We start from the raw sequence: 57,133 nt of genomic DNA, 5'->3' as shown, positions 1-57,133 counted from the left end.
ATCTTCTTTATAACGATGGTAATGGTCAATTCCATCATGATTAGGGTATGTATAGAGTTCTTTGTCAATTTCAAAATTGAAACCTGTTTCTTTAATAATATTCATCCTTACTTTACCACCTGGTAAAACATCGGCTAAATTCAACCCTTTTCCACCTTCATTATAGGCACCTTCTAGCTGATTAGCTGCCGTTGCGCCTCCCCATAAGAACCCTTCTGGAAATTGTGATGTGTTCAAACGACTCATATCAGATCCTCCTTCATTCGATTTCTCCTTCAAGTATATCGCATCCATAATCACTGTATAGCAATCATGAGCATCTAGTTTCATTTAACAAAACAAGTCATTTGTTTCATCAATGTAACATTACGTTACTTTTATGGTAAACTAAAAAAATAACAACTAATAAGGAGGGTCAGAAGTGTTTACAGCCGAAATGATTGCATCCTTTAATGATTTAGAATCCTCTCTTTACAATTACATTTCTCAAAACAGTGAAAAAGTGGCCTATATGCGTATTCGGGAACTAGCCGATGAAACCCATGTATCAACTGCAACAATTTTACGGTTTTGTCGAAAAATAAACTGTGAAGGCTTCTCTGAATTTAAAATCAAACTAAAAATGGAAAATGAACGAAAATCAAGCACAACGATTAAAACGCCACAACAATCCATAACGGAGTTTTTTGAACGAACGTTAAAAGGTGATTTAGAGGATAAAATGGATCAAGCTGCAAAAACGATTAAGGAAGCAGATACGGTCATCTTCATCGGCACGGGTAGTTCAGGAATTCTCGCTGAATACGGCGCCCGTTATTTCTCAAGTGTCGGTAAATTTTCCCTTTACATAAAAGATCCCCATTTTCCCATCCACGCTAAATTTCGTAATAATAGTGTGACAATTGCTTTATCCGTATCAGGTGAAACACCTTTTACACTAGCTCAAATTCACCAACTAAAAAAAGTAAACAGCACAATTATCAGTATTACGAACGATAAGCATTCGACCGTTGCGAAAATCTCTACGATTAATATTCCATACTATGTGACAATAGGAGTCGATTGCGAGGAAATTATATCAATTAAGCAAAACGTGAAACGATTTTTTAAAGAAAAACTCGCTAGCGTCTTTTTTGCGCTGAGACGTACCACCCCACTTTTTTATGAAAGTGAGGGAAGCGATTCGTTCTACACCTTCCTTCCCCCTGTCCAGTGGAGAGAAAGGAAGGTGAGAGCGAAAATAAAGGGAATCCTCCTGCCTTTAAATCAGAAAATCCTGCTTCCTGAGAAGAAAAAGGATTCCTCATTCCGTTATTTGAGCTAAACAAGGGCAAAAGAAGGAATAAAACCCGAAATAGAGGCATGAGGAGAACGTAACTACAGTAACAAGGGACATGCAGAGTGATTAGAGGAACGAGGAGCACATGGTCGCACGAGGTCACCTGCCGACCTGCCGCGTCGTCGTACTCCGCTCCTTCATCTCTCGGTGCGTGAAGCCATACTAGCAAGCTTCCTCGCTTTATATGAGGGACTTTTTCCGTTTGAACCATCTCTCTCCTACCTTTGAGTCATCATATTGAATCTAATTACGTTCTTTTACTCTATCAAGTCCTCCGTTCATACACACAAAAATAATAATCATACGGATTCTCATCATTCTTAAGTCCTTTTTCAACAGAAATTTCCTGCCACTCGGTCATATCAACTTCTGGGAAAAAGGTGTCACCTTCGAACTCATGCTCAATCTTTGTTATGTACATAGTATCAACATAAGGCATGAACAGCTCGTATATTTGCTCTCCTCCGAATATAAAGATCTCCTCTTCCTCCCGGCATAAAGCAAACACTTCTTCAACAGAATGAGCGATCTCACACCCAGGGTACGTAAACTCCTTATTTCTTGTCACAACAATATTCCGTCGCCCAGGGAGTGCTCTCCCATTAGATTCAACATTTTTCCTTCCGAGGATAATGGGTATCCCCTCCGTCTTCTTCATGACATAAGCCCAATCATGAGGAATGCTCCACGGCAAGCGATTGTCCTTACCAATCACTCTATTTTTATCCATTGCCACTATTAATGACACATGCATGTTCGACACAACCCTTCCTATCCTTTTCTCATACGAATGATATTCCCTGTTATACTATTTCTAAACGATCTCATCCTTTCCTTCAAAAATATACGAAAAAGAGCTGTCTACGATTCAAACAGCTCTACTTATCTGATGTTGGACTAAATCTTTTCTTCGATAGACACTTAGAATAAAGCCAACATAAATACTATATAAAATCATGGATGCTCCTCCATAACTTGTGAACGGCAAGGGGATTCCTATTATCGGTAATAGTCCAAAAACCATTCCCATATTCCAAACGCTCGTTACCCCAATCATCGCCACACTTGCTAAAACGATGACTCGACCAAAAGGATCATTTGTTTTCTTTACAATTTGAAGTGTTCTAATTAGAAATGCAAACAGCGTAATAAATATTAAACTTCCAAACCCCCAACCGAACTGATGAATGATTGAAATAATAATGAAGTCTGTATGCGCTTCAGGGAGCTGTTCACCTATAATTGTTTGATCATTCCCCCAAAAAGTAGCCTCTTGCAATAGTTGTTTGATCACGATGTAGATATAGCCATAGCTATCTGCATAATCCTCTGAATACAAAAACCCTACTATTCGTTCCATTTGATGCTCTGCAAGAAACAATGCGAAGATCGTACTCCCTACTAATAAAAGAACGCTATTTACGATATAGAATGTTCTTTTTCTCTCCATCGGTGCTACTGCCGCCATGATCAGACATGTAGCTAAATAGATGATCATCGCACTTCCTAGGAAAAAATAAGTGAGAGCAACTACGAGCCAAATCACAACAGTCGCTAATAAAACTTTCATAAAGCCTTTTAAATGCTTTGAACTTAAAATCCCCGCTAATGCAAGAATATATAACAAGTTTATAGACCAAAAAGTAATATCAAAATACCTCATATCTAAATAGAGAATACCGTTTCTTGAAGAACTTAAATAAAAGAATAGAAAGGATAAAATAACCCCTACAAACAAAAAACACATCCAATATCTTTCCATTTTACGATAATCAAAAAACATGATCCCTGTCATAACAGCTAAAGCAATGATGCTTGAAATGAGTTGAACTCGAACATAATGTAAACTTGAGATTCCAGAAAATGTTGGCAGAGAATATAAAGTCACCATTCCAATGCTAATAACAGCCACTAGTAACCCAATCGTCAACCAATCGACTTTTGGTTTATGAATTTGATGCATTTTCTTTCCAAGTGTTAACGGATTTCCGAATTGTTCAACTGCTTTCTTCTCTGATTCTATTTCAGATAACCCTTCTGTCAATATTTCTTGTTTACGCTCTATAAAGTGATTCGTCAATTCAGCCTCTACAAATTGTTGTGCTTCTTTAGAACGGATTTGTGCTTTTACTTCGTTTATAAATTGTTTGAACACTAGCCTACTCATCCTCTTAAACCACCTTCCCAGTCTAGACGAAAAGATGTCTTTTTTTCCCCTTCATTTTCTATTTCAACTAAGCGTTTTCTTCCTTTGTTTTCGATATGATAGTATTTAATTCTCGATTCTTTGTTACCCTCCCATTTTGATTGAATATATCGTTTGCTTTCTAATTGGTGTAACAAAATATATACGAACCCTTCATTCTTTTGAAAATCCTCTTCCCCTATTCTCTTCTTTAAATCTTTAAGAATCGTAAACCCCGTTTTAGTTGAATCATATAACGTTTGCAAAATCATAGCTTCTAATTTTTGTTGCTTCAACGGGTCGACTTGTATCAATGTTTTCTTTTTTTGCTTTTCTGTAAATTCCACACGTTCAAATACCGTTTTGTTCAACGCGTCTTTTAAGTTCATTAGTGGATCACTCATTCGTTCCCCTCCTGACTTAATTGATCTTTAATCAACTTTCTAGCTCGATTTAATCTCGTTTTGATCGTATTTTCATTTTTATGAGTTAATTGACTGATTTCTTTTATCGTCCATTCCTCGTAATAATACAAATAAACAACTTCTCTATACGTTAACGGTAGCTGTAACACAGCATTCACAAGCCTTTGCTCTTCAGACTGCTGCATGAATCTCTGCTCAATTTGAACTTCATTTGCGATCGTATTATGAACTAAATCGTTATCAAGTATAATTTGGCGATGGTGCCAACTTTTTAAATAATCTTTACAATGATTCATTGCAATTCGAAACAACCACGTCTTAATTGATGATTGCTGGCGAAATGTATGTAGCTTTTTAAAAGCTTTAATAAATATTTCTTGGGTTAAGTCTTCTGCTGTTGCGTAATCTTTTACATATGTATACACAAGCTGCTGAAGAGCTTGTCCGTAGCAATCCATCATTTCATCAAGTTTCTCATACTGTAATGAAACGGATTGATGTTTCGCAAATAGTTCGACACGTTCCATTCTCTCACTCCTTCCTCACCACTTTGACGAGTCTATCTTCCTTTTCGTTTCATCATTTCATCCTTTATTTATGAGTTTGTTCTCACCATTCTTTCAATAAACGATCAAATTCACTGTGAATCAAATTAAAAAGCCGATAACTGTTGCATTCTTTTGAAGAATGTCCCCATCATTTTGTTAATTATCATTTAACTAATTTAGAAAAAAATTAAAAAAATGAGTCTAAATCAGTTATACTCATTTTAAGCACAATAAGGAGGAATTTATATGGCTTTGTTAGAAGGCTTTGAATTAACATGTAATAATAACGTTGTTTTTTTATCTCCAGATACACTCTTTTCCCCTTACAAAGGCTATGGATTTCTATTTAATACACCTATTTCAAATAATGAAGACAAGCATGACTCTTACCCGGGGAACTATACACTCCCGTTTGCTCCTAGCTTAATCATTCAAGTAGAAAACGGAAACTATCAAATGAAAATCACTTTCGGTTCAGATCACTATGATTCGTGCACGACCATTATTGCAGGTGCTGGACAAAGAATTCATCATCTCATTCATGTTGCTAAAGGACAATCGAAAACGATGCTTGCTGCAGTTCCTGTTCATTCAAACGAGCTCCGTCTCGCTTTTACAGGTACGCACCCAGCTATCCGCTCAATTGAATTATCACGCCATCATGATATTCGTACAATTTTCCTCTGTGGAGATTCTACGGTTGTGAACCAACCATCCAGTCAATATCCCTACACAGGCTGGGGACAATTTCTACCAAGCTTCATAACCGAACACGCCGTTATTTCAAACCATGCACGTTCCGGCAGAAGTACGAAAAGCTTTATCAAGGAAAAACGACTTGAAGAAGTCGAGAAACAACTTAAAAAAAATGATATTATGTTGATTCAATTCGGTCATAACGACGAAAAAGATAATAAAGATGGTACACAGCCTTTTACATCATACACAGCTAACTTGAATACATTCATACATACTGCTAAAAAGCATGGTGCTCATCCTATTCTTGTGACCCCAATACATCGCCGTAAATTTGATCAAAACGAAAAGATTATGAATACACACGATAATTATTTGCAAGCTATGAAAAAAGTCGCTACTAAGCAAAACGTAAGTTATATTGATCTCGCTATGAAAAGCCAATCTCTTTTTGAACGTTTAGGACCACGAACATCCAAGAGTCTCTTTATGTGGCTCGAACCTTCAGAATTTGGATTTCATCCTGAACGAGTAATGGACGATACTCACTTTTCAGAGCTAGGTGCTTTTCACATAGCCCGGTTTGTAGCAGAAGGCTTGATAGAAATACATAACGGCAAATACACCGTTCGTCAATAATAAATCTAATCACGCATTGACCCTTTACCCACCTATCAATGTTTTTTATGATTGAGAATGATTCTATTTGACAATTCTATTCATCATTCGTTATACTGACTTTTGTCACTTAGTATGTGTAGCAACTAAATAGTGAGGGATGAACTTGAATCTAACGTTTCAGGATTACATTAGTATTGCCATTCATAGAACAGACTTAGTCCTAACAAGTGTCATTAAATCTAAGCTTGCCCCCTTTAATCTTGCACCAGAGCAGAACCTTATTATGCTGCTGCTATGGGAGAAAGATGGATTATCACAAAATCAACTAGTTGAAAAACTAAATAAAGATAAAACGAATATTGCACGAATGGCGGCAAGTTTAGAAGCAAAAGGCTTTGTCAAACGAGAGCATTGTCCTAACGATAGACGACTAATGAAGCTCTACTTAACAGCTTGTGGACAAAAATTAGGCGATGAAATCATTCCAATCGCCGAACAATTTAACAATCATGTTACAAAAGGTCTGTCCCAAGATGAGATTCATGAGCTCGAGCGGTTACTTTTGAAAATTAGAGAAAATGTTCAGTAGAGAGCGAGCACCTTGCGCTCTTTTTATCATTAAATTGTTGCTATAACAACTTATACAAGAAAAAGGTTGCTACAGCAACCATATACATTCAGTTGGAGGTTTTTTTATTCATGGCAAACGTATTATTTATTAAAGCAAATTCTCGACCAGCAGAACAAGCAATTAGTGTGCAATTATACGAAGCGTTTCTTAAGGAGTACAAGGAGACTCACCCGGAGGATGAAATCATTGAGCTTGACCTATTCAAAGAAAACTTACCTTATTATGACACAGATAAAATTAACGGGATGTTCAAATTAGGTAACGGAATCGAACTTACAGCTAATGAGCAAGAATCAGCAAATTTAGTAAGCCACTACCTTAATCAATTTTTAGATGCAGATAAAGTCGTTTTTGCATTCCCACTTTGGAACTTTACGGTTCCTGCCGTGTTACACACATATCTAGATTATTTAGCTCAAGCAGGCAAAACGTTCCGTTATACACCTGAAGGACCAGTTGGGTTACTACCTGAGAAGAAGGTTGTCCTGTTAAATGCTCGTGGTGGTGTTTATTCAGAGGGGCCAGCACAAGCAAATGAAATGGCCGTCAACTATGTTACAGCACTGCTTCAATTTTGGGGTGTTACTGATCTTACAAAGGTTATTATCGAAGGCCACAATCAATTCCCTGATGAAGCTGAAGCTATTGTCGCTAAAGGAATTGAGCAAGCGAAAAAAGTTGCTCAGCAGTGGTAATCGTATACAATAGATGAAACCGTTGCTTAATATTAAAAGCTACCTACGAGTGGGTTCTAGTAAGTGAAACCATAGCTCATCAAATCTAAGGCACTGAAAAAGTACAAATCCTCTTTTTCAGTGCCTGCCTGTTTTTAATGAAGGCGTGTGGAGTCACTTTTTTCAAAAATGAGTAATGATTAGGAACCAATCACTCTCTTTTAAAACTCTTTGTTCCTTTCACGAATAATCCTGTGAACTTTCTTCTATATAAAATGTTCCTTCATCCTTAAGTGAGCAGTAGGAAATAGCCTTTACGCTTCGATAACCAAGCTGTTTCAGCTGCTTTCTTAGCCAAAATTCTGTTTTTTTCAAGTCTTGAAGAGATTGAAATTGAATTTGACCATCAATAATTAATATAACCGTTCGTCTTCTTACATCCTCGTTCATCGAATGACTGTTTTCGATCATTTGTTGGAGCAACTGCTGTTTCTCACCGTTATCTTGAAAACGCTCAACCATTTCTTCCTCTTTCTTCACAAGCCACATATATAATAAATGAATAAGAAGTAAGGTAAGAGTCGGAAGCAAAAAGAGTAAAAGGGGCTTCTCAACATAAATAAGAAATACGACACCGAGCTGAGCAATCATAAAGACGACAACGATATTTAACCATTCACGCTTCTGACACAATCGTATCGCGAAAAGCACAATGAAATAAATGAACACTGCCCTAACGATGATTGTTAAATAATCCATCAGCACGCTCTCCTTTTAATTTTCCTTATAATTGTAGTATGACCTAATTTACATCTTATTCAGATGGTAGTTACAGGAACTCAACTAAATAACGAAAATATAAATAAATAGTCGAAATGAAAAAGGAAACAAAAGCAATTGGAGCACCGACCTTTAGAAATTCCCAATAACTAAATGGACATTTCGCTCGTAGTGCCATCCCAGCAACAATTACATTAGCTGTCGCCCCAATAATCGTTGCGTTTCCACCTAAGCAGGCACCTAGCGCTAATGCCCACCAAAGTGGATCTAATTCATTCATCCCAAACTCTTGGAATTCCAATATGACCGGAATCATTGCCGCTACAAAAGGAATGTTATCAACAAAGCCTGATAATATACCCGAACCCCATAAAATAAAAATCGCTGTTTTCGGTAAGTCCCCTTCTGTATAATAAATAATTGCTTTTGCCAGTTCATCTATAATTCCAACTTCCTTTAGACCACCAACAAGTAAAAAAAGACCAACAAAGAAAAACAAGGTTACCCACTCAACCGAGCGAAAAACCTCCTCCATATCCTGCTCGTCATGTGTGACAAGCATTAATAATAGTGCACCGACCATAGCAATGCTTGTTAAATCAACATGAATAAAAGGTTGAACGATAAAGCCAATCGTCGTAATCGTTAATATCGAGACAGATTTAACGAGTAATGTCTTATTTTTTATATAGAGAGCAGGATTAATCGCCATTAACTTCTTTCGATCTTCATCCGATACAAGCAATTGTTTGCGATACAACCAAAGCAGTCCAAACATCACTATAAAAAAGATCAATATGACAACAGGACTTAAATGAATTAAAAAATCATTAAAGGTTAAATGTGACACTGCTTGACCAATCATTAAATTCGGAGGATCACCAATAAGCGTTGCCGTTCCTCCAATATTAGATGCCATCACAACCGTTAGCAAAAAGGGAACTGGTGGTAACTTCAATAATGACGTTAATGTAAAAATAATCGGTACTAGCAATAAAACAGTCGTCACATTATTTAAAAATGCTGAACCCACAGCTGTTAGACTTGCTACAGCAAAGAGTAACGGTAGTGGACGCCCTTGTACTCTTTTTGCTAAAGAAACAGCTATATATTCAAAAAAGCCACTCTGACTCGTAATGGAAACTAAAATCATCATTGCTAATAGCAACGTAATCGTATGCCAATCAATATGATGTAAAAAAGCAATATTAATATCATATACACCGAAAACGAGCATAAGAACTCCACCAAAACAAGCAATCACCGCTCGATTAAACTTTTCAATGATGATAAAAAAATAGCTCGCTAAAAAAATAACTAAGGCTAAGGTGACGGCCATGAAATGAACTCCCTTCCACTCATTTCTACCATCGTATGACTTGTCTTTCTTAAACATGTCTACCTTTTCTTTCAGGAAATACGTCTATTTTGAACAAGCCTGAATAAGCTTTAATAAAATATAATCAGAAAGGTGTGTCTTAGTTTATGAGTAACCGAGGATTTTTCCCCGCGATTTTATTCGGTTTCATGACCATTCTCGTCCTTATTTTGACGACGAGCCTTATTATTTCGCTCATTTTGTCATTTAGCTCACTAACAGAACAATCTGTACATTGGTTTATTATTGCGATTGCCTTTTTAGCGATGTTTATTGGAGGATTAATGGCAGGAGGACGTGCGAAAGAAAAAGGCTTATTAGTAGGAGCTATAACGGCGCTTATGTTCTCTTTACTCACATTTCTTATTCAATTTTTAGGCTATGATGTTCATTTTTCAAATGAACAATACCTTTTCCATGGATTATATATATTAACTGGAGCCATTGGTGGAATCGTTGGAGTTAATCTTTCGAGTGAATAATCGAATCATTTAAGAAAAACCGCGATACAAGTCTTTTCTTATTAGCGTTGTGTGGAGCCGTTACAACGGTTTACGTTTTTTTGAAAGTGGGGTTCTTTTAGAAAAACGCGTAACGTGCGAAGCCAGCGCTCGTCATTGAATTGTCCCGCTCTCTTCATCGGTCCTTCCCACATTTCCTTCCTCGAATTTTATACTTTCTTATTCTTTAAAATAAAAAAGATTCCCACCCGAAAAAGGTTGAGAATCTTTTTTTGATCTATGTTCGCACATGGATCCGTTATCCCTTACTATGTATCAATCTGGGTTAACAATTTCACGAATAGCTGTGCGATCAAAAGTAAGCTTACGGTTGTCATTAACAAGGATCACAACGCGATCTTCATCAATGGCATCAATTGTACCGTGTAAGCCACCAATCGTAATAATTTTATCTCCACGTTGTAATGCACTGTGCATTTCATTAATCGCCTTCTGCTTCTTTTGCTGTGGACGAATTAAAAGGAAATAAAAAATCGCAAACATTAAAATCAGTGGTATAACTGTAGCCATTAGTTCCATTTTGTTCCCTCCCTTCATTCAGTAAATCAAGCGTTAGAAATTTTTGGCATTTGGTTTATTAAAACCATATTGCTCAAAAAACTCTTCCCTAAAGTCAAGCAAACGATCATCTCGAATCGCTTGTCTTACTCGCTCCATTAAGTTTAACAGGAAATAGAGATTATGATAAGAGGTAAGTCTAAATCCGAACGTTTCTTCACATTTTATTAAGTGACGAATGTAAGCTCTTGTGTAATTTTTGCACACATGACAATCGCAATTTTCATCGAGCGGCCGGAAGTCACGCGCATATTTCGCATTACGAACGACAAGTCTTCCTTCACTTGTCATTAACGTCCCATTTCGGGCAATTCGTGTTGGTAAGACACAGTCAAACATATCAATACCTCGGATTGCTCCATCAATAAGTGAATCGGCTGAACCGACTCCCATTAAATAACGAGGCTTATCAAATGGTAAATGTGGCGTCGTAAACTCCAATACTCGATTCATAACATCTTTCGGCTCACCAACTGAAAGACCTCCAATTGCATAGCCTGGAAAATCAAGTGAAACGAGATCACGAGCACTTTGCTTACGAAGCTCTTCATATTCACCACCTTGGACAATCCCAAACAACCCTTGTGCTTCTGGACGTTTATGCCCTTCTAAACACCGTTCAGCCCAACGACTCGTCCGTTCAACCGACTCCTTCATATAATCATATTCGGCAGGATAGGGTGGACACTCATCAAAAGCCATCATAATATCAGAGCCTAATGCGTTTTGAATCTCCATTGCTCCCTCAGGACTTAGAAATAATTTGTCACCGTTCAAATGGTTTCGAAAATGAACGCCTTCTTCTTCAATTTTACGCAAATCACTTAAACTAAATACTTGAAATCCACCGGAATCTGTTAAAATGGGACGATCCCAGTTCATAAATTGATGTAAACCCCCGGCTTCTTGCACGATATCATGTCCAGGACGAAGCCAGAGGTGGTACGTATTGCTCAAAATAATTTGAGCATTCATTTCTTTCAAATCTTCTGGACTCATCGTCTTTACTGTTGCCAACGTTCCGACTGGCATAAAGATTGGCGTTTCAAAGGAGCCATGTGGTGTATGGACACGACCTAGGCGCGCTCCTGATTGTTTACATGTTTTTAGATGTTCATATGTTATTGCCGCCATCAGCGTTCCTCCTTATACTATGAGCATCGCATCACCGAAGCTAAAGAAACGATAACGCTCTCGTATCGCATGAGCATATGCTCCCATCATAAAATCTGTTCCACCAAACGCACTAACGAGCATCATTAGTGTTGATTTCGGTAAATGAAAGTTCGTTAGCAAGCCATCGATTCCTTTAAATTCATAGCCAGGATAAATAAAAATTGATGTCCACCCTGAGCATTCCTTAAAAGTACGATGCTCACTCATAATTGTCTCCAGCGTTCTGGCAGACGTTGTTCCAACCGCAATAATTCGTCCTCCCTGTTCACGAGCAGAGTTTAACAATTGAGCAGTCTGTTCACTCATTTGGTAAAACTCAGCATGCATCTTGTGCTCTTCTATTGTATCCACACTAACAGGACGAAATGTACCAAGTCCAACATGAAGTGTGATAAACGCGACATGTACACCCTTAGCTTTTACTTCTTCCAATAGCTCATTTGTAAAATGAAGTCCTGCTGTTGGAGCTGCTGCAGAGCCACTATGCTTCGAGTAAACCGTCTGATAACGCTCTTGGTCCGGTAACTTCTCCTTAATATAAGGTGGTAACGGCATTTCTCCTAACTCTTCTAATACTTCGTGAAAAATACCTTCAAATTTCATTTCTAACATTCGTCCACCATGCTCCGCTTCACCAACACATTTTGCGCGCAGCTGACCATTGCCAAACACAATGACAGTGCCTTCTTTTACTCGTTTGGCAGGCTTCACTAACGTTTCCCACACGTGACCTTCCTCTTGCTTCAAAAGCAAAACTTCAATGTGAGCACCCGTTTCGTGCTTTGTTCCATAAAGACGAGCAGGTAACACACGGCTATCATTTAATACTAAGCAATCACCAGCTTGAAGTTCATCAAGGACATTCGTAAATGTACGATCCTTCATATCTTCTTGCTTGCGATCTAACACAAGCAAACGAGACGCCGTCCGATCAAGCAGCGGCGTCTGTGCAATTAATTCCTCTGGTAAGTCAAAATCAAATTCTTCAACATTCATTAGTCTCTCACCTTTTATAATCTTCGTCATCTTCTCCTACGTTATCATATCGAACCCGAAGCAAAAGAGCAATGTCTTACACTACCTTCGAAAAAGGAAAAAAAGCAGTGACAAAAGAATACTAACGATAATGCTTGTCATAATTGGAAAATAAACAGTTATATTTTCTCTCTTAATGACAATGTCACCAGGCAGCTTCCCCAATGGTAAAAAACGTCCAATCAACATCCACAGTACGCCAATGATAATAAACAATACACCTAAGCCAATTAAGACTTTTGCTACATTCATTTTGGCTCCTCCAAATGAAAATGTTTATAACAAATAGGACTAACAATACGTCCACGAGGTGTTCTTTGCAAAAAGCCTATTTGCAACAAATACGGTTCATACACGTCTTCAATTGTTTCTGCTTCTTCACCAATCGTCGCAGCAATCGTTTCTAAACCAACAGGTCCCCCTCTAAATTTTTCGATCATCCCAAGCAGTAGCTTATGGTCAATATGATCAAGCCCTAACTCATCAACTTGGAGCTGTTCAAGTGAATGGGCAGCTATTGCCAATGAAATCGTACCATCCCTTGAACTTGGGCAAAGTCACGGACTCGACGAAGCAAGCGATTAGCAATACGAGGTGTCCCACGTGAACGGCGCGCAATTTCTACAGCTGCCTCCTCATCAATATTAGCTTGAAAAATCTCAGCCGTTCTTCGGATAATTTGTGTTAACTCAGATTCTGTATAGTACTCTAACCTTGCCATAACTCCAAAGCGGTCGCGTAATGGTGCAGAGAGCATCCCTGCTCTTGTTGTCGCTCCCACTAATGTAAATGGAGGTAAATCAAGACGGACAGACCTCGCTGTCGGTCCTTTACCAATAACAATATCGAGACAGAAATCCTCCATCGCAGGGTATAGCACTTCTTCTACCATCCGGTTTAAACGGTGAATTTCATCTATAAAAAGGACATCACCAGGCTCTAATCCAGAAAGAATAGCGGCTAAATCTCCGGGACGTTCAATTGCCGGACCAGATGTTGTCCGCATATTCACACCCATTTCACTAGCAATAATGGCTGATAATGTTGTTTTCCCTAGCCCTGGTGGTCCATAAAGTAAAACGTGATCCAAGCATTCCTCACGCATTTTCGCCGCTGCCATAAATACGTTTAAATTTTGCTTTACTTTTTCTTGTCCAATATATTGCTCAATCTGCTGTGGGCGGACTTGTTGATCAAGTGAATCCTCATACCTTTGCTCTTCCGCTGAAACGACTCGTTCCTCCACCAACACTTCCTCCCTTCCCTAGCTTTTTAACATATATTGTAGCGCTCTTTTAATATAACCATCTGTTGTAAGCTCTTCATTTTCTAAATGCGGTCGAACCTTTTTAAGCTCTTTCTCAACATAACCTAATGCCCGTAAAGCTTCTAAAGCCTCTTCTAGCTCAGAATATGATGTGCTTACTCGTTCAATTACTTCCCTATTAGATGTTAAATTAGGCGTTAATTCTTCAAGCTTTCCTTTCAAATCAAGAATCATTTGTCGAGCTGTTTTTTTACCGACACCAGGAAAACGAACGAGAAATGCCTCATCCTCCTGCTCAATGGCAGCAATGACATTTTCAGGCTCCCCTGAAGCTAATATCGCTAATGCTCCTTTAGGACCGATACCTGATACATTTAAAAGCTTCTCAAATAGTACTCGCTCTTCCTTAGTAGCAAAGCCGTATAAACGCAAGACATCCTCGCGAACATATTGATATGTATAGATTTGAATCGTTTCACCTTCATTAGCTTGAAACTGAAACGGATTCGGACAATAAATTTGATAACCTAATCCTTGATGATCGATGACAATATAAGACAATTCTATTTCAACCAACGGACCACGAATATAATCAATCACTTTCATATTCCCCTCTCAACACAGTACATTCTATTTTACCATAACTTACTTATAGTCTCTATGAAGATATAAAAAAAACGCGACAGCGTCTTTTCTTTAAAGCGACGTGCGGAGCCGTTACAGCAATTAGAGCCTTTCCGAATCTAAGTCATTAAAAGTGTTAAAAATAAAAAACCAAAGGAGAAAACAACCTTCCCCCTTGGTTCGTCATATTTCCTTCGCCTTATATTGACTAAATACTTGCAACACCTCTTCATAGTTCCGTAAATCCTTTACAGGTATTCCGTTTTCAAGCTCCGTATAATGGTGACTTTTTAATTTTGATGTATCAATATAGAAAAATGTTTGTATCACCTTCTCATGACTAGGCTCTCCCTCAAAAATGGTCAAAACGCCTTCCTCCGTCAATCCAAAATAGCCGTTTATTTTTAACAGAGGTGAAATGTCAAACATCTCTTTTCGAAAAATAATTTCTTCACCATTTTGATCAATTAACTCCCAATCTTCATAAAAAGCCCAAAAGTCCTCCATCGATAATATCGTTTCTTCTACATATTCCTTACTTTTTTCTCCATCTAAATAAACTCTTTCTAAAACAACTTGGACCGTTTGTGGAGCAAGAACTTCATACGCTTCTGCCCCATTTTGAGCAGACTCTTCTTGAGTGGCATCCGTCGAATTCTTCATATAGAAAAAAGTGACGATTAAAGTAGCTACTATAACAAGCTGAAAAGCTTTTATCCTCATACGTTTTCACCACCGTATCTTTCTTAAGTATGTATATAACATCATCGTTCCCAAATGATTGTTATTTTATTCAATTAAGAAAAGCTATGGAAAGGTAATGAAAAAGTTTGTTTTTTGTACACTGTGATTTCATCCAAAATATTTAAGGCTACTGAAACGTATCTTCAGTAGCCTTATAAAACACATACTTAACGTGAACGTTCAAAAGGACGTTGAACTGCATTTCCTAAATCACGTAACATATCTTCAAAGGTTGCTCCGACTTCTTCAAATGCGGCTCCTCCACGAAGCTCATCGTCCATCGTACGAATACGACCAAACGCATCAGAATCAGAGACAACACGAACATTCTTTCCATCTGCGATATCGTTTACACGATCCTCTACACGATTTCGTACGTCATCGATATTGCGATCAGCTTGTACACCAACGACAACATCATCATCGTGAACAATAACACGTGAATCACTTAATCCGTTAATTCCTCTTAATTCTTTATTAATTTTCTCGACGGTTTGACTATCATAGTTACGGTGATAGTTAGCCTTTTGAGTACGATTATTTTCTGTCGTACGAGTCGTTTGCTGACGTTCTTGACGTTCTTGACGACTTACACCTGTTTCAGCACCAAATTCATTATCAAGCGCATCACGATAGCCTCTAGTAGCACTATTTTCCATACCAACTGCTCTTGAACGCTCTTGCTGATGGCGAGGGTTTAAGTTTAAAGCACCCATTCCTTGACGTTGATTCGATTGATGACGGCTTTGTATTCCTACACGATCGCGTCCACGTTCACGAAGAACACCATCCTCATCAACCATCCCAGGACGGTCATTTCCAGTTATTCCTCTTGCACCAAACCCACCATGTGTTGCTTGGGCTCCCATTCGTCCTGCATTTAAACCTGTTCTCCCCATACCTGGAGTACGTCCTTCTTGCGTACCAAAAAATCCTCGTTCATCGCCTAGTGTATTATAATTATTTAAATGGGTACGCCCTTGACCTTCTCCAGCATTTAGCCCATAGCCACCACTACGTTGTTGATTTTCGAGTGTACCATGATAATTCGTATGACCTTGAGCACGGCTTGTGCCATAAGTGCCCCGCTCACCTTGACCACCAAAGTTCTGGTTATAATTTGTTGTACCAAATCCGCCTCGATGTCCTCGATCTGGTGTCATCATATCTGTAATAGGTCCTTCACCGTGGTGACGACCAGTTGTTCCTGTTGCTCCCATATCTTGAGAATGAATACCCGTTCGATTATTTTGTGCATTCATTCCTGTTTCTTGATTATCAGTACCACAACCTGCAAAACCACCTAAAAGAATCGTAGCAGTTGCGACTGTCATCGCTATTTTCTTCAAATGAAATTCCCCCTTTCACCATTTAGAATGGCTTAGAAAACCTCATTTTAGTCTGTTAAGTCTTGGATAAGAAACAAAGTAAACAACATCTTTTTCTTTAATTACGTCGGACGCAATCGAGCTTTTAGAGGAGTTCTTGTATCAACTACTCCTCGCCACACGATAAAAAAAGCCGATACATTTGTACCGGCTTTTAAATAATTAGTCATCATAGTCGTCTGTTTCCTGATAAGGATTTAATTGAGCAAGCTGTTCAGTCATATTATTATTATAAGGCATAAACATTTGTGCTGGATAAGGCGGTGCTTGTGGTGTCGGTTGCTGTGGTTGCATCAGTGAAGCTGGCTCCTGCATCGGTTGTTGCTGATACATCGGCTGTTGTTGATATGGTTCAAGCATCTGATGTGGCTGAGTCATTTGTTGCGGCTGTGGTGATGACATCATTGGTTGCTGTTGCATCATTGGATCTAAATATGGCTGTGGACCGCAATCTTGACATCCCATATTCATTTGATGAGTCTGCTTAGGATAATAAGGCATCGGTTGTGGTTGCATCCCATGCATTGGCTGCACCTGTTGAAATGGCCCATGTTTTGGGGCACACCCAGGCATCAGCGGACTAATTGGTGTTGGGCCACAATCAACCGGCATCATCATAGGGTGTGGTTGCTGCGGCATTGGTTGTTGGAATATTGCTTGTGGTTGCTGCGGCATTTGCGGTTGCATTTTAGGCTTCATTTGCGGCTGTATTTGCGGTTTCATTTGCGGCTGCATTTTAGGCTGTATTTGCGGCTTTTTCACTTCTGGCTTCTTCACTTCTGGTTTTAATTTTTCTTTCTTAATTGGTTTTTCCTTCATTGGTGGTGCCGGCTTTTTAATCGGTTGTGGCTGCGGCTTATAAAAATGAATATTTGTTTCATACACATTCTTCTTAAAATCAAATTTCTTTGAAGGTGGCTGTGGTGGAGGTTGTGGTGCCGGCATTTCCATTGTTGGCATCTCCATAATTGGCATTTCGATTGGCTGTTCTTTTGGTTTCGGTTGCACTTTCTTTGGTTGCTCTTTCGGTTGCATTTGAATAGGCTGCTCTTTTGGTGCCATTTGTACCGGTGATTCTTTCTTAACAGGAATACTTCCAGTTGGAATTTTAATTTTCATTCCAGGCATGATCATATTCGGATTGGATAATTGGGCATTGGCAGCCTTCAGTTGATCAAAGTCCACACCGTACTTTTGCGCAAGCTTCCAAAGAGTGTCGCCTTTTTGGACAATATGAATTTTCACTTTCCTTCCCCTCCTCTTGTTCTCTATATCATCCTATGTGAATGTAGGCGAAATGACACGAGCCCTTTCACAAAAAATAACAAAGATTCGAATAGAAAACGGCTTTTAGCACATTTTATGTTATAAAAAAAGGTTTATGCCTAATAAGAAAACGCTTAGGACCTTTTCTTTAAAGCTTTTTACTTAACCATCATTCACTTCCAACACCCTTAATAGGAGGCCATTGAAAAAGTACAAATCAACTTTTTCAGTGCCTTTCTTATTAGCCAGCGAAGGGTTCCATACCATTCTTAACTAAAAAAGAACGAAACCTCCGTAGAAGATCTCGCCCTCATACTCTATTTACTTGCGATCAAGCATGCGTTCTAACGCTAATCGTGCTTCCTTTGTTGTATCGGCATCCACAGTAATTGGATAATGAAGATTACCGTTTTCTAACTCCTCTAATGACCAAAGTAAATGATCAATATCAATACGATTCATTGTTAAGCACGGACACATAGTCGGATTTAATGATACAATTTTTTTATCTGGGAATTGTTGAGCAAGTCGATTAACTAAATTCATTTCTGTTCCAACTGCCCATGTTGTACCTGGTTTAGCTTTTCTAATCGTTTCGATAATATAATGCGTTGATCCATTTAAGTCAGCCGCCTGTACAACTTCATATGGGCATTCTGGATGAACAATAATGGTTGTGTCAGGTGAATCACGGCGGAATTGCTCAATTTGTGGCACAGTAAATTTCTCATGAACAGAGCAGTGCCCTTTCCAAAGAATAACCTTTACCCGTTCAAAATCGCCTTCAAATTCTAACTTCCGATTAATTGGATCCCAGACAGCCATCTCATCTAACCCAATTCCTAAGTCATAGGCTGTATTCCGTCCTAGGTGTTGATCTGGTAAGAAAAGCAAGCGTTCTTTTTGTGTAAATGCCCATTCGACCATTTTCTTCGCATTTGAAGACGTAACCGTCGCACCCCCGTATCTACCGCAAAACGCTTTGATCGCTGCTGTACTATTCACATATGTTAGTGGAAGAATCGTGTCATTGAACATGTCTTGCAGAACCGTCCACGCATACTCCGTCTGATCGATATCTGCCATATCAGCCATCGAACAGCCGGCCTTCAGATCAGGCAAAATGACATGCTGATCATCGGTTGTTAGCATATCCGCTGTTTCAGCCATGAAATGCACACCACAAAAGACGACATATTCGGCATCCTTATTATCTTGGGATAATTGAGCAAGCTGTAAAGAATCACCTGTTGCATCTGCAAATTCAATGACTTCATCTCGTTGATAATGGTGCCCAGGAATGAACAAGCGCTTACCTAACCGTCTTTTAATAGCCCATATTCGTTCACGCTTTTCATCAAGAGCTAACTCTCGATAATGCTCTGGTACTCGATCCATTTTTCTTATTTGTTCTAATATACTCATCGTTGTTCCTCCTCTATTAGCAAAAAGCTAATATCTGTTGATTGAACGGAATGGGTTAGACAGCCAAGTGAAATATAATGACAGCCACAACCAGCATATTCCGCTAACGTATTTAAATTAATTCCTCCTGAAGCTTCTGTCACTATATGTCCCGGTACAAGCTGCTGATAAGCTTTCACCTCTTTTGGCGTTGCATTATCGAACATGATGACATCAACGTCTGCAGCTATAGCCTCAAGCACTTCGTGTTCATTTGTCGTCTCAACTTCCACCTTCACCATATGACCAATTCGCTCACGTACAGCTTCGACCGCTTTTTTCACTCCACCACTAGCTAGAAGATGATTTTCCTTTAAAAGAACCGCATCACTTAAGCTACGACGATGATTATATGCCCCACCACATCGAACAGCATATTTCTCAAACATACGTAAACCTGGTGTCGTCTTTCTCGTGTCACAAATTCGAATGGACTCATCGTTTAATACCGATTTCGCTCGTTTAGCCATTGTTGCAATGCCGGACATTCGTTGTAATAAATTTAAAATGACACGCTCACCGGCTAATAAATCTTTAACCGTCCCAGAAACAGTTGCCAATACCTCACCTTTTTCAAATGATTCTCCATCTCTTTTAAACAGCTCAACGGTAATGTCACTATTTATTACTTCATAACCGGCAATAATCACATCACTTCCTGCCAACACTCCTCCTTCTTTCGCTACGATATTGGCACATCTATACTCACCACTTACAAGCAATGACTCTGTTGTCACATCTCCTTCCCCAACGTCTTCTAAGATAAACTCTTCTAGCTTTCGTTTTAGCAACAGCTGATTCATGTTTCTCATCCCCTTACCCTATATCTTCTTATATGACATGGGTTTTTCTTTTTTTATTTTCATTTAAATCCTGCTTTATATATCTTTTTAACCAAAAGTCATCCTGTTGTGGAAAATCTGAACGATAATGCCCTCCTCGGCTTTCTGTCCTTTGCATTGCTGCATGAACAATAAGACTAGCTGTCAGAAGCATATTTTTTCGTTCAATACGTTCTTCGTGCTCATCGCCAACTATAAGAAATTCCTCTTTAAATCGATCTAGCCAATTTTTTAATGTCAGTAACCCAATAGCGGTTCGTTCAATCCCAGCATATTTCATCATTTTCTGCTGAGTCTCTTCTTTTGCTGGCAACTGGTCTGAAACGTGACGATGATGCTTGGATATCAATTTAGTTGTAAGTTTGACCGTTTGCACCTCTTCTTTCACAGCTTCACTTAGCTTTTGGGCAAAAACGAATCCTTCTAATAATGAGTTGCTTGCCAAACGATTTGCTCCATGGACACCTGTACAAGCTACTTCACCAACCGCATATAAACCTGCTACAGTCGTTCTACCATGTAGATCTACTTCAACTCCACCGCTACAAAAATGAGCGCCGGGTGCTACTTGGATCGGTGTCGTCGTAAGGTCAACTCCTACTTTACTTGCTCGCTTTGCTAAACCAGGAAAACGCACTTCAATATTTTCAATTGTACGGCAATCAAGATATACGTTTTCCCCTTGCTCGATCTTCCTATAAATGGCCCTACTTACGACATCACGTGGTGCAAGTTCTCGTTCAGGATGGTGAGCCATAATCAACTCTCCAGTTTGATTAATTAACCTTCCTCCTTCACCTCGTACTGCCTCACTCACTAACCCTTGAGATTGATCGTTATGAATGAATAATGTCGGGTGAAATTGAATAAACTCCATATCCTTTAACGTAGCCCCTGCACGATAGGCAATTGCATAGCCATCCCCTGTTGCTTCACGTACATTAGAGGAATATGAATAAAGCTGACCTAAACCTCCTGTTGCAAGCACTGTTGCCTTGGCAAAGATCGCTCCTTTATTTGTCTGAACCCCGATCACTCGCTCCTTCTTTTTCAGCAGCGAATAAACATGAGTTCGCTCTACTATTTGGGCACGCCCTTTTACAGCATGTATTAATGCTTGAGTAAGCGCCTTTCCAGTCTGGTCTCCATTCGCATGAACAATTCTTCGTCGTCGATGAGCTCCTTCCATTCCAAGGACAAGCTCATTCCCCTTTTGATCAAAAGTTACCCCTAGCCTCTGCAATTGTTCAACAACAGCAGGCGCATGTTTGACCAGGTGCTCGACATGCTGTTCATCATGATGATTTAATCCTGCTCGTAATGTATCTGCATAATGCTGCTGCCACGTATCATCTTTTCCAAGTGATGCAGCCATTCCACCTTGTGCCCAGCTTGAATTGCTTTTTTCGACATTCGACTTTGTGATAATCATCACATTTAATTCGTCAGCTAATAAGTGAGCAGTCATTAAGCCAGCTACACCACTACCTATGATGATGACATCTGCTGTCTTCTCAGCCATGCCTTCACCTCCATTTTGAACTTAACACTTGTCTTGTCACCTATCTTTACATAAAATGATTAAAGTGACAAGACGTTATTTTTGGAAGTTGAATTGTTTTTTTAGATTTATTTAGAAAGTGGTGAAAAAAAATGATTTATTTCGATTACAGCGCAACAACTCCTATGTCTGACATTGCGATTGAAACCTATAATCGAGTGGCGAGGACGTTCTTTGGAAATAGTCGAAGCTTGCATACTCATGGTCAAGAAAGTGCTGATATCGTTGAATATAGTCGACAGTCATTAGCCCAAATATTAAATTGTCGACCAGAGGAGCTTTATTTTACAGGTTCAGGGTCAGAATCGACCTTTCTCGCTTTAACCGGACTAGCCTTTGCTCATAAGCATAAAGGGAAAACGATTTTGACCACGAGGGGCGAGCACCATTCTGTTCATCAAGCATTGCACTACTTGGAAGGTTTTAACTTTACGATCAAGTACATTCCAGTTGACGAATTTGGACGTATTCAAATGACACGTTTGGAGCATTTACTCGATGATGATGTCATTCTTGCTTCAATTGGACACGCTAATAGTGAAGTTGGGACTATTCAAGATCTTACAGCAATTGGTCAACTGTTAAGAAAGAATGATGTTCTTTTTCATAGTGATTGCGTTCAAACATTCGGAAAACTACCAATTCCATTAGCTTTGTTATCAAGTATGAGTGCTTCAGCACATAAGTGTTATGGTCCAAAAGGAGTTGGTTTGACATTTATTCAAAGCCGACTTCCATGGAATCCATTCTTTCAAGGGACGACTCACGAAGGTGGCTTTAGAGCTGGTACGGTTGATACTCCAGCCATCGCTGCTTTTGCTGCTGCCGCAGAAGAATATTTCCGAGAGCAGAATAAAGAAATGAACCGCTTATCGAAACTTCGCCTTCATTTCTTACAGGCGTTTGAACAGGAAAAGCGCATCATTCTTGAAGGACACAAAGTAGAGAGACTCCCATTTCATTTAGCTCTTCGGATCAAAGGGATCGAAGGACAGCTACTCATGCTTGAATGTAACCGGAGAGGCTTTTCTATTTCAACTGGATCGGCCTGTCGTGTTGGTGATACAAATCCTTCATCAACATTAATGAGTATTGGCAGGACGAAGGAGGAGGCGTACGAGTTAATTCGAATTACATTTGGACGATGGACAACATTACAAGATATCGATAAACTAATAGTAGCCATACATGAGATTCTCGAACGGTATTAAAGGAGCTATGCATATGAGCAATGGTAAGAAATTATTAGGAGAAGAACGCAGAAAACAAATTATCAATTGGTTAACATCTGCACATACCCCGATCACTGGCAGTGAACTATCCAAGAGATCGAATGTGAGTAGACAGGTCATCGTTCAAGATATATCGATATTAAAAGCACAGAAGCATCCTATTATCGCTACAGCTCAAGGGTATTTATACAACCAAATGAAAAAACCAGAACTAGCTAAACGAATGATTGCCTGCAAGCATTACCGCGAACAAGCAAAAGAAGAACTTTTTATTCTAGTCGATCACGGATTAACGGTATCACAAGTGATGGTCGAGCATGCGATTTATGGTGAAATAACAGCATCCCTTATGGTTTCATCACGTCATGAGGCTGAGCAATTTTGTAAACGTGTTGAAGAGACCAATTCATCGTTGCTCTCAGAATTAACCGATGGTGTGCACCTTCATTTAGTTGAAGCCGCAACTGAAGCCCAAATTGATAAAGCCGTACTAGAACTTAGTAGAAAAGGTTTTTTATTGGATGAATATGAATAATCAAGAACGTCCTATAACCAAACAGGTGAACAAAAATGACTAGAGGTTTCAAGCTACTTTTCTATTCGTTTGTTATTTTCGCCCTCTTTCTTCTTTTAGGATACCGTCAATACACATCCGTAGTTGCTATCATTCTTGTCATTCTGATTATCGGTTACTTGATCCATTCCCTATTTAACATGTACAAAAGTTATAAGAAACATAATCCTAATACAACAAAAAGGCGTTAAACCAGGTTTAACGCCTTTTTGTGATTAGAGAGTATGTCCATGATAAGTCGCTTCGAATCGGCCCCCGGGATAAGGCCACTGAAATAGTTAAAACCAAACTTTTTCAGTGACCTTGCTTTCCAAATAGATCTAAGAAAGATTCAACTATCATATGGGGCTTAACTTTGGCTGTAACTTTTTTGTCCCATTCTAAATCCTTCTTATTTCGTTCTACGCTTCCGTCTTTGCCATCGCTAAATCGTAGCAAGGATAGCTACCTAGTATCTCTACTCCACACCCAAGTGCTTCTAGCTCAGAAATAACACCTGGAATTAGCACATTATCTTGCTTCTCTTCAACATCAATAATAAAGAAATAATTCCCTAACCCTGTTTTCATTGGTCTTGACTCTATTTTCGTCAAATTTAACTTTCGCCATGCAAATGCGGATAATACTTGATGGAGGGCTCCGGAAAAATCTGAAGGTAATGTCACCATTAATGTCGTCTTATCCTCAGAGCGTTCTGCTCCATCATTTGAAATAGCTTTTGCGGTCTTACGAAGAACGACGAAGCTTGTGCGATTTTGTTGATAATCATGGACATTCGCATAAGCAACCGTTAATTCATATTCTTCGGCTGCCAAATCGTTGGCAATAGCCGCAACAGGTAATTCTGGATGATTAGCAACATATTCCGCTGCTGCAGCTGTTGAATTCATATATTCCCACTCAGCATTTGGATACGTTTGTTGTAGAAAGTCATGACATTGAGCTATAGCATGTGGATGAGAGACAATCTTATCAACATGCTTTTCTTTATTCTGTGGATGGGTTAAACAATGCTGCACAATTGGTAATGTCACTCCACCAACAATTGGGAGACGTTGTTTATGAATTAAATAATCTAGCGTCAAATTAACGGTACCCTCAATCGCATTTTCAATTGGTACAATTGCCAGCTCTACTTCTTCTGTTGCAACGGCATCCATACATGCAGGAATCGTTCGATATGCTATGAGCTCTTCCTTAGCAAACAAGCCCCTCGCTGCCATTTCTGTGAATGTCCCTCTAGGTCCTAAATAGCCAACCTTCATATTTTCCTCCACCCCTTTTATGATCCAGTTCCTACCAATTCTATCTTTTCAACGGCCTCTAATTGTTCAATCCAATCAATTAAATCTCCAAGCTCAAGCTGCATTGGAGCTGTATCAATCGTAATGGTCATTTGTGCACGACCTTGTAATGGGATCGTTTGATTAATCGTCAAGACGTTCGCTCCTGTTTCAGCTACTTTTCCCAGTAACTGAGACAAAGAGCCAGATCGATCAACTAAAATGATCGATAAGGTAACAATCTTTTCACGAACCATCGTATGAAAAGGGAATATCCCATCTTTGTATTTATAGAACGCACTACGGCTCATACCGACCTTATGAACCGCTTCGTTAATTTTTGTTACTTTACCAGAATGAAGCAGTTCTTTTGCTTGCAATGTTTTCTCCATTGCTTCTGTTAACATATCAGCGCGAACAAGATAAAAATCTTTCCGTGATGTCAAAATCAGCACCTACTTTCACCACTACATTATCTTTCCTATTATAAGAGTGTAACCCATATTTGACAATACGAAAAAGCTCCTTCATGCAAACAGCCTACACATCATACGAGAAAATCGTATAATCGTGTAGGCTTTTAATAAGAGTTAAAACTAAATAGACATTACTTTGGTTGTTAAATAATCATAGGAAATTATTTCACTGCCATTAAAAAAGCCTGTTTGCAAGGGCACTAAAGTTAAAAACCAAACTTTTTCAACGCCCTCTAATTCGCAGTTTTCTTAATCAATAAACTCAAATTCGAAGCTTAGTAAGCGAACGATGTCTCCATCTTTTGCGCCACGCTCTCGTAATGCTTCATCAACACCCATCCCTCGCATTTGTCTTGAAAAACGACGAATCGATTCCTCACGTGAAAAGTCTGTCATCTTAAACAGCTTCTCGATTTGAGCACCTGATAATACATAGGCTCCATCGTCATCACGAGATATGACAAACGGTATATCCTCCTTCGTATGCTTATACAACACACGAGTTGATTCCTCTGTTTCCTCATAAAGTGGAAATTCAGGAGTATCTTCAATTTTATCAGCAATTGTAAGCAATAATTCACGTAAACCTTGCTTTGTTACTGCTGATATTGGATAAATAGGATAATTTTCCGTAAGTTGCTCTTTAAATTTCTCTAAATTCTCTTCTGATTCTGGCATGTCCATTTTATTCGCAACGATAATTTGCGGACGTTCTAATAAACGCAAATTGTATTGCTTTAACTCATCATTAATGAGTAAGAAGTCCTCATAAGGGTCTCGCCCTTCAAGAGCAGACATATCAATGACATGTACAATGACTCTCGTTCGTTCAATATGCCTTAGAAATTGATGACCAAGCCCCACTCCTTCATGGGCCCCTTCGATTAAACCTGGCAAATCAGCCATTACGAAACTCCGTTGATCATCCGTCTCAACGACACCAAGGTTAGGAGCAATCGTCGTAAAATGATAATCTGCAATTTTCGGCTTTGCCGCTGATACGACAGATAGTAACGTTGATTTCCCTACACTTGGAAAACCAACTAATCCAACGTCCGCTAATACTTTTAACTCAAGAATGACATCACGCTCTTGCCCCGGCTCTCCATTTTCAGCGATTTCTGGTGCAGGGTTCGCTGGAGTAGCAAAACGAGTATTGCCACGACCGCCGCGACCACCTTTTGCAATCACCGCACGTTGACCATGCTCTGTTAAATCAGCTAGTACTTGCTCAGTCTCAGCATCCGTTACCGTTGTGCCAGGTGGAACCTTCACAATCATATCCTCGGCATTCTTACCATGTTGATTCTTCGGCCGACCATGGTCACCTCTTGGAGCTTTAAAGTGACGTTGATAACGAAAATCCATTAACGTTCGTAATCCTTCCTCCACCTCAAAGACAACACTTGCTCCGCGACCGCCATCTCCTCCTGCTGGACCACCGTCAGGAACATACTTTTCACGACGAAACGATACTTGACCGTTCCCGCCATCTCCGCCTTTTACATACACTTTTACCTTATCAACAAACATCGATGTTTCACCTCATTTTTTCCAGAAGGATGCAGATAATAGACATTCATGTTCATGAAATTCTTCAACTTGAAGATTGAATGGTGCTAATGTCTTCCACTCATCTTCATTCATTTTCATAACTCCATGAAAATCAAACGTTATGTGACACGACTTTTCATTAAAGAGAAAAGAAATAAGTACATTATGCTCTGCATCTTCGGTACACGTATCATTTAGTTTTTCCAATACTGCCTGACATAATCGAAAAAGACGATCTTCTTCATGCTTAAGAGAAAACGGCTCCCCAACGACCTCTAGCTCCAATTGAACAGGATGTTGATTCCAATGATAAGTAAGAAGATAATATTCGACTTTCGTCACATACAAGGACGATAGTCGACTTTCACAAAAAGCCTGCTGAGTCGCTTTTTCAATAATGTCTTCAATTCGATCATACCGCTTTAGTGCCACGTTTGCTTTAATTAATTGGATAATATTTAACCAATCATGCCTAGCATGACGTAACGCATTAATGACATCTTTTTCTTCCATTGCTTCCTCGTTCCCCTATTCGTAATTAGTTCGTTCAATCTTTTTCTATCGATAATCTTACCACAAACTGATTGAAATAAGGGAAGGACATAGAGATTCGTTATGGATTTCTTTATATATTAATAACGAAATTCCAATTTCATCCTTTTTCACTAATAAAAAATGAATTTGGAGGCTACAGAAACAGGTCCAATCAATTTTTTCGGTGCTTTTGATTTGACTAGCAATGGCTCCACGCGTTGCGCGCTAGACACGAAAAAACCGCTCGTATTAAGCTATTCAAAACATGGAACAGTTTCGCCCATTGGTGAAAATTAAAAATCCAACATTTTCAGTGACCTCAGGAATTGACAGCATTCGCGAATCTGTTATACTAAAGCAAGTTAAAGCCGACAAAAAACGTATGAATTATCAATTTTATAGCTCAATGAAGAGAGGAGGAGCTTATAAATGGCTAATGTACAAATAGAAAATGTTGGGAAAACATTTGAAAATAAAGAAGAAAAAACATCCTATACCGTTTTTGATGATATTCATTTAGACGTTCAATCTGGTGAATTCGTTTCCTTACTAGGACCTTCTGGGTGCGGAAAGTCAACCTTACTAAATATAGTGGCTGGACTTGATCATGCTAGCAATGGTGTCGTCTACGTTGGAGACACTGCAGTCAAGGGGCCTGGTGCAGACCGCGGAGTCGTCTTTCAAGAGGCTGCGCTCATGCCTTGGATGACTGTACTGGAAAATGTTATGTTTTCAATTAAAAAGCAGTATGGAAAAAAAGAAGCGAAGGATCGCGCCATCGAATATTTAAAGCTTGTTCATTTAAGTAAATTTATTAACTCTTATCCTCATGAATTATCTGGGGGAATGAAACAGCGTGTATCAATTGCCCGAGCTCTTGCTATGGACCCAGAAGTATTATTAATGGATGAGCCATTCGGCGCTCTTGATGAGCAAACACGTTCTATGCTTCATAAGGAAGTACAATACATTTGGCAACAAACAAAGAAAACGATTTTATTTGTAACTCATAACATTCGTGAATCGATTTTACTTTCTGACCGAATTGTCTTAATGGGTACTAGACCTGGAGGCATAATTGAAACGTATGATGTTCCATTACCTCGTCCACGTAAAACAAGTGATGAAGCTTTTACTTCATTAGAGGAACGAATTAGTCAACGCCTAGCTGGCGAGATAGATAAAGTGATGAAGGAGGAGATGGGAGATGATTACCGTAGTCAGAAGGCTACTCTTCTTTACAGTTCTCATCGGGATATGGGAGATCGTATATAGATTAGACGTTTTCGGAACGCAAATGTTCCCGTCTCCCTTTCTTTCGTTCGTAGAACTTTATAAAGGATTTTTCGAAACAGGAATTTTAACCGCCGCACTGACAACTAGCTTAGGACGAATCTTGCTCGGGTTTGCACTTGCTATCATTATCGGTTCTATTTTAGGAATTACCCTTGCAACGTCAAAGTTGGCAGATGAAACATTAGGTTCACTTGTTGTTGCTCTGCAATCCGTACCGAGTATTGTCTGGCTTCCACTAGCACTTGTCATGTTCCAAGGTGGACCAACGGCAATTCTGTTCGTCGTGATTCTCGGGGGAACATGGCCGATGACGATGAACGTAAGGATGGGGATGAAGAATGTTCAACCCATTCTCATTCGTGCCGCGAGGACGATGGGCTATCGAGGCTTTGAGCTTATTTGGAAGGTCATGATTCCTGCTTCTATTCCATCCGCTTTAACAGGTATTCGCCTTTCATGGGCATTCGGCTGGCGAGCTCTAATGGCTGCTGAATTGTTAGGTCGTGGTGGCTTAGGTCGGACATTAATGGATGCTCGTGATTTCTTTAATATGGAACTCGTAATTGCGATAATGATTATTATTGCGGTTATCGGACTTATTGTTGAATATTTCATTTTTAATCCAATCGAGCGAAAAGTGTTAACTCGTTGGGGATATGCAAAATAATAATCTATTTCAAACACAAAAGGAGAGAGAAACATCATGAAAAAATCGATCTTACTGATCATTTCAGCTACACTACTGACATTTATTGCAGCATGTGGAACAGCTGATGAAAGTACAACAGGTACGAATTTAGATGAAGAAGAAGCTCCTGGTGAAGATGTTAGGATTGGCTACTTTCCTAACTTAGATCACGCTGCAGCAATTATTGGTAAGGAAAAAGGGTTCTTCGATGAAGAATTAGGAAATCGGGGATCAGAATATACTCACTTCCCAAATGGAAATGACTTTATTGATGCACTATCCACTGGTTCATTAGACATTGGCTATGTTGGACCTGGACCTGCTATTAACTATTTCTTAACAGGTGGAGATGTCGTTGTGCTTGGCGCAGCTGCAAATGGTGCAACGTTAATTGTATCACGTGAAGACTCCGGGATTGAAACGTTAGAGGATTTCGATGGGAAATCTTTTTGTACACCTGGAAATGGATGTACACACAACGTTCAGCTTGAAATTATGTTAAAAGACCTTGGACTTGAGTCAAACCGTGTTGGTGGTACAGTCGAACACCAATCACGAATTCCACCAGCCAACATGGTGGCAATGTTCGAACAAGGACAAATTGATGCTGCTGCAGCTCCTGAGCCTTGGGGAACCTATTTAGAGCTAGAGTTAAATGCTAATGTTGTCGCTGAATGGGATAATGTATTCGTTGGCGAAACGTTACCAAGTGTTGTCATTGTCACAAGTAATAAGTTTCTAGAAGAAAATCCTGAAGCTGTTGAAGCCGTTCTACGTGGGCATAAACAAGCAGTAGAATATACACAAGAAAACACAGAAGACACGTTAAACGCTGTCAATGACCATTTATACGAGCTCACACAAAACCGTTTACCAGACGCTGTTTTAGAAAAAGCTTGGACACGTATGATCGTGACAACCGAAACGCATCCAGAAGCATTACAAGATTGGGCTGATGCTTCTTATGAGCTGAAATTTATGGATGTTGATCCAAATCTAGATGGATTTGTCGACACATCCAAGCTTGATGCGATTTTAGATGCAGACTAAGTCAAAAAACCAAAAAACACGGCACCCCCATTCATTATGATGGCGCCGTGTTTTTTGGTTTTTGTTCTACATTCATTGTAACGATCATAACGATCCCTTCACAAACATTAAAGCATCTTTGGCAGCTGCTTCTCCTTGATCAATACAATCCGGCAAGCCGATCCCTTTATACGCTCCACCAGCTAAATAAACACCTGGATATGTTTTTTCGATATCTTCTGTTAGCTTCTCCACTTTGAAAGAGTGCCCTACCTCATACTGAGGCATCGCTTCCTTCCATCGAGTCACATAGAAAAATTCAGGTTGACCTTCAATATGTGTGATCGTTTTTAAATCATCTAATGCGGCTTTCACAATTTGTTCATCCGACTGATCGACAATCTCTGAATCATTCGTTCGACCGACATACGCTCTAAGTAATGCATACCCTTCCGGTGCCGTATGCTTCCACTTTTTATGAGTCCATGTACATGCTGTAATAATGTGATCACCTTTCTTTGAGACAACAAAGCCAGTTCCGTCATATGGCAAAGGAACCTGTTCTTCTTTAAAAGCCATCGCAACCGTTGCGACAGAGGTTGCTTTCATCTCGTTCAAATAAGAGAAATGCTGATCATCGTTAAACATCTGTCCTACGACTGGAGCAGGTGTTGTGACAATAACCGAATCATATCGTCTTGAGTCATTCATGAATTGGACGTCATACCTGTTTTCATTCTTAACAATTTCGTTAATACAAGCATTTTTATAAATCGTTCCATTCTGTAAATAAGCTTCAATTCCATCTACAAATGACTCTAATCCCCGTTTAAATGACAGAAACATCCCTTGCTTTTTCTCAATTGACTTAGTTGATCGTTGATTCTTTGTACGTTGCTTAGAAATCCCTTTAATAAGACTACCATGCTCCTCCACCATCTTTTGAAACTGTGGGAAGGTGGATCTCAAGCTTAAGCGATCAAGGTCTCCCGCATAAATACCAGATAATAGAGGTTCGATCAAATAATCGACTACCTCATCCCCTAATCTTCTTCGAAAGAAATGACCTAACGAAATATCTTCATCCGACTCTGTAACAGAAGGAAGCACCAAATCCTTTAAAGCAACAATCTTGCCGATAGGAGATAGTAAGCCTGTCTTCAAAAAAGGCTTTAGTTGTGTAGGAATGCCCATAACGGCTCCTTCAGGCATTGGGTGTAACGTCTCTCCCTTCAAAATAAAAGCTTGACCTGTATCATTGGCTAGGAGCTCGTTCTCCATCCCAATTTCCTTAGCGAGACGTGCCATACTTTGCTTTCGTGCTAAAAAAGAATCGGGTCCTCGTTCAATGATAAAGCCATTTCGATACTCCGTACGAATTTTCCCACCTAATCGATTAGAAGCCTCAAACAGATCATAATCAATGTTCGCTCCACTAGCAATAGCTTGCTCTAAATGACAAGCTGCCGCTAGGCCGGTTATTCCTCCTCCAATTATTCCGATTCGTTTCTTCAACGTCCTCACTCATTTCCAGCAAGTTTTTTTTCAACTACTGTTGCTAAACAATCAAGAAACTCTTGCTTGGCATTCGGCATTTCAGGTCGATAATAATCAACACCAAGCTCATCGGTTACGACCTTACATTCGTAATCATTGTCGTATAAAACTTCGAGGTGATCGGCCACGAATCCAACTGGGCAATAAACAAATGACGTATATCCATTCTGTTCAAACAAGCTTCTCGTTAAGTCTTGTACATCTGGTCCTAACCAAGGATCAGGCGTATTCCCCTCACTTTGCCAGCCTATTTCATAGTGCTTAATCCCTGCCTTTTTCGCAATGAGATCAGCCGTTTCTTGTAATTGATCAGGATACGGATCTCCAACTTGTAAGATCCGTTCAGGCAAACTATGTGCAGAAAAAATGACGCAAGCTTTGTCATTATCCTTTATAGCTTGCATTGTTTCTTTCACTTGCTTGACCCAATAGTCAATAAATAATGGTTCATCGTACCAACTTTCTACACTCATTATACGTGGACCATCTATTTTCTCTGATTCTTCATGAGCACGTCCATTATAAGACTTCACACTAAATGTAGAGAAATGTGGTGCAAGTACAATACTGACAGCTTCTTCAATGCCATCTTCCTTCATTTGTTGCACCGCATCCTCAACAAATGGATCAATATGCTTCAACCCAAGATATGCCTTAAATTCAACATGATCAATTCGTTCATTTAACGTTCTTTCAAGACCATATGCTTGATCCTCTGTAATTTTTGATAACGGACTAATCCCACCAATGGCTTCATAACGGTCTGTTAAATCATCTAGCGCTTCCTGAGATGGCTTTCGTCCATGTCTAATATGCGTGTAATAAGGTTCAATTTCTTCTTTTTTTCTGGGTGTACCATAAGCCATTACAAGTAGCCCCATTTTCTTCTTTGTCATATTGATAACCTCCTATTTCGTCGTTGTATACTCATGAACAAATGCAGTTAATTTTCGTAACGTATCTGGATTAACATCAGGAAATACACCATGTCCTAAATTGAAAATAAAGTTTGGTGTTTGCATTCCTTCATCTAAAATCGCTTTCGTACGCTCTTCAATTACATCCCAAGGCGCTAATAAAATTGCTGGATCTAAGTTTCCTTGAACGGTCTTTGTTACGCCTAATCCCCGTGCTTCTTGAATCGCTAGACGCCAATCAAGACCAACGACATCTATAGGTAGTTCGTTCCACTCTTGAATAAGGTGACTTGCGCCAACTCCAAACATAATGAGTGGAACCCCCTCCTCTTTTAAAGCGGTGAAAATCTTCGTCATCACTGGCTTTACGTATGTACAATAATCTGCCACATTAAGGGTTCCAACCCACGAATCAAAAATTTGAATCGCTTGTGCACCCGCAGCAATTTGAGACTTCACATATGTAATTGTCATTTCTCCGAGCTTGTCCATGAGTAGATGCCACGCATCAGGTTCTGCATACATAAAAGCTTTTGTTTTATTGTAATTTTTTGAAGGTCCCCCTTCGATCATATAACTTGCAAGCGTAAAGGGTGCTCCTCCAAAGCTAATTAATGGTACAGAAAGCTGTTCTCTTAATAGTTTTATCGTATCTAATACGTATGGCACATCTTCTTCAGGACGTATAATACCTAACCGTTCCACATCGGTTATAGAACGAATCGGATTATCAATAACTGGACCAATTCCTGATTTAATATCAACGTCGACTCCAATTGCCGGTAGTGGTGTCATAATATCTTTGTATAAAATTGCAGCATCATTGTTATATTGATCGACTGGAAGCTTCGTCACATATGCACACAACTCAGGATCATGAGTAATTTCAAATAAAGAATATTTTTCTTTCAAGGCTCGATATTCTGGCTGCGACCGCCCTGCTTGCCTCATATACCAAACAGGTACATGATCATGAACCTCGCCTCGGCATGCCTTTAAAAATGCGTCATTAAAATTAGATTGTGTCATTTCGCCACTCCTTCATCTATTCATCCGAACTTTAAATTACTACTTCTACTATAATCACCCAACTGCTAGCTGTATACACATTCCAACACAATGTCAAAAAATCGCCTAAGAAAAACGAAGGCCATTGAAAAAGTTTGGTTTTCAATTTTTTTAGTACCCTTTAGGCAAAGGTACTGAAAAAGTTGATTTATCCTTTTTCAGTGGCTATAGAAAAACGCGATAGTGTCTTTTCTTAACTAATGAAAACCAAACTGAAAGGTGGCTTCCACTAAATTAGAAGCTTCACCTGATTTCTCTGTTTGATGATTGTACGATACAACTTGATAGGTCTTTGTTATAAATGGATTATAAATGGGCAATGTATATTCGTGAATACCCGTTACAGTCGCAATCTCTTCCTTACTCTCTTCACTTATTTCATAGATCGTATATTGAACACGCTCATCTTCTGTTTCGGTCCAATTTAATCGTACACTAAATGGAGCTCGACCACCAAACGCTTTTGAAGCTTGTAAATCAAGTGAAGCAGGCATTTTTATAGGTCGTTCTAATTCAGTAACGTCGATTGGCTTTTCAAATGTAAGTAAGCTATTCTCACTCATTTGTTCACTAATAATATCTTTAAACAAGATCGTTGGATACTGACTTCCACCATGAAAGTATTGATCCATTGTCGTTACGTCATACCCCATCCACACTGCTCCAACCGCTTTCGGAGTGTATCCAACAAACCAAGCATCCCGTGTAGCACCCTGAACATCAGGAAAAGAAGTCGTACCGGTCTTTCCTGCTAATGCCCACTGAGTCTCACCAGCCGTTGCTGTCCCCTCCTGTACAACAGATTCTAGCATCCTTGTCATGTCCCAAGCTAGCTGACGATCTACGACTCTTCGCTTTTCCTGACTTGTTTCACCTAATTTTTCGCCATCACGCGAGTAAATTTCTAAAATAAAGGACGGTTCCACATAATAACCACCATTCGCAAAGATTTGATAAGCAGCTGTCAGTTCTAGCGGAGACACACCTTCACTTAATCCACCTAAAGCCATTGCTAGCCCACGATCTTCAATCTCAATTTGAACATCATTCAATAGCGTTATCGTATCGTCGAGACCCATTTGATCAAGTAACCAAACCGCCGGGGCGTTTGACGATTGTATGATCGCTTCGTACAGGGAGACTTCACCTTGATAGTGATCATTATAATTTCTCGGTGAGTACCCATCATAATCGATTTGCTCATCCTTTAACAGTGAATAAGGCTCATACCCATTCATTAATGCTGGAGCAAAGACCGCAATCGGCTTAAAGGTCGATCCAGGCTGGCGTTTAACATCAACACGATTCAACCCTTTCCGCACATATTCACGACCACCATGAGCAGCCAGTACACCACCTGTTTGATGATCAATTAGTACAAATGCCGCTTCAGCATGACTGTCTTCAGAAGGAAAGTAGTGATCAGCTTGTAATTTTGTATATGAATCGATTAATAATTGCTCATCCATCGGAACGACAATCGTATATCCTCCTGTTAGAAGCTCTTCATTTGTAAGCTGGTAACGCTCTTCCGCTTCATTCATGACCATATCAATATACGTAAAATATGGATCGAGATTAAGATCTTGTCGCTCGGCAACCGCGACAGTTCTTCCTTTCAGACGAACAGCCTCATCAGCTGACAAGAACCCATTTCGTTGCATAACGGATAATACAAGGTCACGCCGCTCTTTACTACGCTCAATATCAACGAGTGGTGAGTACGCATTAGGAGCCTTCGGTAAGCCAGCTAACAACGCTCCTTCCTCTACCGTTAATTCTGAAACATCTTTATTAAAGTAAAGTGAAGCTGCTGCTTGAATACCATACACTCCATGCCCAAAATAAATTTGATTTAAATACATCTCTAGTATCTCATCTTTGCTATACCGTCTCTCTAAATTCATCGCAATCGAAACTTCCTGTGTCTTTCTTAACCATGATTTTTCATTTGACAAAAACACATTTTTGGCAAGCTGCTGTGTAATCGTACTACCACCTTCAACCTTTGCCCCGGCTGCAATATCTCGGTACAAGGCACGACCAATTGCTCTCATATCAAACCCTTGATGCTCATAAAAGCGAACGTCTTCAATGGCTATAAAAGCATCTTGAACATGTTGTGGCACATCTAATATTGAGATTGGTTCTCGATTTTCACGATATAATTGAGTAATTAATTCGCCATTTTGATCGACTAACAATGTCGTTGATTTCATAACGAGCTTCTCTTCATCAATGACATATTGGCCAGTTAGTAGAACAGTAAGATAGATAATAAAAGCTAATAGTATAAGTGCGAAAGAGCTTCCAATAAAGAGCACGATCCGCTTTTTCATTGTCATATATACACCTCCTTTAACGTACATACGTTTCCTCTCATATAATAACGATTATTATTTAATAATGCGAATCATTTGCTTAAGCTTTATGCAAATTTTATCATAAAATGTCGATGAAATCTTTAAATCACTATATCTCTTTTCACACTAAAAATACCCACATAAAAGTGAGTATAATTATACCGATCGACTATTTCATTATCTCTTCATACCCTTTCTACTTTGAAAGATCCCTTCCTGCCATCTATAAGCCACATAAATGACTATAGAAAATGTAACGAACAGACTAAATCGCTCAATCTCAGAAATCTCATCCAATTCATAAATACCGAGTATATGTTCAAACACGAAATGAATTGGGAAAATGGCAAACATAAAATCAATGACTACATTTATCACTAAGTACAACCAAAAACACGTCTGTACGTAAAATAAAAAACCCAAATCGTAATAACAGGAAAAACGCCGAAAACACCTGAAATAAATAATGGATCTAGTGCAGGAATAATCGGATAGTGTATCTCCCAATGAGATCGGTTACTTGCGAAGATATTATAAATAATCATTAAATAAGAAGCCAAAAGCGCAGCAGGCATATACCTTTTTATATCTTCCTTTTTTAATAATAGTAGAGTAAACCAAGATCCAATCACGAGCGCCCATAAAAACAATTCTACAAACATATTCATCCCACCCTACAGAGTATAACACTAGTCTGCTCCATAGAATGATTCATATTCATATATCGATTTCTTATTTAACTAATCCAAACCGGTGTGCATATACGGCAATTTGTGTACGATCTTCAAGCATTAATTTCTGAAGAATGTGACTTACATGTGTTTTCACGGTCTTTATCCCAATAAAAAGCGCATCAGCAATCTCTTGATTACTCTTGCCTTCACCTATGAGAAGCAGCACTTCATGTTCACGTCTCGTTAAACTTTCATGAAGAGGTTTCTCTTTCGCACTTCGCATCCTTTGCATCATTTTATTCGTTACTTGAGCCTCTACGATTGCTTCTCCCTTAGCTGCACTTCTTATCGCCGTTGCAATTTCATTTGCAGAGGAAGTTTTTAACAAATAACTAAAAGCTCCAGCTTCAATAACAGGATATACTTTTTCATCATCAATAAAGCTCGTCAAAACAATCACTTTAACATTTGGAAGCTTTTCTGTAATGGATGAAGTCGCTGTTATCCCATCCATCGTTTCCATCACTAAATCCATTAAAACAACGTCAGGCTTTTCGTTTAATACTAAGTCCACGCCTAATTGACCATTGCTAGCCTCTCCAACAACTTCAATATCAGCTTGTGTTGATAGAAAGGCCGACAGCCCCATACGTACCATTTCATGATCATCAACTAATACGACTCGAATCATTGTTCGTCCCTCCATGTGACTGGAATGTTCGCCTCAATTTGTGTTCCTTTACTCGGTACAGAAACGATATGAAGTGTACCACCAATCTCATTCATTCTCTCTTTCATTGTTTGCAAACCATAAGAACTTTGTTGAACGGCCTTTTCAGAGAAGCCAACACCATTATCTATTAATTTCAATTTGACTTCTTTATCTGTTTGTTTTAAATCAAATTCAAGCAATGATGCTTTTGCATGCCTAAGGACATTTGAAATCGCTTCTTGAACCATTCGAAACAGTTGATCTTCTATTCCTTTTGGCATCGATAAATCATCCGCTATCTTTACTTGAATTCGTATTTGATATTTTTGCTTTAGCTCTGTAAGAAGCTGCTCAACCCCTTCATGAAGACTTTTACCTTCTAAATGCGCAGGTCGCAAATGAAGCAATAACGCCCTCATTTCAGCCTGGGCCGTATTGGCCATCTTCTCCACTACCTTCACTTGCTCAACAGAAGAATCTTCTCTTTCCTCAAGACTTTGCTTAATCGCTGCTGTCATCATTGAAATCGCAAACAATTGCTGACTAACAGCATCATGTAATTCCCTTGCTAACCGTTGCCTTTCCTCAGTAACAGCAGCTTTTTTCACTGAATCCTGCATACGAGCTCGTTCAGCTGATAAACGTTGCAAAGAGGCTACTTGCTCCTCGATATGAGCGGCCATTCGGTTCATACGATCCGCAAGCTCTGACACTTCATCTTCACCACTAATTTCTGTTCGATAAGCAAATGTTCCCCTCTCATATTTCGCAGCAGCATGAACAAGCTGATCCATTCTTCTCCGCATCGGCAATGCTTGAAGATAACCACTTACAATCCCTGTCATAATAATAACGACAATACACAATGCTAACACTGGTATACCTGCAAGTGAATAATCAATTAACAATAGAAAGCCACGACTACTTTCGTACGTAATCATGAAAATCAGAAAAAATGAAATAAGAAACATCGCCACTAAATTATGTCGAATAAACTGCCATTGTATACGCGCAAGCCGTTTTCTCATAGTGAACGCACCTTCACTTCCCCAATCGAGGTTGATAATATGAGCTTGACACGTCGAGAGGATTCTTTATATCCTTTCGTTGTAATACTTAAGTTCGGATTAATACCGCTATGCCGCTCATGAAGAACAGCTACTTCCCCAAGGATCGTGGACGCTTGCACAGACACAGCTAAATCATCAGGTATATAAACCTGAACCTCTCCTATGAAACCTTGAACAATAACAACCGTCTCACCTTCTGGTATAATAGCCCGAGATAAATCTAGACGAACTTCACCTATACCGTTCCACACAGTCATATCTCTTAATTCAAATGATTCTCGATAATCAACCTCACCAATAATACTTCTACGAATAATTGGCGCATCATTATGAAAAGCGCTATGTTCTTGTCGTGGCTCTTCTTCCTTCTGATCATTTTCATCTGTTTCCCATTTTGTTTCGTAAATGTTTTTTTGATTATCCTTGTTGTTTGAGCGTAATAAACGAACGCCAAAATAGATGGCCACACCTGCAATAAAAAGGGAAAAGAAATTGATTGAAAAAATGAAATCAAACACAACGGTTAAAAAAATGATAAAAAACAGCAAACTTAAAAAACGATGACCCTTTTGATAAAAGAAAATCGCCAACAATATAAAAATGAGCGGCCCAATTAAAGAACCCATTGAAAGATGGAAGGAATTAAACAGAAGATTTAATCCGATAATAGCAATAATAATTCCAATTAATGTTTGTTTCTTCATGAGAACCGCTCCTTTCCTACTATTTATTTTATTACAATATCTCCGGAGGTCGTTGTGACCGAGACCGGATATTCTCCCTCACCAATCTTACCAGAAATTTCACGATTGGAAAGCTGTTGATTTGACAAACTCGGTACAACCATTAGATCACCAGAGGTCGTCTTTAATGATAAATCGGCATTCGCATTGGCCAAGCCTACAAGCACATCACCTGAAATCGTTCGTAGTGTCGCTTCTTTATGCTCGTGCTGAAATTCTGCATGAATATCGCCTGAAGTCGTCTTTGCAACTAGAGTTCCTTGAATAGTTGGGATACTAATGTCTCCTGAAACTGTCTCAGCCTTCACTTCTTCTGCCAAGACACTTTCAATTAAAATATCACCAGAGGTCGTATTAAATACAGCTGCCGAATCAATTGTAAGAGAATCAGCCTTTAAGTCACCTGATACCGTTTTTAACGCAATAGAATTTAATCGTGATAATTCACGTATGAGTATGTCACCTGAAACAGAATGAACTTCTAAAGAGTCGATATATTCTGCTGGAATTCTAGCAATTGCTTGCTCTTGCTGAAAAGAAAAATCAAATGATAGAAAGGCAAAACGTTGTTCTCGTTTAATCTCTACTGTTAATGTACCATTTTGCACCGAAGAATACATATTCGTACGATTATGCTTATTTACTAACTCAACTTCAATAGATGAGCTATCTGATGCTTCAATTTGCCAATCAACTGCCACACCAGACAGCTTCACCTCATTCAATTGATCAATGGGTTCCTGTAAGTAGTCCCCTACCTCATCCTTGTTCATTGTTGACCATGCTGGCCAAACAGCAGATACAACGACGATTACACCAATAATAATTAAAGCGACCCCCAATAAAGATTTCATTATAAGTCCTCCTCATTCATTTAAGAACAGTTATCTTAAATGCTATGAAGTCGTGAGGGATGGATAAATAAACTCTCCAGTTCCCGCACGACTGTACTCACATTTTTTTTTCGTTTAATTCAGCCTTTAATTGCTCTAACTCATCCATTACTAATTGATTTACCTGTAATGTCTCATGCTTATGCGTCTTCCCTTGGTGTCGTTCCATTTCCGTTATTCTCTCTTCCCAACGTTCAAATGGATCTTCCTGAATTTGCGAACGACGGATGCCTTGCTTCTCTAACTGTTCAACATGCCGTTTTGATTCAACTGCTTCCGTTCGTAATAACAGATCAAGCTTACGTTCCTTAAGCTTTTGATACTTCAGAAGCAACTGCTCTAATTCAGCCTTTTGTTCAACAAGCTGCTCCTCATTACGCTCAAATAAAGCATTATAGCGATTTTGCTGCTCATACGCATCATGCTTGTTGCTTAGTAGTCTTTTTGCTAACTCCTCATCACCATTTTCCAGGGCGATTTTCGCTTGCTTTTCTCGTTTCGCAATGGTTTCCTTCAACTGTTCAGCATCCATTCTTAACATTTCAGAAAGCTCTTGCTTCTTTTCAATTAATTGCGTCATACGTTTCATTTCTGCCTTCACATCTCGCATATATTGCTTCACCATTATAACAGGATCTTCCATCTTTTCTAACCCTTCATTTACATAAGCCTTAAAAAATTGCTGAACTCGCTTTGTCATATCCATTTTTACCATCCTCCTACTATTTCTTTTCTAATAAGCGATCGATTTCTTCATCTAATGAGTCATATGTTGATTTCGAATAATCCAAACTTTCTTCTTCCTCTTCATGGCTCTTCTTCGTATCACTTTTTGTCATAAATTGATAGCCAACATAAACTAAAAACCCACCAATTAATAAACTAATGACACCTCCTATACCTCCAAATAAAAAGCTTATTCCTAGAACAATCAGAATAATGCTAGATAATGACCAACGGCCATTCTCTTGGTAGCGGCAGTACCCCCAATACAACAACGCAGCACCAATTGCAAGTCCAAGTAATCCTCCAAGATGTATTCCAATCAAGCTTAGTAGCATACTCGCTCCAATAAAAATAAGTAAGAAACCAGCAAACACTTTTCCTGTTAATTTCATCGCTATGTCCTCCTTCTTGAATCTACTCTTATCATACGGAACACTCGATTTATTGTAGCCACTCTCAAGATTGTTTTTCTCTCAGACTTTAGACTGAGAGAACACTCAGCCTCTTGTCCTTTCCGTGAACTTTCTTGGATCACCCTATTTTTAATGAACAATTGCGATATAATAGACTAAAGCTATGAGATTTCTACACGGATAACTCATGAAAAGGTCCAAACTCCTAAAATTTCATCTTTTCAATTATTTGATTCATAAAATCGATTTGATTTAGAATATATTTAAATCAACGTTCGTTACATACACTGAGGAGGTTTCATAATGGAAGTTTCAATCTGGCTCGCTTTTTTTGCTGGAATTATATCTTTTTTATCACCATGTATTTTCCCACTCGTACCAGCTTACTTAGCTCAATTAACTGGAACTTCAGTTGCAAATAATCAAATTCAAGCAGATCGACGCTTTATCTTTTCACGTAGTATCGGCTTCATTATCGGATTTACAACGATTTTTTTAATGCTTGGTCTATCATCAACGTTCATTGGACAGCTCTATTCAGGGAATCGGCAATTGATTGAACAGCTCGGTGGGATTATTATTGCGGTATTTGGGTTACAAATGATGGGAATCATTTCGATTCGTATGCTTATGAGTGAGAAACGGTTAAATGTAAAGCCGAAGAAATCAAAGAGCTTTGCTAACTCGATTTTAATTGGCTTTTTGTTTGGTACAGGCTGGTCACCATGTATAGGTCTTGTCCTTTCATCAATTCTTCTTCTTGCAGGCAGTTCAGAAACAATGATGACAGGGGTTTTCATGTTATTCGTCTATTCGATTGGTCTTGGAGTTCCTTTTCTCCTCGTCTCTCTTATTTGGTCAAAATCACTTGATAAAGTACGCCGCATAAACAAATGGCTCCCTACTATTCAAAAAGGGAGCGGTGTCATTATGGTCATATTAGGAATTCTATTATTTACGGGGCAATACAGTACGATCTCAGCCTATTTAGCCAGGTTTGTCCCATTTGGAATCTAATAATAATTAAACATATCCATTAAGCAACCAATGACGTAACTGTCGAAAGGTCAACGTACAGATTACGTCATTAGGTTTATATATGCCAATTTAATCACGATTGATGGAGAAGCATTTCTTCAATCATTTTGGAATCAAGTGGTTTACTATAATAATATCCTTGAAGGATGTCACACTTGGCTTTCTTTAAAAATGCCACTTGCTCTTTCGTTTCAACTCCTTCTGCAATAACCTTCATCTTTAGATTATGCCCTAAAGCAATGATTGTAGTAATAATATCTCGATCATCATCTACTTGTATATCTTTCACAAAAGATCGATCTACCTTTAAATGATCAATAGGGAACCGTTTTAAATAGTTTAACGAACTGTATCCTGTTCCAAAGTCATCGATTGCAATCTTCACGCCTAATTTCTTTAATTCTGTGAGAATAACGATTGCCGTATCCGCATGCATCGCCATCGATTCAGTAATTTCCAATTCAAGAAAGCATGGGTCTAACTGTGTTTCCTTTAAAATAGCATCTATTTTTTCAATTAAGTCTGATTGATAAAATTGACGAATAGAGAGGTTGACAGATACGACTATCGGGGATAAACCTTTCTGCTGCCACTCTTTATTTTGCTTACAAGCGGTTCTAATCACCCATTCTCCAATTGGTACTATAAGCCCCGTCTCTTCGGCTACTGGTATAAATTCTTGAGGTGAAACCATCCCTAATTCATCATTATTCCATCGAATAAGCCCTTCAACTCCATAAATCGTATTTGTTTTTGCATCCATTTGTGGTTGATAAAGTAACAGTAATTCTTGTTGTTCAAGAGCTTTATGCATTAAAGTCTCGAGCTTCAAGTTACCGTTCGTCATGCCACGCACATAACTACCATATATTTGGAAATTATTTTTACCTTGTCTCTTTGCATGATACATGGCATTGTCTGCTTTTTTAATTAAAGTAAAAGGGGTCTCTCCATGATGCGGATAAAGACTTATCCCCATACTAGCGGTAACAACTGCTTCAAATCCATTTAGATTAAAGGGCTTAGATATATTCTCAATCACATTCTTAGCCGTTGATAGTACCTCTACCTCACTTGTATTTTTTAATAAAAGAATAAATTCGTCTCCTCCATAACGAAAAGCCCTTCCCTTATCCTTTAACACTTTTTCTAATCGATTAGCTACCTTTTGTAACAAAAGATCGCCTATTTCATGACCTAAGTAATCATTAATGAACTTAAAGCGATCTAAATCCAAAAAACAAACAGCAATCATTCCCCTTTTTTCTTTGGCTTCTTTAAGAGCTTGGTTACCTTCAAAACGAAACAAACGTTGATTGGGTAACTCAGTCAACGAATCATGGAATGCTAAATAATTCATTTTTTCTTCTATTCTTTTCTTTTCTGTAATATCCTTTCCAATACAATGAATCCCTGTCAGTATTCGGTCAATAAAAATAGGAATAATCGTGATATGAAAATACATTTTTTCATCATTTTTATTATACATAGATGTTTCGTATTGCTGTGGGTTACCTTCTAACGCTTTCTGGAAATGATGAAAGGTTCTTTCCCTATCCTCTGGCACAATAAGCGGTAAGAATGATTTCTCTAAAAGCTCATCAGCATGATAGCCGGTTAATCGTTCTGTTGCCTGATTTACTTCTAAGAAACGACCCTCTAGATCAAGTGTTAAGACAGCATCTACATTGAATTCAAATAATGAGCGATATCGTTGTTCACTTTCTTCCAAAAGCCTTTTTGTTTTATTTTGAAGAGTAACATTTCTTGCAATACCAATAATTCCAATGACTTGATCATGCAAAATAATTGGAACTGATGTAACATTTAAGTCAATGCGTTGCTGAAGCTTATTCACAATTGCGCTCTCGAATTGCATCGTTTGACCTTGAATGTTTTTCTGAAAGGCATCTTTCGTTTTTTCTTGTTCATCATGAGGAATCATTATTTCAAAAGACTTACCAATTAATTCACTCAACTCGTACTTCAGCATTAACTCACCAGCAGGGTTAAGGTTTGTAATAGCTCCTTTTTCATCTAATGAAAAGACAAAATCCGGATGAAAGTAAAACAATGAATCATATTGTTTTATCACTTTATCTAATAGTCGCTGTATTTCTCCTGGTTTTCTATGATCTCGTACTGTGCAAACGATGAATTTATGGTCTTCTACCATCTCCACCATGCGATGACTCATTACTACTGGTATTCGTTCTCTTTCTTTTGTCATAAGCATAGAATCAATCGTAATCGACTTTCCGTACATAATATCTTGAAGCTCTTTGTAAATAAAATGCAAGGCGCTCGGATCAATAATATCTAGTGGTGACAAGGAGAGTAACTCTTTACGACTATACTTCAGCTGTTTACAGGCCGCTTCATTTACTTCAACAAAACCTTCTATTTTTAATTCCTTGTTTAATGCAATAACAAAAATAGCATCTTGAACGTTATGCATTACAGCTAAAAGTTCTTCCTTGGTCAAACGGGAATCCTTGCTCATTCTATCCCCTTTATTAATCGTCATAAGAACAATCTCCTTCTATGTTGTACTAAGAATCGCCAATTGTAACCGTCCATTTATTGGGGTTCATTATATACTGTCATGTAACGATTTTAAATGCATAGTCTAAAATAATCGTTTATTATTTCAAAAAACCGCAAAAAGCTCTTCACTTTTTACGGTTTCCTTCTGTATTCTTTCTTATCCTCTAACAATCTCATTCGATAACCATTCATCGCTGTTTCACCTAAAATCTCTAAAAAGCGATAATTAGCTGTCGCTCCAACTATAGCTCCAAATCCAGGGATTAGCTGTAGCATCTTAGGTAAATCAATATAATCGCGATAATCTAGTTGAAAAGACTTCCAATCAACTTCTGCCAAATAGACGTCCTTTGAAGGTAATTTCTCTTTTTCTTCTGTCCAATTTTCAATGCGTTCCAATAACATCGGTCGTTTTTCTTCACGAGAGAATGCAAGCTGAAACAAATAAAGGACGAATAATCGCTCCCGATAATCATGAACATCATAACCATACGTTGCAGCAGTATCAAACAGGAATTTCATTTTAATGCTCAATAACAATGGAAAGTCAACCATTCCAAGGATTATACCTCCGGCTCCTGTACCTGCCCCTTCGAGTGCTGCGGTTCTTTTATATGAAGTGAGAATTTCCTTGAAATTTTCATCACGTTCAGAAAGACTCAATCCTTGTTTAGGCTCAATTTTCGTTGTATACTCTGACCCAATTAATGTAGCATGTGTCATATTTTTAATACTTGTTGTCACAAATGTATGCACCTTTTCTGGAATGAGACCATTAACCTTAGCCTGCAAACCTTTTGTATAACGCCCCATCATTGATTGTCGCTTCGTCAGTTTTCGTTTCCATCGATCAAGTTCTTCATAAACCGTTTCTTCATACACAGTGTGTCTCTCCTTTACGACTTTCTCCTTCTATGAATGAGTGTATGACTGCCCATATAGCTATAGAACACACCAATCAGTAGGGCTATAATAGTAATCAACCACTCTGATGTAAGTAATAGAACTAATACTTGAACGGCTGTTGCCCCTAGTAATAAACGAAAGCAAAGTTGAGTTAATGCATGTCTCTTAACAGACTGTTCAATCGGATAGAGATCTACCCATAAGCTCGTATCATAATGATACCAAATCGTTGACAATTGTGTTGTAATCATATGCATAAATAACAGCATAGTCGCTAATTGTAGCCAACCACTTGGTAATACAGCCAATATGATCGCAAGAATAACAACTAACCGAATATAAATACCCGCATAATCATTTGCACGTAGAAATGTTCGAGTAAATAAATAGTGGTAAACAGACGGACTCGGTTTAATTGAATGTAAAAACCATTGCAAATAACGACGTTCGCGAACTTTATTTTTCAATTGAGGCACATCCGTAAACGCATTGGCAATTCGATAGAAAAAGGTCACCATTCCACGCTCAACATCTAATAAATGCTCCCACTTAATCGTCTGTTTGCTTGCTATTTTAGCAAAATAAAAAAAGTAAAGGATGGCCATTAACGCTAGTAATGCGATCATTAAAAACAAATCAGCGCCTGAGAAAAGCAAGTAAATAAAAGCAACATTAATAACTCCACGTAAAGCAAAATGAGAATGACGTTCTATTGCATGTTGGAATCTCTGTTCCTCAAAGCTTGTTAAGACATTCCAACCTTTTACGATCATTAGCATCCCAATGATATAAATAATAGGACCTGCATGACTAGAATAATTCATATATAACGGCGATAACAGAACAAATGCAATTAAAACGAATGCACTTTGAATGGCATATGAATACCATTTACACGCTCGAAAGTAACTAGATAGTTGTGATTCATATGGTAATAGAAACACAAGATCACCAGGCTTTACAAATGTACGTACACCACTTCTAGTGAGTAAATGCCCAAACACGAGAACGTATACCCATATTGCCGGGAAATCCGCTGGAAGCCAATCTAAAAAGAGGCTATAATAATAACTTCCAATAATTATGAGAAAGTAGACTGTAAATAGAAAGCCACTGTTTCCGATTAAACGTAAATAGCGAATCGCTTCATTCCAATAAACAGACAGTCTTTCTCGCCACAAAGTTAATCCATCTTTCATACGCGTTCTTCCTTCGTCATTTCGATATAAATATCATCTAACGTTGCATTCTTCATCCCTGTTTGCTCTTGCATTTGCTGTAAAGTACCTTCAAGTAACACTTTCCCTTCATGTAACATAACAAAGCGGTCACAATAACGTTCTGCTGTCGCTAGAATGTGAGTCGACATTAAGACCGCAGCCCCTCTAGTTTTCATCGTATCTAACCAAGTTAAAAACGATTGAATTCCAATTGGATCAAGACCGACGATCGGCTCATCAACGATGTAAACGGGTGGTTCAACTAAAAAAGCACTCATGATCATCACCTTTTGGCGCATTCCTTTCGAAAAGTGACTAGGAAACCAGTGTCTCATCTTTTCCATTCGAAATTCAACTAATAATGTATTCGCACGTTCTTCAAACGTATCCATTTCAAGATCATAAGCAAGTGCTGTCAGTTCTAAATGCTCCCATAGCGTCAATTCATCGTATAAAATTGGCGTTTCTGGAATATAAGCAAGTGAACGACGATATGTATGTAAATCATCTTGCAAAGTCATTCCATTCACATGAATCGTCCCTTGATCTCCTTGTAATAAACCTAGTACATGCTTAATAGTCGTGCTCTTTCCTGCTCCATTCAATCCAATTAATCCAACCATTTCGGCAGGCTCTACTGAAAATGAAATATGATGTAAAACAGGCTTTCGTGGGTGGTACCCTCCTGTTAAATCTTGAATTTGCAACCCTTTTGACATAACGTCACCACTCCTTCTCTTCTATATTACCAAAAATGGACAACTATTCTCTACTATCATGACAAAGCTTTTGTTCTTTCGACTTGACTTCTTTCATTAGAGTCCATATTTTTTGGTGCTTTTTGAACAGGTTCTTAATAAATACCCTTATTTCTCTTGGGACTTTTTCAGTGGCCTCGTCTCAATGGACAAAGGGAATCCTTATTCCTCTAGTTGAGCTAAACAAGGACATAAGGAGACATAAAACCCGAAATAGAGGCATGAGGATAACATAACGACAGTAAAAGATGCAATACAGAGTGAATAGAGGAACTCGGAACACATGTCGCACGAGGTCACCTGACTCGTCGACGCACTCCGCTCTTTCGAGTGGCTGGAGCGCAATGGAACGAACCTGTAGCGGATGCATATTTCCATGAAAAAATGCGGAAGAGCCCAAAAAAAAAATGAAAGCCGATGAAATTTTACACAAATAAAATTTCATCAGCTTTTCATTTCAGAGGAGGGTTTTATCCCAGCCTCTACTTATTTAAACCTTTCTATAAAGCAGGAGTAGGTGTCGGCTCAGGATAACCTTGTTGATACGCGTCATCTACAATTTGACGAATCTCATCAACAGACAAACCTTGGTCTGTTAATTCCATTGAAATATGAGCAATTTCTAAGCACACTCCACATTTTGCTCCATGATCATCCCAAACAACCGTTTCCTCTTCGCGCTCATAAATAAAGCAATCATAAGTATGTCGATGACCTACGTACTCGCCACATCCACAGTAGCAAGGAATATGAACGAGAATATCCTCATAATGAACGGCTCGACTGTATATATCCGTAATCGTATCTGAATAATGATCTAAAAATCGCGGTAATTCCTCAGTCACTGTTTCTTCACGTAAATCTCCATTTATTTCATGACTGTTATGAGGAGAATCATTCTCTGTTCCTCCATCTGAACATCCTAATAATAAGAATGTCAATGCGAATCCAATAAATATCTTCTTCATTCTGTCACCTCTACGAACCATTTCCTTCAGTATACCATTTATAATTACAGACAAGTATAGCAATCGTGTGAAGGTTCACTTGCAACAGTGTCTTTAAGTCGGTATAGTGAAAGAAAAATATGGAAGGATGATCACATTGACTCACGATCCAAATTGTATTTTTTGCAAAATTATAAGAGGAGATATTCCTTCTTACAAATTGTATGAAGATAATCATGTCTACGCCTTTTTAGACATTAGCCAAGTAACGAAAGGACATACACTGATCATTCCAAAAGAACATTACAAAGATGTATTTGAATTACCTAGCGACGTCGCTAGTCATCTTTTCTCCGTTGTCCCAAAAATTGCTAACGGTTTAAAGCACGCTCTAGAGCCACTAGGGATGAATATGATTAACAACAACGGTGAAAAAGCAGGACAAACCGTTTTCCATTATCACATACACTTAATCCCACGCTTTGGAAAAGGGGATGGCTATGGTGCTGTATGGAAAGACCATAGCTCTGAATATACACAAGACGAATTACAGCAAGCAGCAAAAGCCATCTCTACTTTTATAAAAAGCTAACGTTTGCACATTTTTTTTGAAAAACTTTCGGAAAATACACAAAATACAAAACATTTTTCACTCTTTTTATGATAGGATAAGGTTAATGACGTACTATCATATTTAAGCTAAGGGAAAAAGGAGATGGAAGAGAACATGAAAGCTGTTTACAATTTTAATGCTGGTCCTTCAGCATTACCTAAGGAAGTTCTTGAACGTGCTCAGCAGGAACTAACGAATTTCTCCAATACAGGTATGTCCGTGATGGAATTAAGCCATAGAAGTAAAGAATATGAGTCTGTTCATCAAGAAGCAATTGATCATTTGAAGGAGCTTTTAAACATTCCTGATAACTATCAAATTCTCCTCCTACAAGGCGGGGCAAGTCTACAGTTTGCTATGATTCCATTACAGCTCTTAATAAAGGGGAAAATCGGAAATTACATTTTAACAGGTTCTTGGTCAGAGAAAGCGTTAAAAGAAGCTAAATTAATTGGCGAAACCTTTATCGGTGGTTCAGCAAAGGAGAATCAGTATCGTTCAATTCCTGACCTTCAATCATTGCAATATAACGAAACGGATGCTTATGTTCATATTACATCTAATAATACGATATTCGGCACACAGTGGCACAAATTTCCAACTATCACTCATGCACCGTTAATTGCTGATATGTCTAGTGATATTCTTTCACGCTCGCTTAATGTCAATCAATTTGGAATTATTTATGCAGGTGCTCAGAAGAACCTTGGACCATCTGGTGTAACAGTTGCCATTGTGCGCGAAGACTTATTAGAAGCAGATGTTTCCCATGTTCCAACTATGCTTCAGTACAAAACTCACGCTAGTTCGAATTCTCTTTACAACACACCACCATCTTTCTCCATCTATATGCTAAACCAAGTTCTAAGATGGGTAAAAGAGCAAGGTGGCGTCGAGACAATCGAGAATCGAAATGAAGCAAAAGCAAAGCTTATTTATGATGCAATTGATGAAAGCAATGGTTTTTATAGAGGTCATGCTGAAGAAGAAGCACGTTCGAATATGAATATTACTTTCAATCTCCCTAGTGAGGAAGATAATAAAGCCTTCTTAGCAGAAGCAAAGGAACTAGGTTTTGTCGGTTTAAATGGTCACCGCTCTGTTGGCGGTTGCCGCGCTTCAGCTTATAACGCTGTGCCAGTTGAAGCATGTGAAAAACTTCGTGACTTCATGAAGGCATTCCAACGAAAGTCATAAAATACATGCAAGGTATCTTATAGGAGTAACAGCTCCAATAAGATACCTCCTTTTATAACATAAATAAACAATAAGCAGCCATACAGCCACTAATTAAAAATGTCGTCACAATATAAATAAATGACCGATAAAATGGCTTCTTGCTTTCTTGTTGCTTTTCCTTTATAAGTCGAATACTTACGTATATCAGACTATAAGTTGTTAATAGAAAGATTGAAACAAACAATAACGTCAGCGCCTCCATCTGTTTTCCCTCCTTACCTAATGTATATGAAGGACGGAAAGGAAATAGACTATAGGCGAAAGGCGTCCATCAAATAGAAGGAGGGATAGAATGAACGTGAAATCTTTATCAATCGGTCTAATTGCCGGTTCACTTATTGCAAGTGGTATCACACTATTCATCACACCGGCGTCTGGTAAAGAATTACAAGCACGATGCACACAACGATTAAAGGCTGGAAAAGGTTCTCTTCAGCAACTAATGCGACAGTGCTCTGACACAACAGCCAAATTAAAACATACTATTCACATTACAAAAGAACAAGGCCAAGAATTAGCCCATGAATCAAAAGAAATCATTGAGAACTATCGTCAAGATATCGAACCATCACTAGAACGATTAAAAAACGATATTACTAGTTTGCAACAGCAAGTAAATAACATGAAAGATTCTGATTAAGGTGAATTTGCAAGAACAAATCAAATTTTCGAAAAGTTTGAAATAAACACATATTTATCTTTTCTTTTTCTATAAACCTTGTCATAATATAAGGAAGTTATATTGTGATAGAGATAAATAAGAAGCTAAGTTCTATTTTGGAGGAAGAGATCTATTCGTTAGGGGGAGGATTATGGAACAGTCAACAGAAAGCTCCTTAAAACAGTCCGTTATTTTTAGTCACAAAGTTGCACAGTTAAGTAAAGCATTATGGAAGTCCGTAGAGAAAGATTGGCAAAGCTGGATTAAACCATTTGACTTAAATATTAATGAGCACCATATTTTATGGATTGCCTATCATCAAGACGGTGCATCGATCTCAGACATTGCTAAGTACGGTGTTATGCACGTATCTACAGCGTTTAATTTTTCGAAGAAACTAGAAGATCGAGGCTTCCTGCTATTTTCAAAGAAGGAAAACGATAAGCGAAATACGTATGTCCAATTAACAGAGGAAGGCAAGGCTCTCTTCCTTAAAACAATGGAATGCTATCAGCCTGATACGTATGGTGTCTTTCAAGGAGCTTTACCAATCAAAGGATTGTATGGTAAATTCCCTGAATTCTCTGAAATTATGAGCATTCTTCGTCATATTTACGGAAACGAATTTATTGATATGTTTGAAGAAACACTTCAGAAATTTGATGAGAGTTTTCATGAAGAAGATGGTCAACTTCAATCCACCACAAATGAAAATGAATATGTGACAGAAGGAGTTTAGCCTATTAAGCTAAGCTCTTTTTTTATTTCATATCATTCTCTTTTTGTCAATAGATATACTCAAAAAATAATAAAGTTTTTTTTGAAAACCTATTGATTTCTCCTCGAAATAAGCGTAAATTAAGCAATTGTTGAGGAGGTGATGACATGAACTGTTGGAAAACAATTCGTGTAACACAAGAGTATGGATTATTAAGGCTTATTTTATTTTCAGCATGTACGATGCTTTTCTCTTTTTTATTTTACTATCTCATTATTAGTAGCTTCACACAAGCACATGAATTCGTTCATGTCAGCTTTATATCGATGATTTGTAGCATTGCTTTACTTATTGCTACCCATAAGCTACTCCACCTTATACCGATTTGGCTATGTGGAAAAAAAGCTTCTATTACGTGTAAATTTGTCATGTTCCTGCCATTAACAGGCATTAAACTATATGAACCTATAGCAAGAAATCTATACGTACTGTCTTTAATTACACCAGCTATCTTATTAACAATGGTTGGAGCATTTTTATCGATTATGTATCCGACGTATGTGGCCTTTATTTCCATTTTAACGTCAATTCATTTCGGTTTAATCTTTTTCGATTTTGTTTATTTATCGTTTATCGTAAAGGCACCTAAAAGAAGTCTAGTCGAAAACCACCCTGAAGGATTCCATATTTTATTAAAAGCGTCTTAACGAGTCTCGTTAGACGCTTTTCCTTTTTTATTTACTAGTGATAATATAATCCAAGCTCAATGTAATCTTCCTTCATGTCCAATGTATTAAAGCGCAGACTCATTCTCTCATCCTCACCAAGCGGAATTTCAGATACTTTTAACTCAACTAATTCCTCAGTAGGATAGATGATTATCCAATGTTCCAACTCAAGAATGTCGTTTAATAACATTAGCATACGATCAACAGGTAATGAAAATAATCCAAGCTCAAATGAATCGACCATTAAGCGCAAATCACCATTAGGCTCCACTTCTGGATTAAAATAAATGACGAGTGGAATTTCTTGACCCATAATATCAAAGCGAGTGCGTAATTGGAGATTCGAATCGCCAAACTCGATTAAATAAGGCACCTCACTTTCTGTTTCTGCCAAAAGTTGTCCAATAAATTGATTAAATCGTTGTTTATCCGTTTCTATTGTGAACAAAGCCTCACCAGTATGGATTGGTTGCGACTCAAATAAATCACCTTCTGCCGTAGGGAATAACCGTAAGATCGATATAAAAAAAAGAATGAATAAAATACCTATGATCGATAGTAATATAAAAAAAGCTGTCTTCCACTTTTTTTCTTGTATTGTCATATCACTCACCTCTTGCTTTTATTTTAAAAGCACCAGTGTGAATTAACAAATACAATTTAAGTGTTAATCCTATCTTTTTTGTCAAACTTTTGATAAAGTTTAACTATTATTGCTCGTCAGGAGGCAAGTGCATGTTTGTAATTAGTAGTTTTTTTGCATTAATTATTTTCTTTCTGATTAATTCAATGACTGACGCTTTGTGCTTAAGGCGTGAAATCCCTTCAGAAAGACAACCGAAATTATTTAGAACGATCAACATATTGATTACTATCCTTTTAACATCTACATATGTAAAGATTCTTTTTACATAAAAAGAGTGAGAGTTTATAACACTCTCACTCTTTTGAATTCCAATCTTTAGTACAACCACGAAGCGCCAATAATCACCAATAAGATGAATAAAACGACTAGCAACGCAAACCCATTATGTCCTTTATGACTCATTACAATCCCTCCAAATGAAATGATCTTGAAAATGAAGCTGTGCGAGTTATCTTAAAGCCAAGATGCACCTACAATTACTAACAAAATAAATAACACAACAATTAACGCGAACCCAGCTTGGTATCCGTGAGACATAACTGCACCTCCTCTTTTTCTAGTTACGATATCTTATGCAAGCAAGAATTTTTCGTACTGGGCAACTGCCCTAAATCAAAATTCTGTACTTCCTCTATCACTGTAAAGTGTGGTATAGTAATTACTGTAAACTTAAGCTTGAAAGCCATTGAGGAGTTGACATGATGAGAAAACGTACGATTGCTGCAATCGGGATTGCTTGCATGACCGTTCTAGCAGCTTGTAATGATGAAGGTGCACAAGACCAAGACCAAGTTCTTGTGACAGTTGAAGGTGTTGACATTACAGAGGGGCAATTAATTGAGGAACTGAAGCAACAAGGCGCGGACGCGATCCTTTCTCAACTTGTAAGTGATGTTGTTATCAAAAATGCCGTTGCAAGCGCTGACATTACAGAAGAAGAAATCGAGGCAGAACTTGAGGAACTTCGCTCTCAGTTCCAAGCGCAATTTAACACAACATCAGATGAAGAAATCCTTGAACTCGTTCAAACTCAATTTAATCTAGAAGAAATTGAGACAATGGACGATTTCATAGAAGAATTTGTTCTACCTGGACTTGTTCTTCAAAAACTTGGTACTGAAGGCATTGATGTAACAGATGAAGATGTACAAGCCTATTACGATGAAAATAGCGACCAGTTCGGCGAGCAAGTAGAAGCAAGTCATATTCTCGTTGAAGATGAAGAAACAGCTGAGGAAGTATTAGAGAAGCTTGAGGAAGGCGAAGATTTTGCTGAGCTTGCGATGGAATATTCAATGGATGGTTCTGCTGCCATGGGTGGTGACCTTGGCTACTTTGGACGTGGACAAATGGTTGAACCATTTGATGAAGCTGCATTCGCGCTTGAAGTTGGCGAAATTAGTGACATCGTCGAGTCAGAGTTCGGTTATCATATCATTATGAAAACGGGATTCCGTGATTCATTTGAAGATTTTGAAGAGGAGATTCGCGAAACGTTGATCAATCAACAAACGCGTTCTCAAGATCAAGTATTAACTGATTTAATTGATGAAGCTGATATTGATGTGAAAGATTCTCAATATGAAGATTTATTTGCTCCAGCTCCAGAATTACAATAGTCACTATCGATTCGAATCATAATGGACAAGCACCAACCGGTTATAGGGGGGCACCAAAAAAGTTTTCTTTTTAACTTTTTTGGTGCCCTTGTTTTGGAATTTTTTCGTATAACGATCTGAACGCATATTACTAACTAACACCCTAATCACTTAACGACTGCGCACGACGCAATTTCAAAAGACTGCCACTTGGTTTTATTATTAAATGTTGCACCGATCCTCTCTATTTGCATAACGTGAAAGTAGGGCATTTCCCCAAATCCATTTGAGATGACGGAAGGATGATGATAATGGCAGGCGCACCAGTATCTACAGGATACAAATATGACTTCACATTGTTAGTCGTTTTATTTATTTTATTAGTCATTGTAGGCTCCGCTTACTTTTGCTAATAACGAAGCAAAAGGGTGTCCAAAACGTTGATCGCTTTTTGGATACCCTTCAGCTTGTCTGTCTAACACTTATTATTCGTTACCGGCCTTACGTTTATTAAGCTCTTCCTCAATTCTTTCCATATAAACTGTTCCTTCCTGCTCGATCCATTTCTGCTCTTCCTTGTAATCCTCATACGTATATTTAATAGCTAAATAGCCACTAATAACAATCCCTAATAAGATGAGATAGACCCACCAAGGGCTTGATATAAGGAATACACCTAAAGACGTTTGAGTCAACAAAAAACCGAGTAATAACAGTCCTAATAGAACGTATGCATACTTACTATTACCATGACGATTCAATTGAATCCCCTCCATACTTGTCATCTTGCTTTATCGTATGTACAAGCATGCTTAAATAGAACTATAAATTTAAAGGAGACTGATGGAAACGTGGTTTATAAAACTGCGATGATCTAGTGCCATCACACGTTCAGAAAATTCACCAGGTTGCACCGTTTCAAGTGCTCGATCCATCATATTAATTTTCGCGTCAATATTATCAATTAAATGAAGGACTTCTGCCTCTTTAACAACAGGGACTTTCGGGCTTCCCCATTCCCCTTTCCCATGATGACTTGCAATTAGATGTTGCAGAATGAGAACTTCTTCACTGTCAATTTTCAGTTCTTCTGCCGCTTGAGCAACCTCTGTCACCATAATCGAAATATGTCCAATTAACTTTCCTTCTAATGTGTATTGCGTATCAATCGGTCCCGACAACTCTCTGACCTTTCCTAGATCATGCAGGATGACACCAGCATACAATAAATCAGAATCTAATGACGGATACAATTCAACAAGACTTCTCGCTATTTTTAGCATACTGACGACATGATAAGCAAGACCAGAAACAAATTCATGATGATTCTTCGTCGCTGCCGGTGACTGCAAAAAAGCCGTCTGATGCTTCTTCATTAGATGCCTTGTAATACGTTGAATATTTGCATTTTTCATTTCAAAAATATATTGAGTAATCTCATCAAGCATATCATCAGGCGAAATCGGAGCAGAGCGAATAAAATCAGCAACTTTCACTTGATCCATTGCCGTTGTTGGTCGAATACTTTGAATTTTCATTTGTCTACGTCCACGATACTCCGATACTTCACCACTAAGATGAACGATCACTTGGCTACAAAATGCCTGTTCATCTTCCGGTGAGCATCCCCAAAGTTTTGCTTCTATTTCTCCTGTATGATCACATAGCTGTAATGTCAAAAAGGGCTTACCGTTGCTTGCAGTCCCTTTTGTCGACGTTTTAATGAGGAAGTAGGTTTCTACTTTATCCCCAACTTGATGGTTACGAATCCCATTCGTCATAAGGCTACGCCTCCCCACTACTAAATTATTCTTATTATACCATATAAGGAAAACGCACTGCGGCCTTTTCTTACTTGCATCGTACGTAGTCGAACAAAGGACCACTGAAACTTCTTGCGGATAATCTTGCCGTGAGTGAAGCTAGGGCTCATATCAAAACCCTCTTCATCTTCCTTAATTCTACTTCCTCGCCACATCTAAATTAAAA

62 protein-coding genes and 3 pseudogenes (1 of these 65 cut by a window edge) are annotated in these 57,133 nt (G+C 38.5%); 19 read left to right on the top strand and 46 right to left on the bottom strand.

Annotated features, from left to right (window positions below; translation table 11 throughout):
• Positions 1-246 carry the beginning of a glycoside hydrolase family 1 protein gene (locus JCM9152_RS08270; protein ID WP_035343068.1) on the bottom strand. 1,206 nt of this gene lie to the left of the window's left edge, so the window shows 246 of its 1,452 coding nt (coding positions 1-246); it begins with the start codon at positions 244-246; the stop codon falls past the left edge of the window.
• Positions 247-421: 175 nt separating this feature from the next.
• On the opposite strand from JCM9152_RS08270, the pseudogene JCM9152_RS08265 reads away from it, so the two are divergent.
• A pseudogene (locus tag JCM9152_RS08265) lies at positions 422-1,051 on the top strand (MurR/RpiR family transcriptional regulator); the annotation flags it as partial.
• 553 nt (positions 1,052-1,604) lie between these two features.
• Here JCM9152_RS08265 and JCM9152_RS08260 read toward each other — a convergent pair.
• The 4 genes from JCM9152_RS08260 to JCM9152_RS08245 all read right to left on the bottom strand — a co-directional run bounded on the left by JCM9152_RS08260 (position 1,605) and on the right by JCM9152_RS08245 (position 4,476).
• A complete protein-coding gene (locus tag JCM9152_RS08260; RefSeq protein ID WP_035343066.1) occupies positions 1,605-2,093 on the bottom strand; it encodes a dihydrofolate reductase in 489 nt (162 codons plus the stop codon).
• A 114-nt stretch (positions 2,094-2,207) separates the two neighbouring features.
• Positions 2,208-3,506: an FtsW/RodA/SpoVE family cell cycle protein gene (locus tag JCM9152_RS08255; RefSeq protein ID WP_035343064.1), complete on the bottom strand. Its 1,299-nt coding sequence runs from the start codon at positions 3,504-3,506 to the stop codon at positions 2,208-2,210.
• Positions 3,503-3,928 (bottom strand): helix-turn-helix transcriptional regulator, encoded by a 426-nt coding sequence (locus JCM9152_RS08250; RefSeq protein ID WP_052015763.1) that lies wholly within the window; start codon positions 3,926-3,928, stop codon positions 3,503-3,505. Before JCM9152_RS08250 ends, JCM9152_RS08255 begins: the two co-directional genes overlap by 4 nt.
• Positions 3,925-4,476: a sigma-70 family RNA polymerase sigma factor gene (locus JCM9152_RS08245; RefSeq protein ID WP_035343061.1), complete on the bottom strand. Its 552-nt coding sequence runs from the start codon at positions 4,474-4,476 to the stop codon at positions 3,925-3,927. Before JCM9152_RS08245 ends, JCM9152_RS08250 begins: the two co-directional genes overlap by 4 nt.
• Positions 4,477-4,743: 267 nt before the next feature.
• On the opposite strand from JCM9152_RS08245, the gene JCM9152_RS08240 reads away from it, so the two are divergent.
• The 3 genes from JCM9152_RS08240 to JCM9152_RS08230 all read left to right on the top strand — a co-directional run bounded on the left by JCM9152_RS08240 (position 4,744) and on the right by JCM9152_RS08230 (position 7,140).
• A complete protein-coding gene (locus JCM9152_RS08240) occupies positions 4,744-5,832 on the top strand; it encodes a rhamnogalacturonan acetylesterase (protein ID WP_052015760.1) in 1,089 nt (362 codons plus the stop codon).
• Positions 5,833-5,971: 139 nt separating this feature from the next.
• Positions 5,972-6,403, top strand: coding sequence for a MarR family winged helix-turn-helix transcriptional regulator (locus JCM9152_RS08235; RefSeq protein WP_035343058.1), 432 nt, complete (start codon positions 5,972-5,974; stop codon positions 6,401-6,403).
• A gap of 110 nt (positions 6,404-6,513) precedes the next feature.
• Positions 6,514-7,140: an FMN-dependent NADH-azoreductase gene (locus JCM9152_RS08230; RefSeq protein ID WP_035343055.1), complete on the top strand. Its 627-nt coding sequence runs from the start codon at positions 6,514-6,516 to the stop codon at positions 7,138-7,140.
• Positions 7,141-7,359: 219 nt separating this feature from the next.
• Here the strand turns inward: JCM9152_RS08230 and JCM9152_RS08225 are convergent, their stop codons facing one another.
• Both JCM9152_RS08225 and JCM9152_RS08220 read right to left on the bottom strand, forming a co-directional pair.
• The gene (locus JCM9152_RS08225) at positions 7,360-7,878 is read right to left on the bottom strand and encodes a YetF domain-containing protein (protein WP_035343047.1); all 519 of its coding nucleotides are present in this window, start codon (positions 7,876-7,878) and stop codon (positions 7,360-7,362) included.
• 70 nt (positions 7,879-7,948) lie between these two features.
• Complete coding sequence (locus JCM9152_RS08220) at positions 7,949-9,238, bottom strand: ArsB/NhaD family transporter (protein ID WP_035343044.1); 1,290 nt, start codon at positions 9,236-9,238, stop codon at positions 7,949-7,951.
• A gap of 146 nt (positions 9,239-9,384) precedes the next feature.
• On the opposite strand from JCM9152_RS08220, the gene JCM9152_RS08215 reads away from it, so the two are divergent.
• Positions 9,385-9,759, top strand: a complete 375-nt coding sequence (locus tag JCM9152_RS08215) for a TIGR04086 family membrane protein (protein ID WP_035343042.1) — start codon at positions 9,385-9,387, stop codon at positions 9,757-9,759.
• A gap of 294 nt (positions 9,760-10,053) precedes the next feature.
• Here the strand turns inward: JCM9152_RS08215 and yajC are convergent, their stop codons facing one another.
• The 12 genes and pseudogenes from yajC to nadB all read right to left on the bottom strand — a co-directional run bounded on the left by yajC (position 10,054) and on the right by nadB (position 21,684).
• Complete coding sequence (yajC, locus tag JCM9152_RS08210) at positions 10,054-10,317, bottom strand: preprotein translocase subunit YajC (RefSeq protein WP_035343039.1); 264 nt, start codon at positions 10,315-10,317, stop codon at positions 10,054-10,056.
• 33 nt (positions 10,318-10,350) lie between these two features.
• The gene (gene tgt, locus JCM9152_RS08205; protein ID WP_035343037.1) at positions 10,351-11,490 is read right to left on the bottom strand and encodes a tRNA guanosine(34) transglycosylase Tgt; all 1,140 of its coding nucleotides are present in this window, start codon (positions 11,488-11,490) and stop codon (positions 10,351-10,353) included.
• Between the two features lie 12 nt (positions 11,491-11,502).
• Positions 11,503-12,528: a tRNA preQ1(34) S-adenosylmethionine ribosyltransferase-isomerase QueA gene (queA, locus tag JCM9152_RS08200; protein WP_035343223.1), complete on the bottom strand. Its 1,026-nt coding sequence runs from the start codon at positions 12,526-12,528 to the stop codon at positions 11,503-11,505.
• A gap of 81 nt (positions 12,529-12,609) precedes the next feature.
• Positions 12,610-12,819: a DUF2905 domain-containing protein gene (locus JCM9152_RS08195; RefSeq protein WP_035343034.1), complete on the bottom strand. Its 210-nt coding sequence runs from the start codon at positions 12,817-12,819 to the stop codon at positions 12,610-12,612.
• Positions 12,816-13,813 (bottom strand): annotated as a pseudogene (gene ruvB / locus JCM9152_RS08190) (Holliday junction branch migration DNA helicase RuvB). The gene JCM9152_RS08195 and the pseudogene ruvB overlap by 4 nt, the downstream one beginning before the upstream one ends.
• Positions 13,814-13,831: 18 nt before the next feature.
• Positions 13,832-14,434, bottom strand: a complete 603-nt coding sequence (gene ruvA / locus JCM9152_RS08185; protein WP_035343032.1) for a Holliday junction branch migration protein RuvA — start codon at positions 14,432-14,434, stop codon at positions 13,832-13,834.
• 207 nt (positions 14,435-14,641) lie between these two features.
• Positions 14,642-15,181: an intercompartmental signaling factor BofC gene (locus JCM9152_RS08180; RefSeq protein ID WP_035343030.1), complete on the bottom strand. Its 540-nt coding sequence runs from the start codon at positions 15,179-15,181 to the stop codon at positions 14,642-14,644.
• A 188-nt stretch (positions 15,182-15,369) separates the two neighbouring features.
• A complete protein-coding gene (locus JCM9152_RS08175; RefSeq protein WP_035343028.1) occupies positions 15,370-16,551 on the bottom strand; it encodes a YhcN/YlaJ family sporulation lipoprotein in 1,182 nt (393 codons plus the stop codon).
• Between the two features lie 201 nt (positions 16,552-16,752).
• Positions 16,753-17,835, bottom strand: coding sequence for a SafA/ExsA family spore coat assembly protein (gene safA / locus JCM9152_RS21360; protein ID WP_052015757.1), 1,083 nt, complete (start codon positions 17,833-17,835; stop codon positions 16,753-16,755).
• Positions 17,836-18,177: 342 nt separating this feature from the next.
• Positions 18,178-19,281 (bottom strand): quinolinate synthase NadA, encoded by a 1,104-nt coding sequence (nadA, locus tag JCM9152_RS08165; protein ID WP_035343026.1) that lies wholly within the window; start codon positions 19,279-19,281, stop codon positions 18,178-18,180.
• Entirely contained in the window at positions 19,278-20,123 is an 846-nt protein-coding gene (gene nadC, locus JCM9152_RS08160) for a carboxylating nicotinate-nucleotide diphosphorylase (protein WP_035343024.1), read from the bottom strand. The genes nadA and nadC overlap by 4 nt, the downstream gene beginning before the upstream one ends.
• 28 nt (positions 20,124-20,151) lie before the next feature.
• A complete protein-coding gene (nadB, locus tag JCM9152_RS08155; RefSeq protein ID WP_035343022.1) occupies positions 20,152-21,684 on the bottom strand; it encodes an L-aspartate oxidase in 1,533 nt (510 codons plus the stop codon).
• A 131-nt stretch (positions 21,685-21,815) separates the two neighbouring features.
• On the opposite strand from nadB, the gene JCM9152_RS08150 reads away from it, so the two are divergent.
• A complete protein-coding gene (locus JCM9152_RS08150) occupies positions 21,816-22,934 on the top strand; it encodes an IscS subfamily cysteine desulfurase (protein ID WP_035343020.1) in 1,119 nt (372 codons plus the stop codon).
• Positions 22,935-22,941: 7 nt separating this feature from the next.
• A complete protein-coding gene (locus JCM9152_RS08145) occupies positions 22,942-23,490 on the top strand; it encodes a transcription repressor NadR (RefSeq protein WP_081727947.1) in 549 nt (182 codons plus the stop codon).
• Between the two features lie 440 nt (positions 23,491-23,930).
• On the opposite strand, the gene pheA is transcribed toward JCM9152_RS08145, so the two are convergent.
• The 4 genes from pheA to JCM9152_RS21355 all read right to left on the bottom strand — a co-directional run bounded on the left by pheA (position 23,931) and on the right by JCM9152_RS21355 (position 27,355).
• Complete coding sequence (gene pheA, locus JCM9152_RS08140) at positions 23,931-24,794, bottom strand: prephenate dehydratase (RefSeq protein WP_035343017.1); 864 nt, start codon at positions 24,792-24,794, stop codon at positions 23,931-23,933.
• A 17-nt stretch (positions 24,795-24,811) separates the two neighbouring features.
• On the bottom strand, positions 24,812-25,258 hold the full coding sequence (thrR, locus tag JCM9152_RS08135; protein WP_035343219.1) for a transcriptional regulator ThrR: 447 nt from the start codon (positions 25,256-25,258) through the stop codon (positions 24,812-24,814).
• Positions 25,259-25,537: 279 nt separating this feature from the next.
• On the bottom strand, positions 25,538-26,821 hold the full coding sequence (obgE, locus tag JCM9152_RS08130) for a GTPase ObgE (RefSeq protein WP_035343015.1): 1,284 nt from the start codon (positions 26,819-26,821) through the stop codon (positions 25,538-25,540).
• Positions 26,822-26,833: 12 nt separating this feature from the next.
• On the bottom strand, positions 26,834-27,355 hold the full coding sequence (locus tag JCM9152_RS21355; RefSeq protein ID WP_052015754.1) for a Spo0B C-terminal domain-containing protein: 522 nt from the start codon (positions 27,353-27,355) through the stop codon (positions 26,834-26,836).
• A gap of 450 nt (positions 27,356-27,805) precedes the next feature.
• Here JCM9152_RS21355 and JCM9152_RS08120 point away from each other — a divergent pair, with 450 nt between their 5' ends.
• Genes JCM9152_RS08120 through JCM9152_RS08110 form a run of 3 tightly spaced genes read left to right on the top strand, consistent with a single transcriptional unit; the run spans position 27,806 to position 30,410 of the window.
• Entirely contained in the window at positions 27,806-28,651 is an 846-nt protein-coding gene (locus JCM9152_RS08120) for an ABC transporter ATP-binding protein (RefSeq protein ID WP_035343012.1), read from the top strand.
• A complete protein-coding gene (locus tag JCM9152_RS08115; protein WP_035343009.1) occupies positions 28,584-29,339 on the top strand; it encodes an ABC transporter permease in 756 nt (251 codons plus the stop codon). Before JCM9152_RS08120 ends, JCM9152_RS08115 begins: the two co-directional genes overlap by 68 nt.
• 36 nt (positions 29,340-29,375) lie before the next feature.
• Positions 29,376-30,410, top strand: a complete 1,035-nt coding sequence (locus tag JCM9152_RS08110; protein WP_035343007.1) for an aliphatic sulfonate ABC transporter substrate-binding protein — start codon at positions 29,376-29,378, stop codon at positions 30,408-30,410.
• 84 nt (positions 30,411-30,494) lie between these two features.
• Here the strand turns inward: JCM9152_RS08110 and hemY are convergent, their stop codons facing one another.
• From hemY to JCM9152_RS08055, 12 genes are all read right to left on the bottom strand, one after another.
• Positions 30,495-31,913 (bottom strand): protoporphyrinogen oxidase, encoded by a 1,419-nt coding sequence (gene hemY, locus JCM9152_RS08105; protein ID WP_035343005.1) that lies wholly within the window; start codon positions 31,911-31,913, stop codon positions 30,495-30,497.
• The gene (gene hemH, locus JCM9152_RS08100) at positions 31,910-32,842 is read right to left on the bottom strand and encodes a ferrochelatase (protein WP_035343003.1); all 933 of its coding nucleotides are present in this window, start codon (positions 32,840-32,842) and stop codon (positions 31,910-31,912) included. The genes hemY and hemH overlap by 4 nt, the downstream gene beginning before the upstream one ends.
• A gap of 12 nt (positions 32,843-32,854) precedes the next feature.
• The gene (hemE, locus tag JCM9152_RS08095) at positions 32,855-33,892 is read right to left on the bottom strand and encodes a uroporphyrinogen decarboxylase (protein WP_035343001.1); all 1,038 of its coding nucleotides are present in this window, start codon (positions 33,890-33,892) and stop codon (positions 32,855-32,857) included.
• A 236-nt stretch (positions 33,893-34,128) separates the two neighbouring features.
• Complete coding sequence (locus JCM9152_RS08090) at positions 34,129-36,276, bottom strand: transglycosylase domain-containing protein (protein ID WP_369384541.1); 2,148 nt, start codon at positions 36,274-36,276, stop codon at positions 34,129-34,131.
• A 195-nt stretch (positions 36,277-36,471) separates the two neighbouring features.
• The gene (locus JCM9152_RS21350) at positions 36,472-36,672 is read right to left on the bottom strand and encodes a hypothetical protein (protein WP_052015747.1); all 201 of its coding nucleotides are present in this window, start codon (positions 36,670-36,672) and stop codon (positions 36,472-36,474) included.
• Positions 36,672-36,956: a hypothetical protein gene (locus tag JCM9152_RS21345; protein WP_052015744.1), complete on the bottom strand. Its 285-nt coding sequence runs from the start codon at positions 36,954-36,956 to the stop codon at positions 36,672-36,674. Before JCM9152_RS21345 ends, JCM9152_RS21350 begins: the two co-directional genes overlap by 1 nt.
• A gap of 70 nt (positions 36,957-37,026) precedes the next feature.
• Positions 37,027-37,659, bottom strand: a complete 633-nt coding sequence (locus JCM9152_RS08080) for a response regulator transcription factor (RefSeq protein WP_035342999.1) — start codon at positions 37,657-37,659, stop codon at positions 37,027-37,029.
• The gene (locus JCM9152_RS08075; RefSeq protein WP_035342997.1) at positions 37,656-38,708 is read right to left on the bottom strand and encodes a HAMP domain-containing sensor histidine kinase; all 1,053 of its coding nucleotides are present in this window, start codon (positions 38,706-38,708) and stop codon (positions 37,656-37,658) included. The genes JCM9152_RS08080 and JCM9152_RS08075 overlap by 4 nt, the downstream gene beginning before the upstream one ends.
• On the bottom strand, positions 38,705-39,454 hold the full coding sequence (liaF, locus tag JCM9152_RS08070) for a cell wall-active antibiotics response protein LiaF (RefSeq protein ID WP_035342995.1): 750 nt from the start codon (positions 39,452-39,454) through the stop codon (positions 38,705-38,707). Before liaF ends, JCM9152_RS08075 begins: the two co-directional genes overlap by 4 nt.
• Positions 39,455-39,477: 23 nt before the next feature.
• A complete protein-coding gene (locus JCM9152_RS08065; protein WP_035342993.1) occupies positions 39,478-40,347 on the bottom strand; it encodes a DUF4097 family beta strand repeat-containing protein in 870 nt (289 codons plus the stop codon).
• 97 nt (positions 40,348-40,444) lie between these two features.
• Positions 40,445-41,092 (bottom strand): PspA/IM30 family protein, encoded by a 648-nt coding sequence (locus tag JCM9152_RS08060; RefSeq protein WP_035342991.1) that lies wholly within the window; start codon positions 41,090-41,092, stop codon positions 40,445-40,447.
• 16 nt (positions 41,093-41,108) lie between these two features.
• Positions 41,109-41,504 (bottom strand): LiaF transmembrane domain-containing protein, encoded by a 396-nt coding sequence (locus tag JCM9152_RS08055; protein WP_035342989.1) that lies wholly within the window; start codon positions 41,502-41,504, stop codon positions 41,109-41,111.
• A gap of 321 nt (positions 41,505-41,825) precedes the next feature.
• Between JCM9152_RS08055 and JCM9152_RS08050 the strand changes: the two genes are divergently transcribed.
• Positions 41,826-42,542 carry a cytochrome c biogenesis CcdA family protein gene (locus JCM9152_RS08050; RefSeq protein ID WP_081727945.1) on the top strand — a complete coding sequence of 239 codons (717 nt, stop codon included), beginning with the start codon at positions 41,826-41,828 and terminating at the stop codon, positions 42,540-42,542.
• A 94-nt stretch (positions 42,543-42,636) separates the two neighbouring features.
• Here JCM9152_RS08050 and JCM9152_RS08045 read toward each other — a convergent pair whose 3' ends face one another.
• The 5 genes from JCM9152_RS08045 to JCM9152_RS08025 form a co-directional block, all read right to left on the bottom strand.
• Positions 42,637-45,090 carry an EAL domain-containing protein gene (locus tag JCM9152_RS08045; protein ID WP_052015741.1) on the bottom strand — a complete coding sequence of 818 codons (2,454 nt, stop codon included), beginning with the start codon at positions 45,088-45,090 and terminating at the stop codon, positions 42,637-42,639.
• A gap of 152 nt (positions 45,091-45,242) precedes the next feature.
• Complete coding sequence (locus JCM9152_RS08040; RefSeq protein WP_035342984.1) at positions 45,243-45,992, bottom strand: EcsC family protein; 750 nt, start codon at positions 45,990-45,992, stop codon at positions 45,243-45,245.
• Positions 45,993-46,006: 14 nt separating this feature from the next.
• Positions 46,007-47,215 carry an ABC transporter permease gene (locus JCM9152_RS08035; RefSeq protein ID WP_035342982.1) on the bottom strand — a complete coding sequence of 403 codons (1,209 nt, stop codon included), beginning with the start codon at positions 47,213-47,215 and terminating at the stop codon, positions 46,007-46,009.
• Positions 47,212-47,955 carry an ABC transporter ATP-binding protein gene (locus tag JCM9152_RS08030; RefSeq protein ID WP_035342979.1) on the bottom strand — a complete coding sequence of 248 codons (744 nt, stop codon included), beginning with the start codon at positions 47,953-47,955 and terminating at the stop codon, positions 47,212-47,214. Before JCM9152_RS08030 ends, JCM9152_RS08035 begins: the two co-directional genes overlap by 4 nt.
• 539 nt (positions 47,956-48,494) lie before the next feature.
• On the bottom strand, positions 48,495-48,962 hold the full coding sequence (locus JCM9152_RS08025) for a PCYCGC motif-containing (lipo)protein (protein WP_035342977.1): 468 nt from the start codon (positions 48,960-48,962) through the stop codon (positions 48,495-48,497).
• A gap of 136 nt (positions 48,963-49,098) precedes the next feature.
• Here JCM9152_RS08025 and JCM9152_RS08020 point away from each other — a divergent pair, with 136 nt between their 5' ends.
• Both JCM9152_RS08020 and serC read left to right on the top strand, forming a co-directional pair.
• A complete protein-coding gene (locus JCM9152_RS08020; RefSeq protein ID WP_235715659.1) occupies positions 49,099-49,533 on the top strand; it encodes an HIT family protein in 435 nt (144 codons plus the stop codon).
• Positions 49,534-49,668: 135 nt separating this feature from the next.
• On the top strand, positions 49,669-50,751 hold the full coding sequence (gene serC, locus JCM9152_RS08015) for a 3-phosphoserine/phosphohydroxythreonine transaminase (RefSeq protein ID WP_035343211.1): 1,083 nt from the start codon (positions 49,669-49,671) through the stop codon (positions 50,749-50,751).
• A gap of 52 nt (positions 50,752-50,803) precedes the next feature.
• Here serC and JCM9152_RS08010 read toward each other — a convergent pair whose 3' ends face one another.
• A complete protein-coding gene (locus JCM9152_RS08010) occupies positions 50,804-50,995 on the bottom strand; it encodes a hypothetical protein (RefSeq protein ID WP_035342973.1) in 192 nt (63 codons plus the stop codon).
• 90 nt (positions 50,996-51,085) lie between these two features.
• On the opposite strand from JCM9152_RS08010, the gene JCM9152_RS08005 reads away from it, so the two are divergent.
• From JCM9152_RS08005 to JCM9152_RS07995, 3 genes are all read left to right on the top strand, one after another.
• Positions 51,086-51,433: a YtxH domain-containing protein gene (locus JCM9152_RS08005; protein ID WP_035342970.1), complete on the top strand. Its 348-nt coding sequence runs from the start codon at positions 51,086-51,088 to the stop codon at positions 51,431-51,433.
• 172 nt (positions 51,434-51,605) lie between these two features.
• Positions 51,606-52,193, top strand: a complete 588-nt coding sequence (locus tag JCM9152_RS08000; RefSeq protein WP_035342969.1) for an HTH-type transcriptional regulator Hpr — start codon at positions 51,606-51,608, stop codon at positions 52,191-52,193.
• A gap of 146 nt (positions 52,194-52,339) precedes the next feature.
• Entirely contained in the window at positions 52,340-52,879 is a 540-nt protein-coding gene (locus JCM9152_RS07995) for a DUF3267 domain-containing protein (RefSeq protein WP_035342966.1), read from the top strand.
• A gap of 34 nt (positions 52,880-52,913) precedes the next feature.
• Here the strand turns inward: JCM9152_RS07995 and JCM9152_RS07990 are convergent, their stop codons facing one another.
• A complete protein-coding gene (locus JCM9152_RS07990) occupies positions 52,914-53,504 on the bottom strand; it encodes a YpmS family protein (RefSeq protein ID WP_035342964.1) in 591 nt (196 codons plus the stop codon).
• A gap of 131 nt (positions 53,505-53,635) precedes the next feature.
• On the opposite strand from JCM9152_RS07990, the gene JCM9152_RS23215 reads away from it, so the two are divergent.
• On the top strand, positions 53,636-53,815 hold the full coding sequence (locus tag JCM9152_RS23215) for a hypothetical protein (protein WP_035342961.1): 180 nt from the start codon (positions 53,636-53,638) through the stop codon (positions 53,813-53,815).
• A gap of 46 nt (positions 53,816-53,861) precedes the next feature.
• Here JCM9152_RS23215 and JCM9152_RS21805 read toward each other — a convergent pair whose 3' ends face one another.
• Positions 53,862-53,948 carry a YjcZ family sporulation protein gene (locus JCM9152_RS21805; protein ID WP_081727944.1) on the bottom strand — a complete coding sequence of 29 codons (87 nt, stop codon included), beginning with the start codon at positions 53,946-53,948 and terminating at the stop codon, positions 53,862-53,864.
• 51 nt (positions 53,949-53,999) lie between these two features.
• Positions 54,000-54,083: a YjcZ family sporulation protein gene (locus JCM9152_RS21800; protein WP_060526028.1), complete on the bottom strand. Its 84-nt coding sequence runs from the start codon at positions 54,081-54,083 to the stop codon at positions 54,000-54,002.
• Between the two features lie 164 nt (positions 54,084-54,247).
• On the opposite strand from JCM9152_RS21800, the gene JCM9152_RS07980 reads away from it, so the two are divergent.
• Entirely contained in the window at positions 54,248-55,165 is a 918-nt protein-coding gene (locus tag JCM9152_RS07980; protein ID WP_035342959.1) for a peptidylprolyl isomerase, read from the top strand.
• A 290-nt stretch (positions 55,166-55,455) separates the two neighbouring features.
• The gene (locus tag JCM9152_RS21795) at positions 55,456-55,557 is read left to right on the top strand and encodes a YjcZ family sporulation protein (RefSeq protein WP_148296456.1); all 102 of its coding nucleotides are present in this window, start codon (positions 55,456-55,458) and stop codon (positions 55,555-55,557) included.
• A gap of 72 nt (positions 55,558-55,629) precedes the next feature.
• Here the strand turns inward: JCM9152_RS21795 and JCM9152_RS07975 are convergent, their stop codons facing one another.
• Together JCM9152_RS07975 and yhaM are read right to left on the bottom strand one after the other, a co-directional pair.
• On the bottom strand, positions 55,630-55,905 hold the full coding sequence (locus JCM9152_RS07975) for a sporulation YhaL family protein (RefSeq protein WP_235715658.1): 276 nt from the start codon (positions 55,903-55,905) through the stop codon (positions 55,630-55,632).
• Positions 55,906-55,966: 61 nt separating this feature from the next.
• Positions 55,967-56,925: pseudogene (gene yhaM, locus JCM9152_RS07970) on the bottom strand (3'-5' exoribonuclease YhaM).
• Between the last annotated feature and the right edge of the window lie 208 nt (positions 56,926-57,133).

This window comes from Halalkalibacter hemicellulosilyticusJCM 9152, from assembly GCF_000513115.1.
Classification (GTDB): Bacteria; Bacillota; Bacilli; order Bacillales; family Bacillaceae_D; genus Halalkalibacter; species Halalkalibacter hemicellulosilyticus.
Note: the sequence above shows the minus strand (reverse complement) of the source record. Positions and strands in the feature narration are given on the sequence as shown.

Excerpts from the sequence above, each read along its gene's own strand:
- JCM9152_RS08260 (WP_035343066.1), bottom strand. The coding sequence starts at position 2,093 with ATGCATGTGTCATTAATAGTGGCAATGGATAAAAATAGAGTGATTGGT.
- JCM9152_RS08255 (WP_035343064.1), bottom strand. The coding sequence starts at position 3,506 with ATGAGTAGGCTAGTGTTCAAACAATTTATAAACGAAGTAAAAGCACAA.
- JCM9152_RS08250 (WP_052015763.1), bottom strand. The coding sequence starts at position 3,928 with ATGAGTGATCCACTAATGAACTTAAAAGACGCGTTGAACAAAACGGTA.
- JCM9152_RS08245 (WP_035343061.1), bottom strand. The coding sequence starts at position 4,476 with ATGGAACGTGTCGAACTATTTGCGAAACATCAATCCGTTTCATTACAG.
- JCM9152_RS08240 (WP_052015760.1), top strand. The coding sequence starts at position 4,744 with ATGGCTTTGTTAGAAGGCTTTGAATTAACATGTAATAATAACGTTGTT.
- JCM9152_RS08235 (WP_035343058.1), top strand. The coding sequence starts at position 5,972 with ATGAACTTGAATCTAACGTTTCAGGATTACATTAGTATTGCCATTCAT.
- JCM9152_RS08230 (WP_035343055.1), top strand. The coding sequence starts at position 6,514 with ATGGCAAACGTATTATTTATTAAAGCAAATTCTCGACCAGCAGAACAA.
- JCM9152_RS08225 (WP_035343047.1), bottom strand. The coding sequence starts at position 7,878 with ATGGATTATTTAACAATCATCGTTAGGGCAGTGTTCATTTATTTCATT.
- JCM9152_RS08220 (WP_035343044.1), bottom strand. The coding sequence starts at position 9,238 with ATGGCCGTCACCTTAGCCTTAGTTATTTTTTTAGCGAGCTATTTTTTT.
- JCM9152_RS08215 (WP_035343042.1), top strand. The coding sequence starts at position 9,385 with ATGAGTAACCGAGGATTTTTCCCCGCGATTTTATTCGGTTTCATGACC.
- yajC (WP_035343039.1), bottom strand. The coding sequence starts at position 10,317 with ATGGAACTAATGGCTACAGTTATACCACTGATTTTAATGTTTGCGATT.
- tgt (WP_035343037.1), bottom strand. The coding sequence starts at position 11,490 with ATGGCGGCAATAACATATGAACATCTAAAAACATGTAAACAATCAGGA.
- queA (WP_035343223.1), bottom strand. The coding sequence starts at position 12,528 with ATGAATGTTGAAGAATTTGATTTTGACTTACCAGAGGAATTAATTGCA.
- JCM9152_RS08195 (WP_035343034.1), bottom strand. The coding sequence starts at position 12,819 with ATGAATGTAGCAAAAGTCTTAATTGGCTTAGGTGTATTGTTTATTATC.
- JCM9152_RS08180 (WP_035343030.1), bottom strand. The coding sequence starts at position 15,181 with ATGAGGATAAAAGCTTTTCAGCTTGTTATAGTAGCTACTTTAATCGTC.
- nadA (WP_035343026.1), bottom strand. The coding sequence starts at position 19,281 with ATGAGTATATTAGAACAAATAAGAAAAATGGATCGAGTACCAGAGCAT.
- nadC (WP_035343024.1), bottom strand. The coding sequence starts at position 20,123 with ATGAATCAGCTGTTGCTAAAACGAAAGCTAGAAGAGTTTATCTTAGAA.
- nadB (WP_035343022.1), bottom strand. The coding sequence starts at position 21,684 with ATGGCTGAGAAGACAGCAGATGTCATCATCATAGGTAGTGGTGTAGCT.
- JCM9152_RS08150 (WP_035343020.1), top strand. The coding sequence starts at position 21,816 with ATGATTTATTTCGATTACAGCGCAACAACTCCTATGTCTGACATTGCG.
- JCM9152_RS08145 (WP_081727947.1), top strand. The coding sequence starts at position 22,942 with ATGCATATGAGCAATGGTAAGAAATTATTAGGAGAAGAACGCAGAAAA.
- pheA (WP_035343017.1), bottom strand. The coding sequence starts at position 24,794 with ATGAAGGTTGGCTATTTAGGACCTAGAGGGACATTCACAGAAATGGCA.
- obgE (WP_035343015.1), bottom strand. The coding sequence starts at position 26,821 with ATGTTTGTTGATAAGGTAAAAGTGTATGTAAAAGGCGGAGATGGCGGG.
- JCM9152_RS21355 (WP_052015754.1), bottom strand. The coding sequence starts at position 27,355 with ATGGAAGAAAAAGATGTCATTAATGCGTTACGTCATGCTAGGCATGAT.
- JCM9152_RS08120 (WP_035343012.1), top strand. The coding sequence starts at position 27,806 with ATGGCTAATGTACAAATAGAAAATGTTGGGAAAACATTTGAAAATAAA.
- JCM9152_RS08115 (WP_035343009.1), top strand. The coding sequence starts at position 28,584 with ATGATTACCGTAGTCAGAAGGCTACTCTTCTTTACAGTTCTCATCGGG.
- JCM9152_RS08110 (WP_035343007.1), top strand. The coding sequence starts at position 29,376 with ATGAAAAAATCGATCTTACTGATCATTTCAGCTACACTACTGACATTT.
- hemH (WP_035343003.1), bottom strand. The coding sequence starts at position 32,842 with ATGACAAAGAAGAAAATGGGGCTACTTGTAATGGCTTATGGTACACCC.
- hemE (WP_035343001.1), bottom strand. The coding sequence starts at position 33,892 with ATGACACAATCTAATTTTAATGACGCATTTTTAAAGGCATGCCGAGGC.
- JCM9152_RS08090 (WP_369384541.1), bottom strand. The coding sequence starts at position 36,276 with ATGACAATGAAAAAGCGGATCGTGCTCTTTATTGGAAGCTCTTTCGCA.
- JCM9152_RS21345 (WP_052015744.1), bottom strand. The coding sequence starts at position 36,956 with ATGTTTGTAGAATTGTTTTTATGGGCGCTCGTGATTGGATCTTGGTTT.
- JCM9152_RS08080 (WP_035342999.1), bottom strand. The coding sequence starts at position 37,659 with ATGATTCGAGTCGTATTAGTTGATGATCATGAAATGGTACGTATGGGG.
- JCM9152_RS08075 (WP_035342997.1), bottom strand. The coding sequence starts at position 38,708 with ATGAGAAAACGGCTTGCGCGTATACAATGGCAGTTTATTCGACATAAT.
- liaF (WP_035342995.1), bottom strand. The coding sequence starts at position 39,454 with ATGAAGAAACAAACATTAATTGGAATTATTATTGCTATTATCGGATTA.
- JCM9152_RS08065 (WP_035342993.1), bottom strand. The coding sequence starts at position 40,347 with ATGAAATCTTTATTGGGGGTCGCTTTAATTATTATTGGTGTAATCGTC.
- JCM9152_RS08060 (WP_035342991.1), bottom strand. The coding sequence starts at position 41,092 with ATGGATATGACAAAGCGAGTTCAGCAATTTTTTAAGGCTTATGTAAAT.
- JCM9152_RS08055 (WP_035342989.1), bottom strand. The coding sequence starts at position 41,504 with ATGAAATTAACAGGAAAAGTGTTTGCTGGTTTCTTACTTATTTTTATT.
- JCM9152_RS08045 (WP_052015741.1), bottom strand. The coding sequence starts at position 45,090 with ATGACGATTAATAAAGGGGATAGAATGAGCAAGGATTCCCGTTTGACC.
- JCM9152_RS08035 (WP_035342982.1), bottom strand. The coding sequence starts at position 47,215 with ATGAAAGATGGATTAACTTTGTGGCGAGAAAGACTGTCTGTTTATTGG.
- JCM9152_RS08030 (WP_035342979.1), bottom strand. The coding sequence starts at position 47,955 with ATGTCAAAAGGGTTGCAAATTCAAGATTTAACAGGAGGGTACCACCCA.
- JCM9152_RS08025 (WP_035342977.1), bottom strand. The coding sequence starts at position 48,962 with ATGAAGAAGATATTTATTGGATTCGCATTGACATTCTTATTATTAGGA.
- serC (WP_035343211.1), top strand. The coding sequence starts at position 49,669 with ATGAAAGCTGTTTACAATTTTAATGCTGGTCCTTCAGCATTACCTAAG.
- JCM9152_RS08010 (WP_035342973.1), bottom strand. The coding sequence starts at position 50,995 with ATGGAGGCGCTGACGTTATTGTTTGTTTCAATCTTTCTATTAACAACT.
- JCM9152_RS08005 (WP_035342970.1), top strand. The coding sequence starts at position 51,086 with ATGAACGTGAAATCTTTATCAATCGGTCTAATTGCCGGTTCACTTATT.
- JCM9152_RS08000 (WP_035342969.1), top strand. The coding sequence starts at position 51,606 with ATGGAACAGTCAACAGAAAGCTCCTTAAAACAGTCCGTTATTTTTAGT.
- JCM9152_RS07995 (WP_035342966.1), top strand. The coding sequence starts at position 52,340 with ATGAACTGTTGGAAAACAATTCGTGTAACACAAGAGTATGGATTATTA.
- JCM9152_RS07990 (WP_035342964.1), bottom strand. The coding sequence starts at position 53,504 with ATGACAATACAAGAAAAAAAGTGGAAGACAGCTTTTTTTATATTACTA.
- JCM9152_RS23215 (WP_035342961.1), top strand. The coding sequence starts at position 53,636 with ATGTTTGTAATTAGTAGTTTTTTTGCATTAATTATTTTCTTTCTGATT.
- JCM9152_RS21805 (WP_081727944.1), bottom strand. The coding sequence starts at position 53,948 with ATGAGTCATAAAGGACATAATGGGTTTGCGTTGCTAGTCGTTTTATTC.
- JCM9152_RS21800 (WP_060526028.1), bottom strand. The coding sequence starts at position 54,083 with ATGTCTCACGGATACCAAGCTGGGTTCGCGTTAATTGTTGTGTTATTT.
- JCM9152_RS07980 (WP_035342959.1), top strand. The coding sequence starts at position 54,248 with ATGAGAAAACGTACGATTGCTGCAATCGGGATTGCTTGCATGACCGTT.
- JCM9152_RS21795 (WP_148296456.1), top strand. The coding sequence starts at position 55,456 with ATGGCAGGCGCACCAGTATCTACAGGATACAAATATGACTTCACATTG.